The organism is Streptomyces sp. H39-C1 (assembly GCF_027158125.1).
GTDB classification, from domain to species: domain Bacteria; phylum Actinomycetota; class Actinomycetes; order Streptomycetales; family Streptomycetaceae; genus Actinacidiphila; species Actinacidiphila fildesensis.
In genome coordinates this window covers 1-57,010 of record NZ_JAPVLS010000046.1, presented here as the reverse complement: position 1 = coordinate 57,010, position 57,010 = coordinate 1, and the positions used below count along the sequence as shown (strand labels likewise).

Annotated in this window: 48 protein-coding genes and 2 pseudogenes (1 of these 50 cut by a window edge); 20 read left to right on the top strand and 30 right to left on the bottom strand. The window is 70.4% G+C overall.

Going from position 1 to position 57,010, the window contains the following annotated elements; translation table 11 throughout:
• On the bottom strand, positions 1–636 hold the 5' portion of the coding sequence (locus O3W51_RS27630) for an NAD(P)/FAD-dependent oxidoreductase (RefSeq protein ID WP_198357563.1). 432 nt of this gene lie to the left of the window's left edge; only the first 636 of its 1,068 coding nucleotides appear in the window; the start codon lies at positions 634–636; its stop codon lies beyond the left edge, outside the window.
• Between the two features lie 82 nt (positions 637–718).
• Here O3W51_RS27630 and O3W51_RS27625 point away from each other — a divergent pair, with 82 nt between their 5' ends.
• Together O3W51_RS27625 and O3W51_RS27620 are read left to right on the top strand one after the other, a co-directional pair.
• Positions 719–1,315, top strand: a complete 597-nt coding sequence (locus tag O3W51_RS27625) for a helix-turn-helix domain-containing protein (RefSeq protein WP_198357562.1) — start codon at positions 719–721, stop codon at positions 1,313–1,315.
• A gap of 204 nt (positions 1,316–1,519) precedes the next feature.
• Entirely contained in the window at positions 1,520–2,107 is a 588-nt protein-coding gene (locus O3W51_RS27620) for a hypothetical protein (protein WP_164293856.1), read from the top strand.
• An 83-nt stretch (positions 2,108–2,190) separates the two neighbouring features.
• On the opposite strand, the gene trxA is transcribed toward O3W51_RS27620, so the two are convergent.
• Positions 2,191–2,526 carry a thioredoxin gene (trxA, locus tag O3W51_RS27615; RefSeq protein WP_138354391.1) on the bottom strand — a complete coding sequence of 112 codons (336 nt, stop codon included), beginning with the start codon at positions 2,524–2,526 and terminating at the stop codon, positions 2,191–2,193.
• A 1-nt stretch (position 2,527) separates the two neighbouring features.
• Positions 2,528–2,959, bottom strand: a complete 432-nt coding sequence (locus O3W51_RS27610; protein WP_138354390.1) for a MerR family transcriptional regulator — start codon at positions 2,957–2,959, stop codon at positions 2,528–2,530.
• A 194-nt stretch (positions 2,960–3,153) separates the two neighbouring features.
• Here O3W51_RS27610 and O3W51_RS27605 point away from each other — a divergent pair, with 194 nt between their 5' ends.
• The 5 genes from O3W51_RS27605 to O3W51_RS27585 all read left to right on the top strand — a co-directional run bounded on the left by O3W51_RS27605 (position 3,154) and on the right by O3W51_RS27585 (position 9,364).
• Positions 3,154–3,549, top strand: coding sequence for a DUF805 domain-containing protein (locus O3W51_RS27605; RefSeq protein ID WP_232485109.1), 396 nt, complete (start codon positions 3,154–3,156; stop codon positions 3,547–3,549).
• A gap of 401 nt (positions 3,550–3,950) precedes the next feature.
• Positions 3,951–7,277, top strand: a complete 3,327-nt coding sequence (locus tag O3W51_RS27600; protein WP_138354389.1) for a GH92 family glycosyl hydrolase — start codon at positions 3,951–3,953, stop codon at positions 7,275–7,277.
• 141 nt (positions 7,278–7,418) lie between these two features.
• Positions 7,419–8,204 carry a DeoR/GlpR family DNA-binding transcription regulator gene (locus O3W51_RS27595; RefSeq protein WP_138354388.1) on the top strand — a complete coding sequence of 262 codons (786 nt, stop codon included), beginning with the start codon at positions 7,419–7,421 and terminating at the stop codon, positions 8,202–8,204.
• 111 nt (positions 8,205–8,315) lie between these two features.
• Entirely contained in the window at positions 8,316–8,693 is a 378-nt protein-coding gene (locus O3W51_RS27590) for a DUF4406 domain-containing protein (RefSeq protein WP_232485108.1), read from the top strand.
• Complete coding sequence (locus O3W51_RS27585) at positions 8,690–9,364, top strand: NUDIX domain-containing protein (protein ID WP_138354387.1); 675 nt, start codon at positions 8,690–8,692, stop codon at positions 9,362–9,364. Before O3W51_RS27590 ends, O3W51_RS27585 begins: the two co-directional genes overlap by 4 nt.
• 27 nt (positions 9,365–9,391) lie before the next feature.
• On the opposite strand, the gene O3W51_RS27580 is transcribed toward O3W51_RS27585, so the two are convergent.
• Complete coding sequence (locus O3W51_RS27580) at positions 9,392–9,907, bottom strand: ATP-binding protein (protein ID WP_269287643.1); 516 nt, start codon at positions 9,905–9,907, stop codon at positions 9,392–9,394.
• A gap of 199 nt (positions 9,908–10,106) precedes the next feature.
• Here O3W51_RS27580 and O3W51_RS27575 point away from each other — a divergent pair, with 199 nt between their 5' ends.
• The 3 genes from O3W51_RS27575 (at position 10,107) to O3W51_RS27565 (ending at position 11,689) form a co-directional block, all read left to right on the top strand.
• A complete protein-coding gene (locus O3W51_RS27575; RefSeq protein WP_187145151.1) occupies positions 10,107–10,790 on the top strand; it encodes a TetR/AcrR family transcriptional regulator in 684 nt (227 codons plus the stop codon).
• 109 nt (positions 10,791–10,899) lie between these two features.
• Positions 10,900–11,022, top strand: coding sequence for a hypothetical protein (locus O3W51_RS27570; RefSeq protein ID WP_269287642.1), 123 nt, complete (start codon positions 10,900–10,902; stop codon positions 11,020–11,022).
• Between the two features lie 151 nt (positions 11,023–11,173).
• The gene (locus O3W51_RS27565) at positions 11,174–11,689 is read left to right on the top strand and encodes a DinB family protein (RefSeq protein ID WP_269287641.1); all 516 of its coding nucleotides are present in this window, start codon (positions 11,174–11,176) and stop codon (positions 11,687–11,689) included.
• Here O3W51_RS27565 and O3W51_RS27560 read toward each other — a convergent pair.
• Genes O3W51_RS27560 through O3W51_RS27550 form a run of 3 tightly spaced genes read right to left on the bottom strand, consistent with a single transcriptional unit; the run spans position 11,585 to position 13,677 of the window.
• Positions 11,585–12,541, bottom strand: a complete 957-nt coding sequence (locus O3W51_RS27560; RefSeq protein ID WP_187145150.1) for a DUF3626 domain-containing protein — start codon at positions 12,539–12,541, stop codon at positions 11,585–11,587. The genes O3W51_RS27565 and O3W51_RS27560 overlap by 105 nt on opposite strands.
• Complete coding sequence (locus tag O3W51_RS27555) at positions 12,531–13,106, bottom strand: GNAT family N-acetyltransferase (protein ID WP_138354383.1); 576 nt, start codon at positions 13,104–13,106, stop codon at positions 12,531–12,533. Before O3W51_RS27555 ends, O3W51_RS27560 begins: the two co-directional genes overlap by 11 nt.
• A gap of 58 nt (positions 13,107–13,164) precedes the next feature.
• Complete coding sequence (locus tag O3W51_RS27550; protein ID WP_138354382.1) at positions 13,165–13,677, bottom strand: DUF2199 domain-containing protein; 513 nt, start codon at positions 13,675–13,677, stop codon at positions 13,165–13,167.
• A 175-nt stretch (positions 13,678–13,852) separates the two neighbouring features.
• Between O3W51_RS27550 and O3W51_RS27545 the strand changes: the two genes are divergently transcribed.
• On the top strand, positions 13,853–15,625 hold the full coding sequence (locus O3W51_RS27545; protein WP_269287640.1) for a glycoside hydrolase family 9 protein: 1,773 nt from the start codon (positions 13,853–13,855) through the stop codon (positions 15,623–15,625).
• Positions 15,626–15,664: 39 nt separating this feature from the next.
• On the opposite strand, the gene O3W51_RS27540 is transcribed toward O3W51_RS27545, so the two are convergent.
• The 3 genes from O3W51_RS27540 to O3W51_RS27530 all read right to left on the bottom strand — a co-directional run bounded on the left by O3W51_RS27540 (position 15,665) and on the right by O3W51_RS27530 (position 18,767).
• Entirely contained in the window at positions 15,665–16,840 is a 1,176-nt protein-coding gene (locus tag O3W51_RS27540) for an alanine--tRNA ligase-related protein (RefSeq protein ID WP_269287638.1), read from the bottom strand.
• A 269-nt stretch (positions 16,841–17,109) separates the two neighbouring features.
• A complete protein-coding gene (locus tag O3W51_RS27535; RefSeq protein ID WP_138354446.1) occupies positions 17,110–18,186 on the bottom strand; it encodes a DUF3800 domain-containing protein in 1,077 nt (358 codons plus the stop codon).
• An 80-nt stretch (positions 18,187–18,266) separates the two neighbouring features.
• Positions 18,267–18,767, bottom strand: coding sequence for a MarR family winged helix-turn-helix transcriptional regulator (locus tag O3W51_RS27530; RefSeq protein ID WP_138354379.1), 501 nt, complete (start codon positions 18,765–18,767; stop codon positions 18,267–18,269).
• 179 nt (positions 18,768–18,946) lie between these two features.
• On the opposite strand from O3W51_RS27530, the gene O3W51_RS27525 reads away from it, so the two are divergent.
• Together O3W51_RS27525 and O3W51_RS27520 are read left to right on the top strand one after the other, a co-directional pair.
• On the top strand, positions 18,947–19,453 hold the full coding sequence (locus O3W51_RS27525) for a DinB family protein (RefSeq protein WP_138354378.1): 507 nt from the start codon (positions 18,947–18,949) through the stop codon (positions 19,451–19,453).
• 51 nt (positions 19,454–19,504) lie between these two features.
• Positions 19,505–20,077, top strand: coding sequence for a 3'-5' exonuclease (locus tag O3W51_RS27520; RefSeq protein ID WP_138354377.1), 573 nt, complete (start codon positions 19,505–19,507; stop codon positions 20,075–20,077).
• Between the two features lie 91 nt (positions 20,078–20,168).
• Here the strand turns inward: O3W51_RS27520 and O3W51_RS27515 are convergent, their stop codons facing one another.
• The 6 genes and pseudogenes from O3W51_RS27515 to O3W51_RS27490 form a co-directional block, all read right to left on the bottom strand.
• Positions 20,169–20,456: a DUF6343 family protein gene (locus O3W51_RS27515; RefSeq protein WP_138354376.1), complete on the bottom strand. Its 288-nt coding sequence runs from the start codon at positions 20,454–20,456 to the stop codon at positions 20,169–20,171.
• 141 nt (positions 20,457–20,597) lie between these two features.
• Entirely contained in the window at positions 20,598–22,178 is a 1,581-nt protein-coding gene (locus tag O3W51_RS27510; RefSeq protein ID WP_138354375.1) for an LCP family protein, read from the bottom strand.
• A 198-nt stretch (positions 22,179–22,376) separates the two neighbouring features.
• Positions 22,377–23,519 carry an SGNH/GDSL hydrolase family protein gene (locus O3W51_RS27505; RefSeq protein WP_269287650.1) on the bottom strand — a complete coding sequence of 381 codons (1,143 nt, stop codon included), beginning with the start codon at positions 23,517–23,519 and terminating at the stop codon, positions 22,377–22,379.
• An 83-nt stretch (positions 23,520–23,602) separates the two neighbouring features.
• Positions 23,603–26,042: pseudogene (locus O3W51_RS27500) on the bottom strand (glycosyl hydrolase family 95 catalytic domain-containing protein).
• Between the two features lie 85 nt (positions 26,043–26,127).
• Complete coding sequence (locus O3W51_RS27495) at positions 26,128–27,996, bottom strand: alpha-galactosidase D (RefSeq protein ID WP_438817413.1); 1,869 nt, start codon at positions 27,994–27,996, stop codon at positions 26,128–26,130.
• Between the two features lie 109 nt (positions 27,997–28,105).
• A complete protein-coding gene (locus O3W51_RS27490) occupies positions 28,106–29,278 on the bottom strand; it encodes an ROK family transcriptional regulator (RefSeq protein WP_138354372.1) in 1,173 nt (390 codons plus the stop codon).
• Positions 29,279–29,456: 178 nt separating this feature from the next.
• Here O3W51_RS27490 and O3W51_RS27485 point away from each other — a divergent pair, with 178 nt between their 5' ends.
• Positions 29,457–31,580, top strand: a complete 2,124-nt coding sequence (locus tag O3W51_RS27485; protein ID WP_269287636.1) for an alpha-galactosidase — start codon at positions 29,457–29,459, stop codon at positions 31,578–31,580.
• A 97-nt stretch (positions 31,581–31,677) separates the two neighbouring features.
• Here the strand turns inward: O3W51_RS27485 and O3W51_RS27480 are convergent, their stop codons facing one another.
• On the bottom strand, positions 31,678–31,926 hold the full coding sequence (locus O3W51_RS27480) for a hypothetical protein (protein WP_138354370.1): 249 nt from the start codon (positions 31,924–31,926) through the stop codon (positions 31,678–31,680).
• Between the two features lie 236 nt (positions 31,927–32,162).
• Positions 32,163–32,549 (bottom strand): ATP-binding protein, encoded by a 387-nt coding sequence (locus O3W51_RS27475; protein ID WP_138354369.1) that lies wholly within the window; start codon positions 32,547–32,549, stop codon positions 32,163–32,165.
• A 222-nt stretch (positions 32,550–32,771) separates the two neighbouring features.
• On the opposite strand from O3W51_RS27475, the gene O3W51_RS27470 reads away from it, so the two are divergent.
• Positions 32,772–33,686, top strand: a complete 915-nt coding sequence (locus tag O3W51_RS27470; RefSeq protein WP_138354368.1) for an ABC transporter ATP-binding protein — start codon at positions 32,772–32,774, stop codon at positions 33,684–33,686.
• A complete protein-coding gene (locus O3W51_RS27465) occupies positions 33,683–34,750 on the top strand; it encodes an ABC transporter permease (protein ID WP_138354367.1) in 1,068 nt (355 codons plus the stop codon). Before O3W51_RS27470 ends, O3W51_RS27465 begins: the two co-directional genes overlap by 4 nt.
• 48 nt (positions 34,751–34,798) lie before the next feature.
• Here O3W51_RS27465 and O3W51_RS27460 read toward each other — a convergent pair.
• The 3 genes and pseudogenes from O3W51_RS27460 to O3W51_RS27450 all read right to left on the bottom strand — a co-directional run.
• Positions 34,799–35,092, bottom strand: a pseudogene (locus O3W51_RS27460) (VWA domain-containing protein); the annotation flags it as partial.
• Between the two features lie 84 nt (positions 35,093–35,176).
• The gene (ltrA, locus tag O3W51_RS27455) at positions 35,177–36,952 is read right to left on the bottom strand and encodes a group II intron reverse transcriptase/maturase (protein WP_269287634.1); all 1,776 of its coding nucleotides are present in this window, start codon (positions 36,950–36,952) and stop codon (positions 35,177–35,179) included.
• Positions 36,953–37,626: 674 nt separating this feature from the next.
• Entirely contained in the window at positions 37,627–38,106 is a 480-nt protein-coding gene (locus O3W51_RS27450; RefSeq protein WP_331284097.1) for a VWA domain-containing protein, read from the bottom strand.
• Positions 38,107–38,595: 489 nt separating this feature from the next.
• On the opposite strand from O3W51_RS27450, the gene O3W51_RS27445 reads away from it, so the two are divergent.
• On the top strand, positions 38,596–39,609 hold the full coding sequence (locus O3W51_RS27445; protein ID WP_138354365.1) for an alpha/beta fold hydrolase: 1,014 nt from the start codon (positions 38,596–38,598) through the stop codon (positions 39,607–39,609).
• Positions 39,610–39,734: 125 nt separating this feature from the next.
• Here O3W51_RS27445 and O3W51_RS27440 read toward each other — a convergent pair whose 3' ends face one another.
• The 6 genes from O3W51_RS27440 to O3W51_RS27415 all read right to left on the bottom strand — a co-directional run bounded on the left by O3W51_RS27440 (position 39,735) and on the right by O3W51_RS27415 (position 44,824).
• A complete protein-coding gene (locus O3W51_RS27440) occupies positions 39,735–40,400 on the bottom strand; it encodes an NAD(P)-dependent oxidoreductase (RefSeq protein WP_138354364.1) in 666 nt (221 codons plus the stop codon).
• Positions 40,401–40,579: 179 nt separating this feature from the next.
• Positions 40,580–40,783, bottom strand: a complete 204-nt coding sequence (locus O3W51_RS27435; protein WP_138354363.1) for a cold-shock protein — start codon at positions 40,781–40,783, stop codon at positions 40,580–40,582.
• A gap of 191 nt (positions 40,784–40,974) precedes the next feature.
• On the bottom strand, positions 40,975–41,811 hold the full coding sequence (locus O3W51_RS27430; RefSeq protein WP_138354362.1) for an NAD(P)H-binding protein: 837 nt from the start codon (positions 41,809–41,811) through the stop codon (positions 40,975–40,977).
• A gap of 85 nt (positions 41,812–41,896) precedes the next feature.
• Entirely contained in the window at positions 41,897–42,493 is a 597-nt protein-coding gene (locus O3W51_RS27425) for a TetR/AcrR family transcriptional regulator (protein WP_138354361.1), read from the bottom strand.
• Positions 42,486–43,307 carry a fatty acid desaturase family protein gene (locus tag O3W51_RS27420; protein ID WP_198357547.1) on the bottom strand — a complete coding sequence of 274 codons (822 nt, stop codon included), beginning with the start codon at positions 43,305–43,307 and terminating at the stop codon, positions 42,486–42,488. Before O3W51_RS27420 ends, O3W51_RS27425 begins: the two co-directional genes overlap by 8 nt.
• Complete coding sequence (locus O3W51_RS27415; RefSeq protein WP_138354360.1) at positions 43,304–44,824, bottom strand: phytoene desaturase family protein; 1,521 nt, start codon at positions 44,822–44,824, stop codon at positions 43,304–43,306. The genes O3W51_RS27420 and O3W51_RS27415 overlap by 4 nt, the downstream gene beginning before the upstream one ends.
• Before the next feature lie 309 nt (positions 44,825–45,133).
• Between O3W51_RS27415 and O3W51_RS27410 the strand changes: the two genes are divergently transcribed.
• Complete coding sequence (locus O3W51_RS27410) at positions 45,134–45,991, top strand: ricin-type beta-trefoil lectin domain protein (RefSeq protein WP_269287631.1); 858 nt, start codon at positions 45,134–45,136, stop codon at positions 45,989–45,991.
• A 25-nt stretch (positions 45,992–46,016) separates the two neighbouring features.
• Here O3W51_RS27410 and O3W51_RS27405 read toward each other — a convergent pair whose 3' ends face one another.
• Together O3W51_RS27405 and O3W51_RS27400 are read right to left on the bottom strand one after the other, a co-directional pair.
• Positions 46,017–48,761, bottom strand: coding sequence for a right-handed parallel beta-helix repeat-containing protein (locus tag O3W51_RS27405; RefSeq protein WP_269287629.1), 2,745 nt, complete (start codon positions 48,759–48,761; stop codon positions 46,017–46,019).
• Positions 48,758–55,096 carry a putative T7SS-secreted protein gene (locus O3W51_RS27400; protein WP_269287628.1) on the bottom strand — a complete coding sequence of 2,113 codons (6,339 nt, stop codon included), beginning with the start codon at positions 55,094–55,096 and terminating at the stop codon, positions 48,758–48,760. Before O3W51_RS27400 ends, O3W51_RS27405 begins: the two co-directional genes overlap by 4 nt.
• A 232-nt stretch (positions 55,097–55,328) precedes the next feature.
• Here O3W51_RS27400 and O3W51_RS27395 point away from each other — a divergent pair, with 232 nt between their 5' ends.
• Both O3W51_RS27395 and O3W51_RS27390 read left to right on the top strand, forming a co-directional pair.
• Positions 55,329–56,318, top strand: a complete 990-nt coding sequence (locus O3W51_RS27395; protein ID WP_269287627.1) for a hypothetical protein — start codon at positions 55,329–55,331, stop codon at positions 56,316–56,318.
• A 69-nt stretch (positions 56,319–56,387) separates the two neighbouring features.
• A complete protein-coding gene (locus O3W51_RS27390; protein ID WP_138354356.1) occupies positions 56,388–56,693 on the top strand; it encodes a hypothetical protein in 306 nt (101 codons plus the stop codon).
• Between the two features lie 77 nt (positions 56,694–56,770).
• Here the strand turns inward: O3W51_RS27390 and O3W51_RS27385 are convergent.
• On the bottom strand, positions 56,771–57,010 hold a 240-nt coding region (locus tag O3W51_RS27385), incomplete at its 5' end, for a hypothetical protein (RefSeq protein WP_269287625.1).

Genomic DNA, 57,010 nt, shown 5'->3' with positions numbered 1-57,010 from the left:
GCCGGTGACGACCGTGATGTCGCGGGCGGCGAGCTTCTCGTACTCCTCGTCACCCGGTTCCGGCGCGGTGTGCAGGAAGAGAGTGACGTGGCTGCTCCACTGCCGCCACATCAGTGCCTGGTGGACGGCGAGGGGACCGGTCCCCAGGATGCCGATCCGCTGGTCGCGTACCTCCCATCCGTGGCAGTACGGGCAGTGCAGCACCTCACGCCCCCACCGTTCGGCCACACCGGGGACCGCGGGCAGCTCGTCGACCAGGCCCGTGGTGACCAGGAGCCGCTGCGCCAGGACCGCGGTCCCGTCGGCGAGGGCGACGCGGAAGTCCCCGCCCGGGCGGCGCTCGGCGGTCGCCGCGGTGCCCGACACGATCTCGCCGCCGTAACCGATCACCTCCTGGCGGCCGGCCGCCAGGAGTTCCCCGGGTGGTGTGCCCTCGCGCGCCAGATACCCGTGGACGCCGTCCGCCGGGGCGTTCCGGGGCTGTCCGGCGTCGATCACCAGGACCGACCGCCGTGCGCGGGCCAGGGTCAGTGCTCCGCTCAGTCCCGCGGCGCCGCCTCCGATGATCACGACGTCGTAGCGCTGTTCCTCGTCCAGGGCAGCGGTGGTCGTCGTCTGCTGTGCGTGTGTCGTCATGTCGCTCGCCTCCGTTCACCGCGATCGTCATCCCATCGGCACCCGCTTGACAAAGTTTCTTGCCGGGATGGCAAATGGATATATGGCAGACGACGACATTCCCGGTGTACTGACCGCGGTGGGACCCCGGCTGCGGGCGCTGCGGCACGACCGCGGCACCACGCTGGCGCAGCTGAGCGAGATGACCGGCATCTCGCTCAGCACCCTCTCGCGCCTGGAGTCCGGGAAGCGCAAGCCGACCCTGGAGCTCCTGCTGCCGCTGGCCAAGGCCCACGGTGTGGCGCTGGACGAACTCGTCGGCGCGCCGGACACCGGCGACCCCCGCATCCGCCCCCGCCCCTTCACCCGGCACGGCCAGACCTTCGTGCCCCTGACCCGCCACCTCGGCGGGCTGCACGCCTACAAACAGATCCTCCCGGTGGGGACCGGTGCCGACGTCCGCCCCGAGCAGGGGACGCACGAGGGCTACGAATGGCTCTACGTCCTGTCCGGCAAGCTGCGACTCGCCCTGGGCGATCACGACCTCGTCCTCACCGCCGGCGAGGCCGCCGAATTCGACACCCGCACCCCGCACGGCTTCGCCAACGCCGGAACGTACCCGGTCGAGTTCCTCAGCCTGTTCGGAGCACAGGGCGAACGCATGCACGTACGAGCCCGCCCCACCGCTACGGACGGGTGAGTGGGGCCGGCGGGCAGGCAGAACCGGCTTTCCGGGCTACCCGAACTCTGGAAATAACATTCCAGGAGGCGGTTGATGACCGAATATCCGCCTTTCTCCGTACCTCTCCTGGTTTTTTGTGTCACGGACTGGCAACTATGAGTACTGGGTGACATGTGGGGCGAGATGCTTCAATCCTCAACCTTTTGAGACCTTGGGGGCATCGTGTCGTATCAGCAACCACAGGGCTGGGGCCAACCTCAACAACCGCAGGCGCCGCAGGCACCACCGGCCAGGCGCAAGAGGAACGGCTGCCTGACCGCCTTCATCGCGGTCGCCGCGTTCTGCGTCGTGATCGGCGTGATCGCCGCAGTGGCCGGCGGGGGCAAGAAGGACAGCAACGACAAGGCCGGCACTCCGACCGCGTCCGCACCGGCCGCAGCACCCGGTTCGCAGAAGGCCGCGACGACCGGGCAGGCGACAAAGCCGCCGTCGAAAGCTCCGGCTGCCGAGACGAAGGCCGCCGCGGAGACCGTGACGTACCTGGTGGAGGGCAGCACGGCCGAGGTCACCTACGGACCGGCCGGGTCGAGCTTCTCGGGGAAGGTGCCGTTGAAGGTGACGAAGCCGCTGGGGACGCCCATGTACTACTCGATCACCGCGCAGTTGCAGGGTGGGGGCCACGTGAAGTGCTCGATCCTCGTCAACGGCAAGGTGATCTCGAAGGCCGAGGCGTCGGGTAGCTACAACATCGCCATGTGTCAGATCAGCCAGGACTTCGGGGGCGACGGCTGGGTGAACACCAACGGATGACCGGCACACCGGCAGCCCCCGGCCGTGCTGCACGGTCGGGGGCTGCCGGCGTACGGGCGGGGAGCGCCCGGCGGCCGGGACGGTCAGTTGAGGATGTCGTCGAGCTCCTGGAGGAGCCGCCGCTTCGGGCGGGCTCCGACCATCGACTTCACCGGCTGCCCGCCGTTGAAGACCATGAGCGTCGGCATCGACAGCACGCCGTACGCCGCCTGCGTCTCCGGATTCGTATCCACGTCGAGCAGCACCACCTTGAGCCGGCCCGCCTGCTCCTCGGCCACCGCCTCCAGCACCGGGGCGATCATCCGGCACGGTCCGCACCAGTCCGCGGTGAACTCCACGAGCACCGGTCCCTCGGCCGCCAGCACCTCCTCGGCGAACGTCGCATCCGTCACCGTGGCCAATCCTGTCGCCTGCGCCATCTCAGCTCCTCTTCCCCTCGTTGTCCGGGTATCCGGCCCATTCGCACCGCGGCGGTGAGCTCTCCGGCGCCTGCGCGGTGGCCTCCACCTCCGCGCGCGCCAATTGCGCCCCGACCTGCTCGCGCACCTCGCGCAGCCGCGCGATGACGTCGTCGAGCTCGGCGAGCTTGCGCCGGTAGACGTCCAGCGAAGCGGGACATGAGTCCCCCTCCGGATGTCCGGCACGCAGGCATTCGACGAAGGGGCGGGTCTCTTCCAGCCCGAAGCCGAAATCCTGCAGCGTGCGGATCTGCGCCAGAAGGCGCAGATCGTCCTCGCCGTAGGACCGGTATCCGTTCCCGGCGCGCCGCGCGGGCAGCAGCCCGAGCGACTCGTAATACCGCAGGGCGCGGGTGGTCACACCCGCCCGTTCCGCCAACTCACCGATCCGCATACGCCGACGGTAGACCTTGACCCTGACGTCAACGCCAGACCGTCGGCACGACCACTTCAGCCGGCCAGAACGGACCCGGCACAGCGCTCCCCCGCACCTCTCCGGCCCGGCGGGCAACTGCTTGACCTGCGGACTTCCGCCCCATAAATTCATTTCTTTGGCTTGGCCCGCACGGACAGGCTCCATCGCTGTCCTTGGAGGACCCCATCAACTGGTACCTGGAAGCACTCCGGAACCATCTGAATTTCCGCGGGCGCGCACGCCGCAAGGAGTTCTGGCAGTTCTACCTGGTCACCATGATCATCAGCTTCGCATTGCAGGTCGCCGAGTCGTCGCTCGGCGCCGGCCCGTACCTCTCCACGGCGTACGGCATCGCCGCCCTTCTGCCGTGCATTTCCGTGATCTGGCGCCGACTGCACGACACCGACCGGTCGGCCTGGTATCTCCTTGCGGGCGTCATTCCGCTCGTCGGCTGGATCTTCTTGCTCATCTACCTGGTGAGCGACAGCAAGCCCTACACGAACGCCTACGGCCCGTCCCCCAAGCCCGTCCCGGCGCCGGGCTACGAACGGTTCGAACCCGCGCGATAAAGGCACCCCAGAACGGGGAAATGACTCCCGTGCAACGGCGATTGCATTACCCGGCGGCGTTGAATTCGCCGCTCTCTTCATTGCTCCGAATACCAGGCACCGGCGCCCACAGTTGCGGCCAACCACCGCCCTGACATGCCCTCTTGACTGCCGCGCTTCTGTACGTTCTGCACCGAATGCGTGCACGCGCACCCCCTATCGGCGACCCACCGGTGGCCCGACTCGGTTGGTGGCAGGCCTTGTTGACTTTCCCTCAGGGGGCGGCTTCACTATTTGTTGATCCGGTCTGACAACGTTGTCAGTCGGTGGACCAACAGTTCTGGACAGTTCACAACTCTGCCTTCGGTAAGTGCGCACGTATGTCACCTAGAAGATCCCCAATCGTCTCCTGGAGCCACGTGATGACACGATATGGGCGCACTGGCGCGCCCGTCCTCCGTACCGCTGTGGCCGCGTTCTCCGCGGCCGTTCTGGTGGCGCTGCCGGTTCAGGCGCTCGGCGCCCCGGCGGCGCACGCGGCCGGACTCGTCGACGATCCCGCCTCGCTGGTGAACCCGATCATCGGAACCTCCGGAGCGGTCGACACCTTCCCGGGCGCAGACGCGCCGTTCGGGATGGTCCAGTGGAGTCCGGACACGACCCCGCACCGGCCCGACGGCGGCGGCTATGAGTACAACGACAAGAAGATCTCCGGCTACAGCCTGACGCACCTGTCCGGGCCCGGATGTCCGGCCGCCGGCGATCTGCCCATTCTTCCGTTCACCGGTGCGTTGACCGGCGACCTGGCCGCGACCTCGGTCGGCTTCGACCACGCCAAGGAGACCGCGCAGGCCGGCTACTACGCACTCACCGACGGCTCCGGCGTGAACACCGAACTGACGGCCACCGCCCGCGCCGGCATGGGCCGCTTCACCTTTCCCAGCGGCTCCGACGCCCATCTCCTGCTCAAGCTGAGCGGCGGCGCCACCAAGATCGACGGCACCCGGGCGCAGATCGTCAACGACCATGAAGTGACCGGCGCGATCGACAGCGGCCACTTCTGCGGCGCGAACAACACATACACCCTGCATTTCACGATCAGCTTCGACCGGCCGTTCAGCAGCAGCGGCACCTGGGTCGGCAGCACGGTCGACCCGAACGCCAAGGCGCTGAAGCTGGGCGCTCCCCAGCAGCAGCTGCCCGCCGCCACCACCCGGGCGGCCACGCCCGGGGCGCACTTCACCCTCCCGTCGAAGCAGCGGCCGACGACCCACGGCGGGGCCGGCGCGTCGAAGGTGAAGGCCCCCTCCAACCCGCCGGTGGTCGGCGCCAACGGCGTCTATCTCGGATTCGACACGTCGAAGTCCGCGACCGTCACCGCGAAGGTCGGCATCTCGTACACCTCGGACGCCAACGCCGCGGGCAACGTCGCGAGTGAGATCCACGGCTGGAACTTCAACACGGTCCGGCAGGCCACGCACAACGCGTGGAACCAGACCCTCGGACGGATCAGGATCGGCGGCGGCAGCACCGACCAGCAGACCCAGTTCTACACCGCGCTCTACCACTCCCTGCTGCACCCCAACGTGTTCTCGGACAGCAACGGGCAGTACATGGGGATGGACCGGCAGATCCATACGACCGCCAGAGGTCACGTCCAGTACGCCAACTACTCGGGCTGGGACACCTACCGGTCGCAGACCCAGCTGATGGCGATGGTCGCTCCGGCCGTGACCTCCGACGTGGTCACGTCGATGCTCAACGGCTACCACCAGATCGGGATCCTGCCCAAGTGGGCGCAGAACAACGGTGAGAGCTATGTGATGGTCGGCGACCCCGCCGACGGCATCATCGCCGGCGCCTACGCGTTCGGCGCCCGCGGCTTCGACACCGGGGACGCGCTGACCGCGATGACGTGGCAGGCCACGCACCCCAACGGCGACCGTCCGGGCCAGGCCGTCCGCGACGCCAAGGGCTATCTGCCGATCGACAACAGCACATGGGGCTGCTGCAACTTCTACGGGCCGGTCTCGACGCAGTTGGAGTACGACAGCGCGGACTACGCCATCGCCGCCTTCGCCAAGTCCCTCGGGAAGAAGGACCTCTACTCCACCTTCGCCGGCCAGGCGCAGGACTGGCAGAACGTCTTCAACCCGCAGACCGGCTACCTGCAGGCGAAGCTGGCCAGCGGCGAGTTCGCCGCCGGCTTCACCCCCGGCACGTCCAACGGGTTCGTCGAGGGAACCTCGGCGCAGTACACCCCGATGGTCCCGTTCAACCTCCAGGCGCTCATCCAGTCGCGCGGCGGGGCCGCCGCCTACAGCAGCTATCTGGACGGCCTGCTGTCCGCTCTCACCGAGCCGGACAGCACCCACGCGGATCTGAGCAACGAGCCCAGTGTGGAGATCCCCTGGGAGTACGCCTACCTGGGCCGGCCCTGGAAGACGCAGAAGGCGGTGCGGGACGTGCAGCAGCAGCTGTACTTCAACGCCCCCGTCGGTTCCTTCGGCAACGACGACCTGGGCGCCATGTCGTCCTGGTACGTCTGGTCCGAGCTGGGCATGTACCCGGAGACCCCCGGCACCGACACCCTGGTGCTCGGCAGCCCCGTCTTCCCGACCGCGAAGGTGACCCTGGGCAACGGTCGCACCGTGACGATCAACGCTCCCGCCGCGGCCACCGGCAGCCCGTACGTACAGGGGCTGAAGGTCAACGGCGCGGCGTGGAACAAGCCGTGGACCAGCTTCAGCAAGCTGTCCGGCGGCGCGACCCTCGACTACACCCTCGCGGCCACCCCGAACACGTCCTGGGGCTCGGCGGCCGCCGACGCACCGCCCTCCGACAGCACAGGACAGCGCGACGTCATCGCCGCGACCGGGCCGTCCGGCGCCGGGCTCGTCCTGGCACCGGGCGCGAGCGGGACCGGGACGCTGAACCTGGCCAACATCTCCGACAGCCCGGTGACCGTCGCGTGGACCGCCACGCCGCCGAGCGGTGTCACGATGGCGACCTCCAGCGGCACCCTCACCGTCCCGGCGCACTCCCCGGCCGAGCAGCAACTCCAGGTGACCGCGGGAAGTACCGAGGGCGCCTACTCGATCCCGATCAGTCTCACCGGCAGCGACGGCGGCACCCTTCCGTCGACCGCGCTGCACGTGGCGGTGGCCGCACCGGGTGCGCTGTGGCCGTACGCGACCGGGACCGGCGTGTACCCCGACGGCAAGACCTTCGGCGGCGGCTTCGACGAGCAGGGCTGGGCCTACTCGCAGAACGCGCTGGACGCGGCCGGAGTGAAGACGGGCGGCACCGTGACGGCCGACGGCATCGCCTACCCCTGGCCGGGCGGCAGCGGCAAGCCGGACAACATCGCGGCCGCGGGCCAGACCATCCCGGTCGCCGCCCCGGCGAAGGCCACCGCGATCGGCTTCCTGGGAGCCGCGATCAACGCCCCCTCGAAGGGCACCAGCGGCGCGGTGACCGTCACCTACACCGACGGCTCCACGGAGAAGGTCACGCTGGCCATGTCCGACTGGACGCTGAACGCCGGGGGGAGCACGCCGCTCCCGGGGACGACCACGGTCGTCGGGACCCCGTACCGGAACGTCGGCGACGGATCCAAGGACATGGTCGGAACGTACCTGTTCAGCAGCAAGCTCCCGCTGACCGCGGGCAAGCAGATCGCCGGCGTCACCCTGCCGGTGACGGCCGACGGCACGCTGCACCTGTTCGGGATCGGCTTCACCGGCTGACCGGGACAGAGCGAACGGCCTGAACCGGGGCGGACGGCGAGCACTCCCGCCGTCCGCCCCGGCACGTTTCCCCCTGGCCAGGCTCAAGCGTATCTCACATTGATCTACCAAAACGAACACACTCATGTTAGAACTGGGGGCATGAGTACTGCGAACCGCCTCGACGTCACGCTGCGCCTGGTCCAGGGGGCCGAGCGGATGGGGGTCGCCGAGCTGGCCCGGCGGCTGGGCGTGTCGGAGATGACCGTGCGCCGGGATCTGGACGAGCTGGAACGCCAGGGGATGGTGCGCAGGGTGCACGGCGGCGCGGTCGCGGCCGGTCTCCCCGAGCAGGGCTCCGGCTTCGCGGCGCGTGAGCCCTGGCAGGCCGCCACCAAGGACCGGCTGGGTGCGGCCGTGGCCGAACTGGTGGAACCGGGGCAGACCGTACTGCTCGACGCGGGCACCACCACCGTGCACGTCGCCGGGCATCTGATCGCGCGGGCACCGTTGACGGTCGCGGTCCTCAGTCTGCAGGCGGCCGTACGGCTGGCGGACCAGCCCGGCATCCGGCTGCTCGTGCTGGGCGGGGAATCACGTCCGGGCGAGCGGTCCCTGATCGGACCGCTGGCGTTGCGGGCCGTGGACGGACTGGCCTTCGACTGCTTCGTCATGTCGATCGGCGGCGTGCACGCCGATCACGGCTGGTCGGAGTTCTCCCTGGACGACTGCGCGGTCAAGCAGACCGCGCTGGCCCGCGCCAGCCGCACCGTCGCGGTGGCCGACGCCACCAAGCTCGGGGTGCAGGCGTTCAGCCGGGTCGCCCCGCTGAACGCCGTGGACACCTTCGTCACCGACGCGGCCGGCGACGACCCGGACACGCACCCCGGCGGACCCGCCACGCTCGCCGCACTGCGCGACGCCGGCGTCCGCACCCACCTGATCTGACCGGTCCCGATCCGCCCAGGTCCGATCCGACCGGGTCCGCCGCTCGCGCCCACCGCACAACGGCCGACGCACCGCCTCTGCCGTACCACACGTACCGACGAAAGGCGCCTGATGCCCGCCCCGTTCCACCCCTTGATGATCCTGGTCGCCGGCCCCTACCGGTCCGGCACGGGAGACGACCCGGTGAAGCTCGCCGCCAACGTCCACGCCATGAACCAGGCCGCCCTGACGTTGTTCCGGGCCGGGCACCTGCCCGTCACCGGTGAGGCGCTGGCCCTGCCGCTGATCGAGACCGCGGGTTCCGCCGGCATCGGCGACCCGGCGTTCGACGAGATCTTCCATCCCGTCGCGGAGCGCCTGCTGGCGAGGTGCGACGCCGTCTGGCGCATCGGCGGACCTTCCGCGGGGGCGGATCTGATGACCAGCCAGGCCGAAGCGCTGGGCAAGCAGGTCTTCCACCACCTCGACGAGATCCCCGCCGCCCGATGACGGCCGGCATCGACACACCCGACCGACGTGGCCGGACCCGGCTGGACCAGGACGGCCTCGACCTGACCGGCAATCCCCGGGTCGTGGTCCGGGACGTCAGGCTGTTGTCCTGCCACTGGTACGTCCTGCGCACCACCACGTTCGACTACCGGCACTCGGACGGCCACTGGAGCACCGAACAGCGTGAGACGTACGACCGTGGCAACGGCGCCACCGTACTGCTCCACGACCGCGACCGTGGCACCGTGCTGCTCACCCGCCAGTTCCGTTACCCCGCCTACGCGAACGGCCACCCGGACGGCATGCTCCTGGAGACCGCCGCCGGCCTGCTCGACGAGGACGGCCCCGAGACGGCGATACGGCGCGAGGCCGCGGAGGAGACAGGGCACACCATCGGTGCGGTGGAGCATGTCTTCGACGTCTACATGAGCCCTGGATCGGTCACCGAACGCCTGCATTTCTACGCGGCGCCGTACAGTTCCGCGACACGCGACACGGGTGGCGGCGGACTGGCGGAGGAAGGCGAGGACATCGAAGTCGTCGAACTCCCCTTCACCCGGGCCCTCGACCTGATCCGGTCCGGCGACATCGCCGACGCCAAAACCATCATGCTGCTTCAATGGGCCGCGCTGGACGGCCCATTCGCCCCGGGTCATCGGCAGGAAAGTTAATTCCGGACCCGCCCGTCCGGCTGTCGCTCATTTCAGGGGCTTCGCGCCCTTGAGCTCGAACCAGACGGATTTGCCGCAGTCGGTGAGGTCCACACCCCAGTCGCTGGCGAGTTGGTCGACCAGGGCGAGGCCCCGGCCGAATTCGTCGTCGGGACGGGCGTTGTGCAGCCGGGGAAGCAGCCTGCTGCCGTCATCGATGTGGCAGCGCAGCGCATGGCCGCCCCGGGCGGTCAGATGGATGGGGCCCGGCGCGTAACGCACCGCATTGGTGACCAGTTCGCTGACGAGGAGTTCCGCGGTATCGGTGAAATGCTCCATCCCCCATTGCCGCAGCACCTGGCGGAGCGCCGACCGGGCCTGGCGACACGCCGTCGGCGTACGGGGCAACGGCCAGGGGCCACCCGTCAGGAGATCCTGCCGCGGCACCATCGGCAGGGACCGGTCCTGGTGCAGGGCTGGGCCTTCATAATGCCGCCCACTACCCAGCTGCCCCAGCAGATCTGCTTCGGCGGGGGCGCCCGTGGAAGGGCGAGGTCGGCGCATAAGGGCCTCCACTGGGCCCGGGACGCCCTCGCGTGGGCGGCCGGGACACGGGATGGGGCCACTTCCCAAGGGGGAGTGGGTCGTGCCGAGTACGGGATACCTATGCGTACTCAAAAGATCTTGACGGTTTCACCGCACAGGGCAGCATTACCGCGAAGTAAAGCCTATGTCGACTTTACCGTGGAGTAAAGTGCCATTCATGATCGATGCGGGGAGCGCCACGCCATCACCTGAAGATCTCTCCGTAACCGGACGGCCACGCATACGCGCGGCCTCCCATTCCAGAGAAGCGCACATGCTGGACGCCGCATGCGTCATCTTCGCGGAGGCAGGCTATCTGGCCGCCACCATGGAGGCCATCGCCGCGCGCGCCCATTCCACCAAACCGACGCTGTACGCGCATTTCGGAAGCAAGGAAGACCTCTACAAGCGCTGCAGCGAACGGGCCGCGGAGACTCTTGCCCGGCAGCTCTTCGATGCCCAGGTCGCGGCGGAGCGCCTTTCGCTGGAACACCAGGTGCGCGCCGGAACCCTCGCATTCTTCGACTATGCCGCCGCGCATCCCCATGAGTTCCGCCTCCTGTTCGGCTCGGAGGCCTCGGGCACCGTCCCGGCCGCCCGGCACCGGCTGATGACCGCCGCCACCGACCGGATCGCCCACCTGATCAGGGAGTTCGCGGCATCGCACGGGCAGCCGCCGTGGGGGGCCAGCGCGACCTTGTGCGCTTCCTTCATCGTCGGTCTCGCCGTGGAGGGCGCGCGGTGCGCTCTCGGCACCGGCTCGCTCAGTCCGCGGCTGGCCGGCGAGTTCGCGACGTCGTTCACAGTGGCCGCGCTGCGGCACATCGACATCTCCCTGGCCGCGGCCGTCGACACCGAGTGACCGCCCTCGGTGCGGCCCGCCGGTGAGTGCGGGCCGCACCGGCGGGCGCCCGGGGCCCAGACCTCGGGCCGGGCCGGCCGTGATGGCGATGCCGAGGGCGAGGGGTGCGATGGACAGAGCCGCGTTCTGCGGGGACAGCCCCAGCGGTCCCCGCAGGAAGACCGACAGGACCAGCATCAGCCCGGTGAACGAGGCGAAGAACGCCACGGCGACCAGGATCCCGCCGGTGTAGCCGCGGTTGCGCAGCAGGCCGGGGTGGACCAGCGGCGACGGCCGGCGGAGCTGGTCTGACGCGGCCGGCCGGATCCGTCCGGCGGAGAGCACCGGTACGCCCGGGAAACTCCCGTGCGCCCGCGCCGGGGGCTGCGATACCGTCGGCGCCCATGACTCCTTCTCCCCGCATCCGCCCTCCCTACGACGCCGACGAACGCACCCAACTGGTGGGCTGGCTCGACATGCAGCGCGCGATCATCCGCTGGAAATGCGAAGGCGTGTCCGAGGAGGACGCCCACCGGTCGGTCCTCCCGACCTCTCCCCACATGACGATCGCGGGCATCGTCTCCCACATGCGGTGGGTCGAGCACTGCTGGTTCGAGGTCCTGCTGCTCGGCAGGAAGGCCGAGGGTCCGCAGTTCGACGACGGGCCCGAGGATGCCGACATGATGGTCGACGACATCCCCCTCGCGCAGTTCCTGGCGGAATACGAGCGCAGTTGCGAGGTGTCCAACGAGATCATCGCGTCCCTTTCGCTGGACACGGTGGGCAAGCACCCGGACTTCGGCGCCGCCGCCGCGTCACTGCGCTGGATGCTCCTCCACATGATCGAGGAGACCGCCCGGCACGCCGGCCACATGGACACCGTCCGGGAGCTCGTCGACGGCGAGAAGGGCTACTACTGACCGGTGTGACGGCCGGAGGGGCGCGCCGAAGCGCGCCAGGCAGTGCCAGACCTTCTTGAGCGCCTGGGCGTCGTAGCGGCCGGTGCGGGCCGCGTCTCCGATGATCCGGGGATCGAGCCGGCCGTCGACCGCGATGGCGGCGCCCAGATCGACGTACTCCTGGCCGCGGAAGTCCGGGTGGCGCCGCAGGTTCTCGACGGTGAGCCGGAAGCCGCCGTGCCATTCGACGGGACACGGCAGCCGCGCGGCCTCGGCCTCCACCTCCGTGCCGCGATAGCTGGGATCGAGGACCAACGCCTCCACATCGCGGTCGAGCAGGACCGGCCCGTGGATCTGCGCCTCGACATGGCCGTCCAGGGCATCCAGCTTCCCGGCCGCGGCCAGTTCGACGAGTGCGCAGCTGGTGGCGACGCCGAAGTCGGACGGCTCGGTGGAGCTGTCCGGATAGCAGAACGTGGCCCGGGCGACGGCCTCGGCGGTCAGCCGGAAGTGCGAGGAGCCGAATCGCGGTGCCGCACCGATGTGCTCGTGACGGAAGTTGAGCGCGCCATAGACCGGGCGCTCGTGCGCGGCGGCATCGTCGTAGGCGCCGCCGAAGATCAGGCTCTCCCAGCGCCACCGGTCCCCGCCTGGGTGGGCGGTCAGGCCGCCGTTGCTGGTGCCGGTCACGAACTGCGAGGAGTAGACGCCGTCCTGCGCCAGTCGCCGCAGAATCGGCAGTCCGCCTGTCCACCGGTCGGGGTGGAGGTTCATCGTCACGCGCAGCCCGGCGTCGAGCGGTCCGCCCGTGGACCGGGCAGCGACGTGCCGCAGGGCTCTCGCCTGCGGCGACCTGGGTGTATCAGCGCTCATCCGTGAATTCTGCGCGAAAGCCGTCCGCCGGCGCATCCGGATTGAACGGCCTGTCGGCGAGCAGTCCGTAGAGGAGATCGTCCGTCCACTCGCCCTTGATCCAGGTGAACGCGGGGCGCCGCCCCTCCAGTTGGAACCCCAGCCGTTCCAGCAGCTGGGCCGAACTCACGTTGCGGGCATCGCACTCCGCCGACATCCGGCGCAGACCGCCGGCGAACCGGTCCTGCAGCACGGCGCTCACGGCTTCGGTCGCGTATCCGTGGCCCTGCCGGTCGCGGGCGAGGGTGAAGCCGAGGTCGGCCTGCATGAGGTTCTCGTTCAGGTTCACCCCGACATCGCCGATCAGACAGCCGTCCTCCTTGAGCTCGATCGCGTACTGGAACCAGCCCGGCCGGGTCGGATCGTCGCTGAACTTCGCGATGAGCGCGTCCGCCGACTCGGCGGACACCGGGGCGGACCAGCCCTGATAGCGGGCCACCTCCGGGTCCGAGCGGTACACCGAGAGCGCCGGCGCGTCGGCGGGCCGGAAGTGGCGCAGGCGGAGCCGGGGCGTGTCGAGAAGCATGCGAGGAGGATCTCATGGGGTGCCCACGAGCCAGGTGGCGAGCCGGGTACCGAGCCTGTCAGCGCTGTGGATGCAGGACCGCCTCGGCGATCTGCCGCACCCGGTCCATGGTGATGCCGGTGCGCTGTTCCACCGCCAGCGGGTGGTCCGTGGGCTCGAGTTCCACCCGCGGGCGCCGGCCGACGGGGCGCGTGTGGGCGTTCGTCTTGAGGTCGGTCGTGCTCTCCGGATACAGGCTCAGTTCCGTCGACAGCCAACCGAAGTACGGCCGTTCGGTCTCCCGGCCCGGGGTCTCCCACAGCTCGCTCGCCCGCGCGAAGCTCTCACGGCTGAGGGAGATCCACACGCCCCAGGCGAAGACGTCCGTGCGTCCGATCACGGGTATCTCGATCAGACCCCGCACGAAGAAGGCCTGGTTCCTGATCACGCACTGGTCCAACGACAGGATGCTGTCGGGGTCGTTGGCGAAGGCCGGCTCCCAGATGTCCGGGGCCATGGTGGAGTAGCTCATCGGGAGCTCTTCGTGGTGCTCGCCGCAAGTGGAGCAGAGGAATCCGAGATCGACTGACATGGCGGAGACAATATCCGCTCCACGGTGTCCCGGATCCGCGCAGGGTGCCGGTACGGCCGGGCAGCCGCTCAGCCGCTCAGCCGCTCAGCCGCTCAGCACCGTCGCCGGTGGAGGGGCGTAGGTTCGCCGTAGAGCTTCGGTGCGGTGGAAGGGGCGGTGCTCGCGGATGCGCTCGATGGACGACCTTGACGATGTGAACGACGTGAACGACGGGGCGAGCACCGTACGGCCGGCCGTTCTGCTCGGCCATCTCGGTTACGGGCTCGGTGCGTCGAAGGCCGTCGTGGCGGTCCTGCCCGACGGCCGCGCTCCACAGCGGGTCGAACTGCTCACCGCCGACGCGCTCGTCGTCCGCCGCCTCACGGCCGGTCCCGTCCAGGCGGTGCCCGGCTGGCGGCGCGGCCCGTTCGCGCGGGTGGAGCTGCCGCAGGACCTGGAGCCGGGCCGCTACGCGGTCCGTGTCGTCGACGGCGACGGCCGCCGGACCGTCTCGGATCGTTTCGAGGTCGCGGAGGACCGGCTGCAGCGCGAAACGATGTCCGACGTGCTGGCGTACTTCAAGGCGATGCGATCCAGCGGCGAGATCGACCGGAAGGACCGGCACGCCGTGCTGTGGGGCGACGACACCCGCCGGGAGGTCGACGCGCGCGGCGGCTGGCTGGACGCGAGCGGCGACACCAGCAAGTTCCTCAGCCACCTCACGTACACCCGCACGATGAGCCCGCAGCAGATGCCGTTGTGCGCGTGGGCCATGATGGCCGCCCGTGACGCGATCGCCGAGCGCCATCCGGCGCTGGTCCGTTCCCTCGGCGCACGGCTGCGCGACGAGGCGCTGTGGGGCGCGGACTTCCTCGTCCGCTTCCGGGCGCCGGAGGGGTACTTCTACACCGGCATCTTCGACGCGCTGACCAAGAAGCTCGACGAGCGCGTCGTGACCGCGCCGCTGGCGGAGTGCGTACGCACCGACCGCTACCAGGCCGCCTACCGGCAGGGCGGCGGCCTGGCCATCGCGGCCCTGGCGCGCGCCGCGACCCTCGACGACCACGGTGACTTCACCGGCCCCGAGTACCTCTCCGCCGCGGTCCAGGGCTTCGTCCATCTCGAAGCCCACAACCTGGAGTATCTCGACGACGGCACGGAGTCGATCGTCGACGACTACACGGCGTTGCTGGCCGCGACCGAACTCGTGGCGGCGGGCGCGGACGGGGAGAACGGAGCCCCGGAGACCGGAGCCCGGGAAGCGGCCAGCCGACGGGTGCGCTCACTCCTCACCCGGTACGTACGACCCCCCGACGGCCCCGGATGGTTCACCGGGGACGCCGCCGGACGCCCGTTCTTCCACGCCGCCGAGGCCGGACTGCCCGTGCTCGCGCTGACCCGGTTCGCCACCGTTCTGCCCGGCTCCCCCGAGGCCGGTCCGGCCCGGGCACTGGCTCTGGAAGCCATGCTCGACACGCTGCGCCGCACCCACGCGGTCCCCAACCCGTTCGGCTATCCGCGCCAGCGGGTGCAGCCCGCCGGCGAATCGGCCGAGGACGCGTTCTTCTTCCCCCATGCCAATGAGACGGGCTACTGGTGGCAGGGCGAGAACGCCACCATCGCCTCACTGGCCGCGGCCGCCTCCGCGTGTGCCGCCCTCGACGGCGTCGCCGAGGACGACCGCGCCCGGCTCGGCGCGTTCGCCGACGACCAGTTGGCGTGGATCACCGGCCGCAACCCGTTCGACGCGTCGATGATCCAGGGCCGCGGCCGTAACAACGTCGACTACGCGTCGGACTTCCCCAACATCCCCGGCGGAATCGTCAACGGCATCACCTCGGGGTGGTCCGACGAGGTGGACATCGCCTTCCTTCCATCCGACGCCCCGCCGGGGGACGCCTGGCGCTGGGCCGAGCAGTGGATCCCGCACACGGGGTGGTTCCTGCTCGCCGTCGGGTCCGCCCGCTGACGGCCGCGACGGCCGGTCTTCTGATGGTGAGCCCTCTGGTCACCGCCCCTCGGAGGTGAGGAGTCCGACGACCAGTTCACGCGGCAGCCCGTGGGTCTCGTGCAGATAGCTGTAGTCCTCCTCGCGCAGCGGCCCGTCGAACCCCTGCCGGGACAGCACCAGCCGGCCCCGCTCCAGCAGCTTCGAGAAGCGGCGCTCCTCGTCGAGCAGCACATCGCGCACGGATCCGACCTCGCCCGTCTGCCGGAAGTGGTCGAGAGTGTGCTCGAAGAGCTCCGTGGGGAGGTCGGACAACGTCCGCGAGGGGTCGTCCCGCCACAAGGTGGTCAGCACCCGGCGCGTCAGCCGGCGCAGGACGTAGCCGCGGCCGGTGTTCGACGGGAGGACGCCGTCGCCGATGACCACGATGCTGGACCGCAGGTGGTCACAGACGACACGGAGCGAGAACTCGTCCAGGTCCCACAGGCCGGAGATCGTGCTCGTCCAGGGGTCGAAGATGTCGCACTCGTAGACCGATGGCTTGTCCTGCAGCACGGTCAGGAGCCGCTCCAGACCCAGCCCGGTGTCGATGCTTGGCCGGAGCAGGGGTTGGAGGCTTCCGTCGTCGTGGCGGTGGTACCGCATCTTCACGTGGTTCCACACCTCGACCCATCGCTGATCGCTGGTCGGGGTGCCCTGCGGTGGGGTGTCGCCGGTCCATACGAAGATCTCCGAGTCGGGTCCGCACGGCCCGGTGGGGCCGTTGGACCACCAGTTGTCCTCGCGTGTCAGCTCCACCGGCACGCCCAGCTCGTTCCAGGTCCGCAGGGACTCGGTGTCGGGGCCGACCTGGTCATCGCCACCGAAGACGGTGACATGCAGCCGGCCGGGCTGGATGCCGAAGCCGTCGCGCAGCAGTTCGTAGCCCCAGCGCAGGCTCTGCGGGCCGCCGTAGTCCCCGAGCGACCACGAACCCAGCATCTCGAAGACGGTCAGGTGGGTACGGTCGCCGACCTCGTCCAGGTCGGTCGTGCGCAGACAGCGTTGCAGGCCGACCAGCCGCTGACCGAGCGGATGCGGGCGGCCGAGCAGGTACGGGGTGAGCGGGTGCATGCCGGAGGTGGTGAACAGCACCGGGTCTCCGGGTGGCCGGAGAAGCGAGTCACCGGTGATGCGCTGGTGTCCGCGGTCGCGGAAGAAGTCGATGAAGGTGCTGACGGTCCGGTCGGTGTTCATGGCGGCGGTTCCTTCGGGTCGTGGGGACCGGAAAAGGAACCGTGGGCACGGACTGCGAAACAGGAGTCGTACAGCGCACCGGCGGCCGTTTCCGGTCGCCGGGGATGAGGAGTGAGGTCAGGCGGCGGCAACCGACGAGCTGGTAGCTCGCGCGGTCGCGGTGGTGATGTGCCTGGTGATCTCCATACGCCAACGGTAACAGGGGTGCCCGCCGAGGTGGCCGGCATTTCCGGCGGCGGGACCGGCAGGACCGGGGTGCTGGGGCGGCACTATCGCCGGGCACTCGGCACGGGACTCAGCAGGGACCAGCTTCTGCCGTCTCCCCAGAATGACGACTCATCGACATACGGTCGCAGCAGTGCGGTGAGCTCCGCATCTCCCCGTTGGTTGAGTTCGTCCGACGCGATCTTCCGCGCCACGCCGGCGAGGAAATCGGCGAGTTGGATGCGGGCGTCCGAGCGGGAGCTGACGAGCGTCACGCTCGTCAGCCGGCCGCGCGGACCGTACCCGGGATCAGCAGGGTGCGGCCTGCTGAAGATCTCCTTGAGCTGCGCGATCCGCTCGTCCGTCAGCGTGTTGTTCCGGTCGTGAACGATGGAGACAGGCTTGTTGCCGTCGCTCCAGTGCGCAACGGTCCGGACGATCGAGGGGATCAGCGGGTCCAGCGCGGGAATCACCGTCGGGTCGTCGAGGAGCCGGGCCCGAAAGGAATCCGCGGGCGATCGGGCCGCCGCCAGCCGTTCCAGGATGTCGTCGACCGACCCGCCCGCGGCGGTCCTGCGAAGGTTGTCGATGGTCCGGAAGAACGAGTCGACCGGGGTCCGTGTGCCCCAGAGGTTCTTGGTGCGCATCAGATGGTTGGACGACTCCAGGAACTCGCGCCACAATTCCGGCCCGAAGGACCGGGGACCCTCGCGATACAGGGCGACGGCAAGGGAATGGGCTTCCTCGTCCTGGCTCAGACCCGCACTGGCCGCGTGCGTCGCTTTCCCGACGAGCAGGTCCACCACCCTTCCGACGACGAAGAACGCCTTGTCGGTCAGATGGACGTGCGCATGGCCGTGGATCGGTCCCGATGGTCCGAGCAGCCAGGTGAGAACCGGCCGGTGTTTCTCGCGGAGCAGGTGATTCGCCTTGTACTCCTGCGCGGGCGAGCGAATTCTGTTCCGTATCTCCTGAATGCTGTCCGCCGCGAGCGCGACGTCCAACCGCACACTGGCATGGGCGAACACATCCGTGTTGCCGCCCAGGAGATTCTCGCCGTCGGAACCCGACTCGTCGCAGGCGATCTCGACGAGCCGGCCGGTCGGCGCCGCCTCGAGAGATTCCTCCCGATCGCCTGTCACTGCCTGGTCCTCCCACGGATGGACATGCCAGCCATCATCGGTGATCAGCGCGGGATCCACCACGAATTATCCGGCTGCCGTCACTCCTGAGCACCCTCCGGAGTGACGCCGGCCGGGCGGGCGGCGTCACTGCGCAGCTCCTCGGTGGCCTCGTGGTAGGCCGTGGCCGCGTGCTCGAAGTAGTCGAAGAGGACGTCGAGTTGCTCCGGGGTGTACCGGGCGAGCACCGCGCCGACCCGGCGGCGGGCGGGACCGGCCACCGCTTCGACGTCCACGCCCCCGGTGGCTCCGGCCACCGGCTCGATGATGACCTTGCGCCGGTCGGCCGGGTGCACCGCCCGGCGCACCAGGCCCCGGCGCTCCAGGCGGTCGATCAGCCGGGTGGTCGCGCCCGTGGTCAGTCCGGTGCGCTCGGCGAGTTCGCCGGAGGTGAGGCTGCCGGCCAGGTCGAGAACGCTCAGGGCGCGCAGGTCGGTGGTGTGCAGCCCGGCGGCCTCGGCACTCGCCTGCCCGTTGAGCACCACCGCGTCCACGTAGCGGCGGTAGATGCGATGAGCGTCCTCCCGGCGAACGGTTGACATCCCGGGCAGCCTCCCCTTCAATAATATCTGCACACATGCAGATACTTCAGTCGTGCAGATTCTTTGACAGTGTAACCAACCAGGAGGCCCGAGATGGACGCCCACAGCATCGCGCCCCGGCCTCGGGAACCGGCCGGTTGATCCCGGCGAGCGGCCACCCCGGTTGGCATGATGACCCGATGCAAGATCACGAGAGAACCCAGCCGCCGTGGATCGCGGACGAGCGCGCCAGCCTCACGGCCTTCCTGCAGTACCAGCGCGAGACGCTGGAGATGAAGTGCACCGGACTGACCACCGAGCAGCTACGGGAGAGGGCCGTTCCGCCCTCGGAGCTGTCGCTGCTCGGACTGGTCCGGCACCTGGTCGAGGTCGAGCGGGGCTGGTTCCGGAAAATACTGAACGACGAGAACGTCCAGCCCTACTGGCCGCGTCCGGAGCCCGGCCGGTTCAGCGAATGGGACGTCGACTCGGCCGATCCCGACGAGGCGTTCCGGGCCTGGCACGAGGAGTGCGCGCGGTCCCGCGCGATCGTGGACGCGGCCGCGTCGCTGGACGACACCGGGCACTACGGCGACGAGGTGTACTCGCTGCGCTACATCCTGACCCACATGATCGAGGAGTACGCGCGGCACAACGGTCAGGCCGATCTGCTCCGGGAGTGCATCGACGGCACCACCGGCGAGTAAGGCGAGTAAACCGACGTGACCTGCGGGTGGGCGTCTCCTACCCTCGGCAGCATGGACAGCGCCACAGGACTGTTGAACGTCATCGATGTCGAGGCGACCTGCTGGGCCGGCGAACCGCCTCCCGGGGCGGTGAGCGAGATCATCGAGATCGGGCTGACCGTCGTCGACCTCGACACGGGCGAACGGGTCGCGCGGCACCGCATCCTGGTGCGGCCCGCACGGTCCGCCGTCAGCGCCTTCTGCACCGAACTGACGGGTCTGACCCAGGCCGAGGTGGACACCGGCGTCGGCTTCTCCGAGGCCTGCCGGCTGCTGGCCGCCGAACACCGGGCCGGGAGCCGGCCGTGGGCCAGCTGGGGCGACTACGACCGGCACCAGTTCACCCGGCAGTGCCTGGCGACCGGCACGGAGTACCCCTTCGGAAGCCGGCACACCAACGCGAAGCTGGTCTTCACCGAGGCGCACGGACTGCGCAAGCGCCCCGGCATGGCGCAGGCGCTGCGGATCGCCGGGCTGCCGCTGGAGGGGCGCCACCACCGAGGTGAGGACGACGCCTGGAACATCGCCGCGCTGATCCTCGGCCTGGCCGCCAACGGTGCCTGGCCCGGCGCATCGGCCCCCTGACAGCGGGCGGTGTCGGACCGGTCCTGACGCGTTCGCCGCCGGACGCCTGGCTGCAGCGGGTCCTGACCGGAGAGTTGCTGGGCGGGCCCGGCTAGGGGCCGTGGTGCCGCAGGTGGGTGTCGCCGCCACGGTCTGGCCGATACGGCGGAATGTCCCGGCCCGGTTGGTAGTGCGCGCCCTGGTGGATGTGCCGGCCCACAACGAGCATGTCCACGACGGCCACCACTCCCACCACCGCGAACGTGACCGCCCACGCCGTATGACCCGCCACCGCGAACCCCACAGCGCCCACCACCGCCCAGGCCAGCCCGAACGCGGCCAGTCCCAGCCGCAGGCGCAGGGCACTGCGCGCGGTCAGCGGTTCACTCCCGGTACGCATGGCGACACATCTCCTCCCCTCCAGCATCCACCTTCGGAGCACCGAGTGGGGCGGGGTGCCGGACAGGATCGCGCCGTTCGCCCGGCGGGACCGTCCGCCGGGCTCCGTCAGGCGCGCGTGGCCGAGAACCTGCGGGGGCCGTCAGCCGCCGGACCCGAAGACCGTGTTGGCGCAGGTGTCCTGGTCCGCGGAGCGGGCGTCGGCCACGACGGTGGAGGGCAGCGCGGTGGGCGTTCCGGTCGGCTGCGCGGCATCCTGGCCGAGGGTGTAGTTCTTGCCGAGGACGAGCCTGATCCCGGCGGTGGAGACCGGTGACAGGGTGGCGCCGGGGAAGAGGGCGGCGACCTTCTGCGCGTCGGCGCGCCGGCCGGCTCCATACTCGACGACCGTCGTGTCGTACGTCTGGGAGGAGGCGGTGACCGTCCCGCTGACGCTGAAGCCGGCCTTCTCCAGGGTGGTCGCCGCCTTGCCCGCGAGACCGGTGGTCGCGGTGCCGTCGAGCACGACGAGCTTGACGCCCGCGCCCGGGGTCCCGGACGGCGATGCCGGAGCAGACGGTGTCGACGTCGCGGGCGGGGTGGTCGGCGACCCTGCGGCGTCCTGCCCGTCGATGGTCCGGTCGGCCTTGAGGGTGGCCCACAGGGTGTCGACGGCGGGGTGGACCAGCTCGACGCGCTCACCGCTGAAACGCCAGGGCGTGGTCAGGAACTTGAGGTCGCGCAGGTCGATGTTCTTCAGCGACGAGCCGAACTCCAGCAGCTTCGCCACCGAGGCGAGACCGGGGTCGACGATCAGCGACTTGGTCGCGGCGTCCGCGAGCGGCAGCAGCGTGGTGGGGTTGATGCCCTGCCCCTTGATCTTGGACACCAGCGAGCCGAGGAAGGCCTGTTGGCGCAGCATCCGGCCGATGTCGGAGCCGTCGCCGATGCCGTGCCGCAGCCGCACGTAGTCCAGCGCCTGCTGGCCCTGGACGTTCTGCTTGCCCTTGCTGAGGACCAGATCGCCCCTGGCGCCCAGCTTCGGGTTGACGTCACCTTGGTAGATGTCGTTCGGCAGACAGACCTCCACCCCGTGGACGGCCTTCGTCATCGCCGCGAAGCCCTCGAAGTTCGCCACGATGGTGTGGTCCACCCGCAGGCCGGTGAGTTTCTCGACCGTGTTCTGTGTGCAGGCCGGGTTGCCCGCGTCGGTCTCCCCCACCGAGAAGGCCTCGTTGAACATGGTGTGGGTCCGCTCGCTGGTCCAGCTCCCGTCCGGCAGCCGGCAGGCGGGGATGGTGACCAGGGTGTCGCGGGGGATGGAGATGCCGATCGCGTGCTTGTGGTCGGCGTAGACGTGCAACAGGATCGTGGTGTCCGAACGGGCCGTGCCGCTCTCTCCGCCGCCGAGGCTGCTGTTGGCGCCGCCGCGTGAGTCGGAGCCGATGAGCAGGACGTTGACCGGGGTGTTCCCGGTGGCGTCGGGTACGGCGGCGGGCGGGCGCTCCGCGCTCATCGCCTCGGCGGGGAAACTCTTGATGTTGCTGTTGAGCCGGTAGTAGATCGCGCCGCCCGAGACGACCAGCAGCACCAGTGTGCCGACGGCCGTCCAGGCGACGATCTTCTTGGCCCGACGGCGGGTTCCGCGCGCTGCTGCGGCGGGCGGGCCGTCGACCGTGGCCTCGGGTATCTCCTCGCGTGCGGCCCCGTCGTGTTCGTGCGTCTCGTCCCGCGCGCCTGACATCTGCGTCCCTCTCCCCTGATGTGCGGATCCTGAGTCGCACAGGGAAGAGCGTTGCAGACAGTTATGAGGAAAATGTTAGATCTCTCGAACAGTTCCGAACAGTGACATCCGGCGGACGCCGGGCCCGGTCGGGCCCGGCGTCAGAGCGTCGGATTCCGGGGTCGGCGCCGGCTCAGGACGGCGCCGGCCCGGCGGAGTTCAGCGGGTGCACCGCAGGCTCGTCAGGTCGACCGAGTCGGCCATCGCCTGCATGCCCTTGTCGTTGGGGTGCAGGTGGTCGCCGCCGTCGAAGACCGGAAGCAGCCGCTCCTGGTCGTACGGGCTGCGCAGGAGTTTGTCGAAGTCGGTGACGGCGTCCAGCGCACCGCCGCTCCTGATGAAGGAGTTGACGCCCTGGCGTACGGCCTCACTGGCGGGATCGAATTCCGACCACCCCTTGAAGAGCAGCACCGTCCCGCCGACGACGCAGACGCCCGCCGCGTGGGCCCGGTCGATGATCTGCCGGTAGCCGGCGATCATGTCGTCGACCGTGACGCCGCTGTGCGCCTTGATGTCGTTGATGCCCTCGAAGAGGAACACCGTGCGGATCCCGGGCTGGGAGAGCACATCGCGCTGCAGCCGCGCGAGGGCGCTCTGTCCGGCGCCGTCGGCCAGCACCTTGTTGCCGGAGATCCCCTCGTTGGCGACGCCCTTGATGCCGATGCCGGTCGCGCCCTGGAGCCGCCGCGAGAGGTAGTCGGGCCACCGGCGGTCGGTGTCGGTGCTCGACTGCCAGCCGTCGGTGATCGAGTCGCCGAGCGTGAACACGGCGCCGGTGTCCGCCCCGGTCTCCGCGCTGACCGCGTCGAGGTAGAACCAGGATCCGATCCGCTCGGTCCAACTGCCCGCGCCCTCCTCGCCTGCGTGCTCGCCGCCCGCCGCGTAGGACGTCTGCATGGCCATGCCGTGGCCGGTCGCCGGCCCCTCGGCCGCCACCACATGGAGGCTGACGACGAGATTGCTCTGCGCCGCCAGCGATCCGGACAGCGGATCGCTGTACACGGTGGCGCCGGGCGGCACCGTGACGGCCTGACCACCGCCGAAGGTGAGGCGGCGGTTGCTGCCGGGGAGAAGCTGGGCACCGTCCTTCTGCTGCCCGGCGTAGACGCTGTCGAACGTCACCGGGTGGTCGCCGAACGCGTTGGACAGCCGGATCCGGGGGCTGCCGCCGCCGACGCTGGTGCGCACGACGAGCCGGTAGCTGTGGTCGGCGACCGCCGTTCCCATCCGGTCGGCGCTCGCCCCCCAGGTCACCACCTGGTGGGAGGGACGCACCGCAGAAGTTGCCGACGCCGAGGACATGGCGGCCGGCGCGCACAGCGCGACGACGAGGGCGCCGACGACTCCTGCCACACGGCCACCGAGCGGGAACCACGGACGGCGGCTCACCGGCTGAAGTCCCGCAGTGTGACGGAGCCGCCCGGTTTGAGGCTGAGAGCGCGGGACACTCCCCCGTACGACACTGTGGTGCTGCGGCCGCCGACGCTGCGCAACCGCGCCTCGGTGACCTTGCCGTCCCGCCAGCGCAGGTCGATGACGAAACCGCCGCGTACCCCGACGCCGGTGACCGAGCCGGAACGCGCCCAGGCGTCGGGGAGCGCGGGGAGCAGTTCGATGTGGCCGGGGCGGGAGTAGACCAGCATCTCGATCATGGCGGCCGAGGTGCCGAAGTTGGACTCGATCTGGAAGATGCCGCGGCCCGTCGACACCTCATAGATGTCGAACAGGTTCATCGCGGTCCCGTTGGTCCCGCCGATGGAGGGCCGCAGGTTGTTCACGACCAGCTGGTACGCCTTGTCCGCGTTCTTCAGCCGGGCCCAGCACAGGCTGCGCCAGGCGTTCGCCCAGCCGAAGCTCTCCATCCCGCGCGCGGTGAGCAGCGCGGTCGCGCCGTCGACGACGGCCTGGGGGGTGGAGCCGTCGGGGCGGATCCGGTCGCCGGGGAAGAGCCCGATCAGCGGCGAGAGATGCCGGTGGGTCGTCTCTCCGAGGTTGTCGGGTGACATCCACTCCTCCAGCCAGCCCGTCTTCGGGCTCACCTGCGGCAGGTACAGCCGCTCCTGGAGGGAGGCGATGGTCCTGCTGTGGCCGCTGTCCCGGCCGAGGACGGCACACGCGGTGCGGTAGTTCTCGAAGAGCGCCCGCACCAGTTCCTGCGCGTAGGTGATGCCCTTGGCGTCGAGGGGGCCGTGCTCGGGCGACCAGTCGCTGTCGGCGATCAGGACCTCGCGGTCCTTGCCGGTGGCCGGGTCGGTGACGGTCGTGGTGAGCAGCCGCGCCTCCCAGAACTCGCAGGCGCCCTTCAGGAGCGGGTGGATCCTGGCGAGGTAGGCCGCGTCCTGGGTGTACTCGTAGTGCTCGAAGAGCGAGTTGGACAGCCACGCGTTGCCCGCCGGATGCCACCACCAGCCGCCTCCGCCATGGATGTTGGTCGAGATGGCGACGGTCCAGCCGGCGATCTTCCCGCTGGAGTTGCGGTAGCGGTTGCGCGGGTCGTTGAAGAGGGTGCGGGTCGTTGAAGAGGGTGCGGGTCAGCTCGGTCCAGGACGGGAGCTGCGCCAGGCAGTAGTCGGCGTAGGCGTCGAAGCTGCTGGACAGGCCGGCCCGGTCGGCCATCCAGTAGTTCATCTGGATGTTGATGTCGGTGTGGTAGTCACCCATCCAGTCCGGGTCGTTGCCGTCCAGCCACAGCCCCTGGAGGTTGAGCGGCAGACTGTCACGCGATCCGGCGATCATGAGATAGCGGCCGAACTGCAGGTAGGACGCCTCGAGTTCGGGGTCGGCCTCGCCGTCCCTGGCGCGGGCGCGTACCCGCTCCCAGGTGTCGAGGCCGCGCTGCACGGAGGACGACTCGCCGAGCGAGATGCCCATGCGGTCGAACAGCGCCCGGTGGTCGGCGACATGGGAGTGCAGGAGCGAGGTGAACGGGTGGCGGGCCGCCGTGAGGACCTTGCTCCGGGCCAGCTTCTGCGGGTCCAGGGCGGGGTCACGGTAGCCCGCGGCGGCGTCGGGCGCGTAGTTGGTGCCGCCGCTGACGACGACGGTGAGGTCCTTGCAGCCGGCGAAGGAGATCCGCGCACCGTCGGTGGTCACCGTGCCGGTGGAGCTGTACGCCGTCACCGCGGCGCCGTAGCGCAGTCCGCCGTCCGGGAAGGCGGCACCGAACGACGCGTACGTACGGGCCCCGTCCGTGGTCGTGGTCTCGTCGTGCGTGCCCGCCAGGGTGACCGTTCCGGTGTACCGGCCGCCACCGCGCTGGGAGAAGTGCAGGACGATGGCGTCGTCCGGGTGGCTGGCGAAGATCTGCCGCTCGTACGTCACTCCCGAGCGGACGTACGACGAGGAGACGATCCCCTGGCTGATGTCGAGGTCACGGCGGTAGTCGGAGACCGCCGAGAGGTCGTGGTCGGGGATGTCGACGGTCAGCCGCCCCAGGAGGGTGAAGGAGCCGAAGTTCTCCCGGGCGTAGGGGAACTGGCCGTCCGCGTCGAGCACGGCGTTGCGGCCGCCGGTCCACAGGGTGGCGTCGGTGAGGAGGAGCAGTTCGCGTGACGGGTCGTTGCCGGTGAGCGCGCCCAGCCGCCCGTTGCCGATGGGCAGCCCCTGCTCGATCATCGCGGTGTCGGAGGCGGGCGCCGGGTACCAGAACCGCGTGGTCGACGCCTCGGGAAGCAGGGGGGACTCGGACGGTCGCGCCGCCGGCGCGGTGGCCGCGAAGGCGGGCAGGCTGCCGAGTGCGGTGAAGGCACCCGCCGCGGCGGCGAGGGAGAGGATGTCCCGCCGGCTCGGCCGGCGGGGGGATGAGTCGGTGTTCTGGTCGTCCACGGTGCACTCCGTTTTGTGGCGGGACGTTGTGGGGGTGCGGACGGGGGTGCGGGGCCCGGAGGAGGTCGGACCCCGCACCCGGTCGTCACGACAGCTTCGGCACGTCGATCCGGTCGATGTCCGGGGCGTAGCCGTCGCCGCTGTCGAAGGTGACGGTGTTGCTGCCCGCCTTGAGGGTCACGGGCACACCGACGGTCTCGACGGTCCCCCAGTCACCGGTGGAGGGGAACTTCAGACCGGTGGCCCCGTTGCCGTTCGCGGAGATCTGGGCCGGGCGCGCGTCACCGCTGATGTAGGCGACGTTGATGACGTAGCGGCCGGCCTTCGGCACCACGATGTTGTTGAACTGGAGCTTGCCGCCCTGGTAGAGGTTGCCGACCTTGTGGCCGCCCGAGCAGGCCGCGCAGTCACCGATCCCGGCGTTGCCGCTGAGGGTGTTGGCCGCCGACTCGGCCTCGTAGCCGGTCATCTGCTGCGCGGGACCGTGCGGCGTGACGGTGAACAGCCGCGAGCCATGGGCCGGCAGCGCCTGCGTCACCTTGTCCTTGTACGTGCCGAGGTTCTCCTTGTTCCACAGGTCACGGACCGCTCCCTGGCCGGAGAAGCCGAGGGACGACCAGTCGGCGGTCACGGCGGCGGGCCCGTTGCCGAGGTTGAACAGGGCGACGGTGTAGCTGCCGTCGGCGTTCTTCGCGCTCCAGACCTGCTGGTCGCCGGAGGCGGTGATGGGCCGGGCGGGCGGGGTGCTGCCCTGGTTGAGCGCGATGACCTCGCGGTTGGTCAACAGCGAGACGCCGTAGTCGTCGAGGCGGGTGAGGTCGTCACCGGTGTAGAGCGGGGACTTGGCGATGGCCCACAGGGTCGCGTAGCTCTGCCGTTCGGCCTTGGTCAGGCCGTCCATCGCGCCGTTGCCCACGTCGAGGGAGTCGAGGTCGTTCCAGCCCCCGGGTCCGGCGTGCCGGGTCCAGCCGGCCACGTCGGCCCATCGGTCGTCGACCGAGTTCTCCCACGACACCAGGGTGTTGCAGTAGCACTCGACGTCGGTGTCGATCCGCCAGCCGTTGGAGTACTTCTTCCAGTCGGCGGCGTGGTTGATGTCCAGCGACCAGGACAGTTCGAAGTGGATGGGACGCCCGGCCGTGGCGATCGCCTTCTGCCAGGCGGCGGTGTCGGCGACGTTGTCGTAGTTGTCACCGCTCTTGAAGGAGCCGGGTCCTACACCGTCCAGTTTGAGGAAGTCGTAGCCCCAGTCGGCGAACATCTGGGCCTGCGAGTCGATGTACTTCTGGGCGCAGGGCCGGGAGAAGTCGAGTTTGTAGGCGCTGTCCCAGCCGTTGGTGGTGCGCAGGTCGCCGTGAACGATGTCGGCGGTGGTACAGCCCGGCGCGTTCCAGACCGGCACCTTGCCCGCGCCGTACGCCTCCTTCTCCAACCCCGCGGGCAGGTAGATACCGGCCTTGAGACCCTTGGCGTGGATGTCGTCGGCGACCGGCTTCATGCCGCGCGGGAACCGGACGGGGTCGGGTGCCTGGCGGCCGTACCCGTCGAACTCCGGCTTCCATGTGGTGTCACGCCACCAGCCGGCGTCGATGTTGACGTACTCGTACCCGTACTTCTTGAGCTTCGACGCCAGCGCGCCCGCCTGCGTGAGGACGTTCTTCTCGGTCAGGTAGCTGTAGTCGCCGTCGGGGTTGAGCCCCGGGTACTTCGAGGACTGCATGCTCCAGCTGGACCAGCCCATGAACGGCTTCTGGGCGGGCGCGGCTACGGCGGCCCGGGCGGTGGTGGGAGCGGTGGAGGTCCTGGCCGCCGCGGGAGAGGAGGCCATCGCGGCCGGGACGGTCGCCGTCAGGCCGGCGGCGAGGGCCAGGACGAGCAGGGCCCGGGTGGCACGGCGGGCCGGCGGCGCGGTGACGGACATGGGGGGTGTGGAGGGGTACGAGGATGACCGCATGGGTCGGACCTCCTGTTGTGAGGGCATGGGCGTGCGCAGGGCGTTGCGGAGCGGCATGGTGGTCGTACGTGTGCGTGGGGGGCACGCCGTGGGGGTCGGGGGACGTGCGTTACGTGTCGATGCCGATGAAGGACTGGATCGCGGTGGCCGCGGCGCCGCGCGCCCACTCCTCGAAGGGCAGTGGACGGGTCATGACGTCGCACTGGGCGGCGGTACCGAAGGCGGACGCGGTGAAGGCGACACGGATGTGCTCGGCGAACAGGTCGTACGCCGCCAGTCCCTCGCCGGAGATGATCACTCGTTCCGGTCCGAGAACGTTGACGACGGCCCCGATGGCCCGGCCGATCGCCTCCCCGGCCCGCGCGTACACCTCTCGCGCGCCGGGGTCGCCCTGGTGCGCGAGCTCCAGGGCCCGGGCGGAGTCGGTGACCGGCAGTCCGGTCACCTCACGGACCCGGCGGATGATGGCGGCGTCACCGGCGATCGCCTCCACACACCCGGTGTTTCCGCAGTGGCACAGCGGCCCGAGCGGGTCGATGGACAGATGGCCGATCTCACCGGCGACGCCGTGCGCGCCGGAGACCACCCGTCCGTGCACCACGAGTCCGCAGCCGATGCCCGCACCGACGGTCACCAGCGCGAAGTCGGACACGCCGGCCCCGGCCCCGAACCACTGCTCGGCGACGGTGAGCGCGCGGACGTCGTTGTCGACGGTGACCGGCAGGCCGGTCACCGTGCCGGCCAGTTCCGCGAGCGGCACGTCGCGCCAGTCGAGGAACGGTGAGTAGCGCACCACTCCTGCCACCCGGTCCACATCGCCGGACACCGCCAGCCCCAGCCCGCTGACCTGCACACCGAACCCTTCGGCCTCCGTGAGCAGCTCCTGGACGAGTGCGCCGATGGAGGCGAGCACGGCGCCCGGGTCGCGGGCGGTGAGCTGGACGTGCCGGGCCACCCGGATGCGGCAGCACAGATCGGTGAGCACCGCGATGATCTCGTCGCCGGTCACCTTGACGCCGATGAACAGCGCCCGGCCGCCGTCGACGCGTACGGGATTGGCGGGCCGTCCCAGCGACGCCCGCGCCTCCTCGTCCACGCCTTCGACGAGATAGCCGGCCGCCATCAGCGGCCGTACCGCCTTGGTGACCGCCGCCGGTGACAGCGCGGTCCGCCGGCCGATCTCGATCCGGGTGAGCGGACCGTGGGACAGCACGGTGGTGAAGACCAGGGAGGCGGCCGGCGTCGCTGCCGGAACCACGTCGGTACGAGGCGACGAGTGCATGGCCGAAACGTAGGGGGGTTCTTTTCCGCTGTCAATGAAAGAAGTAAGCTCCTTTCAAGATGTCGCCCCAGTGGGATCTTGACCTCCAAATGCAGGTGCCGTCATGGGTATTGACAGGTGATCGCAAGCGGGGTTGGCTGCCGACTGCTCTCGAGGCGCTATCTGAACGTAAGGATCCATGCCTGTGATCTCCTTCGCCCCCGACACCGGGGTCTGGCTGCTCCGCACCCCGCGCACCTCGTACGCGCTGCGCGTCGACGGGACGGGAGCGCCCTGCCACCTCGCGTGGGGACCGCGGCTGACCCTCGCGGAGGCCGAGGAGCTCGCCACTCCCCCGCCCCCGCCTGCCAGCAGCTTCGAGGGACCGCCACCCGTCGGTGAGGAACTGCCCGTCGACGGCGGAGCGCGGTTCGGGGTCCCGTCGCTGCAGGTGCGCTTCGCCGACGGGACCCGCGCCTTCGAATGGCTCGCGACGGGCCACCACGTGCACGAACCGGCGCCCGGGGCCGCCGAACTGGTCCTGGAGTTCCGCGACCGCCACTACCCCCTGGAGATCGCGCTCCACTACCGCGTCCACGACGACAGCGATGTGATCGAACGCTGGACGGTGCTGCGCAACACCGGCGACGACACCGTCACGCTGCCCCGTGCCGACTCCGCCGCGTGGACCGTTCCGGCCCGGGAGGACCACCGGCTCAGCCATGTCACCGGCCAGTGGTCGGCCGAGACCCAACTGCACCGCGACCGCGTGCCGTTCGGCGAGACGACGCTCACCAGCCGCCGGGGCATCACCAGCCATCACACCAACCCCTGGGTGATGCTGGACGCCGGCGACGCGACCGAGGACCACGGCCAGGTGTGGAGTGCGGCCCTCGCCTGGAGCGGCAGCTGGCGCATCACCGTGCAGCGGTCCCCCGACGGCCGGGCGGGGTTCACCGGCGGCGCCGGCCACGACGGGGCGGTCCTGCCGCTCGGCCCCGGCGAGGAGTTCACCACGCCCCGCTTCGCCGGGCTCCACTCGGACGGCGGTTTCGGCGCGACCAGCCGGGCCTGGCACGCGTACACCCTGGCCCACGTACTGCCGCACGCCGACGAGACGCGCCCCGTGCTCTACAACTCGTGGGAAGCCACCGCCTTCGACGTGGACGAGCCCGGCCAGCTCAAGCTGGCCGCCCGCGCGGCGGCGCTGGGTGTGGAGCTGTACGTCATGGACGACGGCTGGTTCGGCGCGCGCCGCAGCGAGCGGGCCGGACTCGGCGACTGGACCCCGTCCCCCGACCGTTTCCCCCAGGGCCTCACCCCGCTGGTCCGTGAGGTGCACCAGCTCGGCATGCGGTTCGGCCTGTGGGTGGAGCCCGAGATGGTCAACCCGGACAGCGACCTCTACCGGGCGCACCCGGACTGGGTGCTGCACTTCCCGCACCGCGCCAGGACCGAGCTGCGCAACCAGCTGGTGCTGAACTTCGCCCGCCGGGACGTCGCGGACTGGGCGTACGGCTGGCTGACCCGGCTGGTCGGCGACAACGGCATCGACTTCCTCAAATGGGACATGAACCGCGCCTTCAGCGAAGCCGGCTGGCCGGATCAGCCGGACGGCGCCGACCGCGTGGGAACGGCGTACGTGCACCACCTCTACGAGATCATCGACCGGCTGCGCGCCGACCACCCCGGCCTGCGGATCGAGACGTGCAGCGGTGGCGGCGGCCGGGTGGACCTGGGCATCCTGTCCCGCACCGACCAGGCCTGGACCTCCGACAACACCGACGCGGCCGACCGGATGCACATCCAGCACGGCTACGGCCAGATCTACCCGGCCCGGACCATGGCCGCCTGGGTGACCGATGTGCCCAACCAGCTCACCGGCCGCACCGTGCCGCTGCGTTTCCGCTTCCATGTCGCGATGGCCGGAGTACTGGGCATCGGAGGCAACCTCACCCGCTGGTCGGACGACGAACTGACCGAAGGCGCGGCCCTGTTGGCGCAGTACAAGCGGGTACGTCATCTGGTGCAGCACGGCACCCTGCACCGGCCGCGCGGTCCCGTCGACGAAGGCCCGGCCGCCGTGCAGTACACCGCGGCCGACCGGAGCGAGGCGCTGCTGCTGGTCTGGCGGCGCACTCCGCGGCACGGCGGTCCGCGGCTGCCGCTACGGCTGGCCGGCCTCGACCCCACCGCCCGCTACCGCGACGCCGACAGTGGCTCCGTGCACTCCGCGGCGGTACTGACCGGGTACGGCCTGCTCCCCGACCTGCCGCACGGCGACTGGGCGAGCACGGCGGTGCACCTGGTCCGGGTCCCCTGAGCCGCGAGTGGCCCGGGGCTCACCGGCGTCCGCTCCGCAGTGCTCGGGCGTTCCGCCATGGCCGGGCCTTCCGCAACGGCCAGGCGTTCCGCAGCGGTCAGGCGTTCCGTTCGCCGTTGCGGCCGCTGCCGCCGTCGGCACCGTCCTTCTCGACCCAGTAGTCGCCGTACGCGAGGTTGCGGGACGGGGTGTGCTTCCCGGTGGGCGGGGCCGTCCGGTCGCCGTCCTCGCGGGGCCGGGTGGGGGCGCCGGGCAGCCACTCGTCGCCGACCTCGCCGAGCGGGTGGCCCATGGGCAGGCTGGAGGGGGCCTCTACGGCTCCTTGGCGACGGCTGCGCTCCGACATGACCATCCGCTCCTCACAGCAGGGGCTACCGAGCCGATCATGACCCGGATGCCGCGGTCGCGCCACACCGGCAGGCCAATCGAGGGACGCGGACCACCCGGGCGGCGGACACCGGTGGGCGGACAGCAGCGGGCGGACAGCAGCGGGCGGACATACTGATGGGCCCGGAGGGAGCCCGGGCCCACAGCTGGACCAAGTGTACGGAAGCGCGTCGCTGCTATCAGGGATACGGCGGCCTAGCCCGGGACCAGATCGGCCCACACCCGCTTGCCTCCGGCCCGCGGGACCACACCCCAGCCGCCGGACAGCCGTTGCACCAGGTTCAGACCGTGCCCGCCGGGCAGGTCCGGCCGCGCCGGTCGCACCACGGGCAGGACCGTGGAGGAGTCGTCCACGGCGATCCGCAGCCGCCGCTCGTCCCACATCAGCCGCAGGCCCACGGCGCCGGAGGCGTGCCGCACCGCGTTCGTCACCAGCTCCGACACCAACAGGGCGACCACGTTGTAGTCCGGCCGCCAGTGCGCGGGCCAGCTGAACCCCTCCAGCTGTGCACAGGCCCAGGCCCGCGCCTCCGCGACGCCGCCCTTCGCGACGGAGACCTTCAAGAACCGCTCAACCATCATCGAGAATCACCCTCGTCAGCCTTCCTCCTGGGACCGGCGACCCCACCACCCAGCGCCTCCCGGCCATTTCACGCCTGCCCTGCGCCTGCCCACCCCGGCGCGATCCACCGCCTCCGCACTCCCCCCGCTTGCCCCGGACGCTCCTGTTCCGCTTCGGAACCGGTGGGACGGGAACAGGCGATCGAGCCCGGTGGGGCCGAATACCGCCCCTAAGGTGTGCCCATGACTGCAGCGATCGCGGCCGAAGGGCTGCGCAAGCGGTACGGGGACGTCCAGGCCGTCGACGGCGTCGACCTGGAGGTGAAGTCCGGGGAGTTCTTCGGGGTGCTCGGGCCCAACGGGGCCGGGAAGACCACGACCCTCGAGATCCTGGAGGGGCTGCGCAAGCCGGACGAGGGCAGTGCGCGGGTACTGGGACTGAGCCCCTGGCCGCGCAACTCCGCGCTGCTGCCGCGGATCGGGGTGCAGCTGCAGGCGTCCGCGTTCTTCGAACGGCTGACCGCGCGCGAGCAGATCGTCACGTTCGGCTCGCTGTACGGCGTCGGAGCGGCGCGGGCGGACGCGATGCTGGCCCGGGTCGGACTCGCCGACTCGGCGGGCACCGCGGCCGAGAAGCTGTCCGGCGGCCAGGGGCAGCGCCTGGCCATCGCCTGCGCCCTGGTCCACGACCCGGAGCTGCTGTTCCTCGACGAGCCGACCACGGGTCTCGACCCGCAGGCCCGCCGCAATCTGTGGGATCTGCTGCGGGAGATCAACGCCGAGGGCCGGACCGTCGTGCTGACCACCCACTACCTGGACGAGGCCGAGATCCTGTGCGACCGGGTCGCGGTGATGGACCACGGCCGGATCCTGAAGACCGATCCGCCGGCCACCCTGGTCAGGGAGCTGGACGCACCGACCCGGCTGACCGTGGAGTCCGGCCGGCTCACCGCCGACCGGGCGCGTGAGCTGCTGGCCGGGTCCGGAACGCGGGCCGACGTCGCCGACGACGGCGTCACCCTGACGATCGCCACCCGCACCCCGGCCCCGGTGCTCGCCCTGCTCGCGGAGCAGGACGCGCTACGCGGCCTGGAGGTGCGCGGGGCCACCTTGGAGGATGTGTTCCTGCAGCTCACCGGACGGGAGTACCGCGCATGACCGCCTTCCGCTCCCTCGCCAGAGCCCAACTGCTGGGCTGGAGCCGCGACCGCGCCGCGGTGTTCTTCACGGTTCTGTTCCCGCTGCTGTTCCTGCTGCTGTTCGGCTCGTTGTTCAAGGGCGCCTCGGCACCCCACATCACGCTGCTGCAGAACGGCCCGGTCGTCCTCTTCGACTCCATGACGCCGGACCAACGCGCGCAGCTGAACGAGGAGGTGACACTGGTCCGGGACGACGACCAGGCGGACGCCCTCGAGAAGGTCAGGAACGGCGACGACGACGGACTGGTCAGCCAGGGCCCCGACGGCCGGCTGGTGCTCCGCTACTCCGTCGCCGACGCCACCCGCGCCGCGACCGTGCAGGGTGTCGTCAACGGCATCGTCCAGCAGGCCAACCAGGACGCGAGCCACGCTCCGCCCACGTACGTCCTGCAGGCGTCCCAGGTCGAGGATCTGTCGACCAAGCCGATCCAGTACCTCACCCCGGGCCTGCTGGGCTGGGCCATCGCCACCTCCGGCACGTTCACGGCCGCGCTGACCCTGGTGGTGTGGCGCAAGAAGTTCATCCTGCGCCGGCTGCGGCTGGCTCCGGTGCGGCTGCCCGCCGTGGTCGCCGCCCCGGTCGCGGTGACGCTCCTGGTGGCGCTGTTGCAGATGGCCGTGTTCCTCGGGGTGGCGACGTTGCCGTACTACGGGCTGAAACTCACCGGACAGTGGTGGATCGCGCTGCCGCTGGTGCTGTCCGGGTCGCTGGCGTTCATGTCGATCGGCCTGCTCGTCGGATCCTGGGCGAAGACCGAGCAGACGGCCACGGCGGCCGCACAGTTGATCGTGCTGCCGATGGCGTTCCTGTCCGGATCTTTCTTCCCGCTGGACAGCGCTCCCGGCTGGCTCAAGACGATCTCGACGGTGCTGCCGCTGCACCATCTGTCCACGGCCATGCAGAACGTGCTGACCAGGGGCGGCGGCTGGGGCGACGCGCTGCCGACGATCGGCGGGCTGCTGCTCTTCACCGCGGTGCTCACCCTGCTGGCGGTGCGGCTGTTCCGCTGGGACGACGCGTGAGCGGCGCCGAGGTGAGCGCGCCCGGCCTGTTGCTTCGGGACACGAGGGTCAGCGGATGATGCCCGCGGCGGTGGCGGCGGTGATCCAGGAACCGAACTCCTGCGTGAGCCGCTGATAGAGCTCGGCATCGGACAGGGCGCGCGGATCGTCTCCCGCGGGGAAGAACCCCGCGTTGTCGACCACGCGCTTGGCCGGTACCGGCAGGTCGTCGAGCTTGCGGAGGAAGTCGAACTGACGGTCGTCGGGGTTCCCGAAGGCCACGAACTGCCAGAAGATCGGCAACCGGGCGGCGGTGCACAGGACATGCTCGGCGGCGGTCCTGGAACTGGGGCTGCGCCGGGTAGGCCCCTGCCCTCTCAGGCAGAGGCCCCCCTCAGAACCGGACGTGCGAGTTGTCCCCGCATCCGGCTCAAGCAGACCAAATGGCTACGCCTTTGGAATCCCTCTAGGTCCCATGCGGAAATCACCTGCGTGGTGCTGCCTGTGACAGTCCGTATGAATGAGCATGAGGTTGGACGTTTGGTCGCTACCGCCCATAGAGCGGTAGGTCAGGTGGTGCCTGTTGACCGTCCGTGCGTTCGCGTCGAACCATTCAGCCCACTCTCGCGCTGAATCAGGCTCGTACGGTGCACAAGCAATCAGATCTACCCCACAGAGTGGGCACAGACCCTTCTGTTTGGCCGCCAGCGAGACGTTGACTTTGCCTTCTCTCGGTGGATACGACCGCCTCCGGGTCCGTGTGGCCCAGTACTCTTGCAACGATGGATCATCGGGAGACGAGTCCCCCTTGACCATCGTGTGTCGTTGAATACTAGTCCAGGAGAACTTTTCCAGGAACTGCCCAGTCTTCTTTTCTCCGAAGACCCAGTTGTCCATTCGGGTGGGGTGGAAGCGCCCGAAGTACTTGGCCTTTACCCAGGCCGAGCCCTTCTGCGGATGCTGCCTCTTGCCCCACCGGTACATCCGCTGATAGACGAAGCTATCCAGTGTTCCGAACACCTTCGATGCAGCGTGTGGCCGGTGGTACATTGCCCAGCCCTTGATCAAGGCATTCATCCGACGGATGAGCGTTTCGATCTGCAGCCCGCTATATGGCGATGTGAGCTCGCGAATCTTTTCCTTGACCGATTCGATTGATTTTCGGCTTGGTTTGATGAGGATGCTAGAGCCGACCTTCTGAACTGTGCACCCCAAGAAATCGAATCCTTCATCCACGTGGACGACTTTCGTCTTGTCCTCGTTGATACTCAACCCTCTGGGCTCCAGCCATCCGGCCAATCGCTCCTTGGCCTCTCGCGCTTCCTTTTCGGTGGCACAGATAACCACAAAATCGTCAGCGTACCTTACCAGGATCGGGGACTTCGTTTTCACCCTCCTCCATTCGGGGAGGTCTGTCGGGTCCCCTGCAATCTCCCTCATGCCGTGCAGTGCGACGTTCAGGAGCAATGGGCTGATCACTCCACCTTGGGGAGTTCCCTCGCCCGTTGGGGCGAAGTTCCCATTTTCCATCACGCCCGCCTTGAGCCAGCGATAGATTTCCCGGCGTGCCGGGAAGTCGCCAATGGCTTCCATGAGGCCATGATGGTTGATGCGATCGAATGCACTGGTCAAGTCCGCATCGAGAATCCACGACCGGCCGTACTTGCCGTTTCTCCCACACAAGAACTTGTGAATTACCACCAGTGCATCGTGGCAGCCTCGCCCCGGACGGAACCCAAAGCTGCGTCCATCGAAGCGGGCTTCCCATTCAGGCTCCAGGGCATTCTTCACCCTGGCCTGTTCCACTCGGTCCCGGATTGTTGGAATACCGAGCGGGCGCATCTTCCCATTGGCCTTAGGAATATACACGCGTCGCGTAGGGCTGGATGATGCCAGCGGGGTCTTTGTCAGTGTCCTGGCCAGTCGTCCCCGCCGTTCATCCGACGTGGCAGTGAATCCATCCACTCCAGCCGTGCGGCGTCCCATGCTCCGCTGCGTCACTCGCCTGATGCTTACGAGCACGTTGGCGCGAGATCGCAGCATGAGCTTTTGAAGGTTTCGGACCTGAGTGAGGTCCTTTTCCTGCGTTGCCCTGAAAATCCGCTGCCTCAGTCGCTTTACGTCCGCTTCAGCCTTGGCCCAGTCAATACCATGCCAGAATTCCGCGTCGCCCATGGCTTCGTTCGCTCCGGCGGTGCGCTCTTCCACTGTTGCGTCAGTCACGTCCCCTCCATCGCGTCTAAGTCGGCACATGGTTCAATAGATTTTGCGTTGGTAGATTCAGAGGTCCACCAGACCCGCGTGGGCATCCTTTCGGATCCGGACATAGGCCCGGTATCCACCAGGTTGTACGTGGGGGCCGAGGCGGCCCTGTTCCGCGCTTTCCCTTGAGCTTTCGCCCTGGTGGCATTCGCTTTTCGAGTCTTCCTTCGCCCGCAAGGGGATTGGTCCTCAGTTGCCCTTGGCTTACCAGGACGCATCCGCCCTGGACCCTTGCGGGGTTGTCCTGTTCCGCACCAATCAGAAACAGCCCGGTTTGGGTGCCTCCTGTATCCCGGGGTAGTGGTGATCTCACCAAGAACCTGACGGCGTTCCTGGCCACTTGGGGCTTCGCATCCCCTAACCCTTCCGGCCGCGAACTGCACCATAGGCCGGTTTTCCATGTCGAGACCTCAACGGAGATTCACTTTCGTTCACCCATCCTGGCCTTCCCCTTACCCTGTTTTCCCTCATGGCCCGAGGGACTCTTGGGGTCTTCTTATCGGGAGGCTTCACACAGGTCCGTTACCGGTCCTGCATGCTCCCTAGGGGACCCACCATTTCCTTCTTTCTCTTGATCACTTGGCGGGAGCCACCCCCGGTCCTCTTCGGCGGTGGCTGCTGATCTAGTGCGACTTTCAGGCCGCAACGTCGGTCTGGAAGATGACGAAGGCCGGATCGGTGGCGCCCGAGTCGGCGTAATGGTCGATGACCGCCTGCATGGCCAGGTGGTAGTTGGTGCGGCCCATGCGGCCGAAGCCCGCGTGCAGGGCGCCGATCCGGCCCTCGTAGTCGGTCAGGCCGAGGTCCGCGACACCGTCGACCTCCGTCGAGAAGAAGACCACCGGCACGACACCGTCGTCGTCGAGGTTCGCGGCCAGGCCGAGCGCCTGCTCGGCGAGATGCTGGACGGTGCCGTTCTTGTAGTAACGGCGCATGCTCCCCGAGCGGTCCAGGACCAGATAGACCGCGGCGCGCTGACCGGCCATCCCGGCCTTCTCCAGCGAGACCCGGGCCGACTTGTACAGATCGACGAGCCGGGGCGCACTGGCCCGCACCTTCACGAGATCGATCGCCGGGCTGGGGGCGGCGGGACGCTTGACGTAGTCGATGGCCATGAGATTCCCCCGTGCGAGCTGCGAAAGCGACCTTGGGAGAACGGTACGTCCAACCCGCCGGGCCCCGGACCCTGTTGGGAGCGTGCGCGGCCCGGCGCCTCAACGGGTCGGAGGTTCAACGCGAGCTCCTGTACGGAGTGCCGCGGCAGATGGCTCCTTCGTGTGACGAACGTCAGCAGAGCTCCTCGGAACGTTCACCCAGAGTGACGTCTCCTATCACCTGAACAGGTGAATCAACCCCGCAAAGGGTGTTCCGACCAATCCGGGCAAACAGACTGCAACGAACACCTATTGGTGATCGAAGCGGCGATCGGCCCCTTGTGCGTGGACGCAGCGCACGGCGGGCGCTGGGCGTTCGCTCTTCGTCGCCGGGCTGTCCGCCGACTCCTCCCGGGTCACGTCATACAGGCGGAACGGTCCGGACGCCGTTCCCGCCCGCCGCGGCCGGGGACGGCGTCACACCGCCCTCCCTGAATTCTGGAGCCCTTCATGTCCACCGACACCGCACCTCCCCAGGACCGTGGGGCGGACCGGCTCGGCGCCACCGCCACCCTCCCCGGACAGGCCCAGGCGGCCCACGGAGTCCTGGGAGACCAGGGGACGACCCCACCCGTCCGGGTGGAGGAGCGGGATCTGACCTTCGACGGCTTCCGCTTCACCTGCCGCATCGTGCGCCAGGGCACCCCCCGCACCGAGCCGGTCCTGGTTCTCGGCGGATCGTCCCAGGACCGCAACTCCTGGGTGCGCCACGAGAAGTGGCTGGCCCCGCTGGGCCAGGTGATCACCGTCGACCTCCCCGGCTACGGCACCGCCGATTTCCTGCCCGCCAAGTACGGGGTCGACTTCCTGGCGGCGGCCGTCCGCCACCTCGTCGAGGAGCTCGGCCTGCCCCGCATCAACCTCGTCGCCGCCTGCTACGGCGGGGCCATCGGTCTGCGTTTCGCCCAGCACTACCCCGCACTCGTCAAGCGCCTCCTGCTGGTCGGCATGACCACCCGTATCCCCGCCGGCTACGCCGAGGCGATGGAGCGCTGGTCCGTCATGATCGAACGCGGTGAGACGGAGCCGATCGCGCGCGAACTCGCGGACCGCTTCATGTCCCCTCCTGGCACCGGCCATGTCCGCAAGCACGCCGCCGTCTCCCGGCTGGTCTACCAGCAGATCGTCGGCCAGAGCCCCGAGGAGCTGCGCAAGTCCGCCGAGCACAACACCCGGTTGATGCGCCACGAGTGGTACCGCCCCGAACCGTCGCCCGCCATCCCCAGCCTGGTGGTCACCGGTGAGTACGACACGCTGACCACGCCCGAGATGGGCCGCGAGGTGGCCGCCCAGCTGCCCGCGGCGTGGTTCACCACCATCAAGGAGACCGATCACCTGGCGCCCGTCGAGCGCATCGCGGACTTCGCCGACCTCGTCACCCGGTTCTGCACCGACCTGTCGCTCTCCGATCTGCCGTACGGGAACACCACCGAGCGGCTCGGGACGACCCTCGCCCCACGCTGAACCACGGGTCGTCCCGCACGACGAGGAGCCCGGCCCCCCGTGCGGGCCGGGCTCTCCGCGGGGTTCTTCGCCGGTCGCCGGTCGCCGATGGCCGGTCACGTCACCGGCCCTGTCGGCTCTCGGACTCAGCCGGCGATGCCGATCGCCCGGCCGACCGTCTCGGGGCGCTCGAGGACGTCGAGCATGCAATGGGCGACGTCGGCGCGCGATACCGACCAACCGCCTCGTACGTTCTGTTCGTACGCGGTGCGGTAGGTCCCGGTCAGGGCCTTGTCGGTCAGCTTCGGGGGCCGGACCACGGTCCAGTCCAGGGTGCTCCCGCGCAGGATGTCCTCCATCCGCGCGAGGTCGGCGTAGTGGTCCCGCAGTGCGGCCTTCACCAGCGGGCCGAACACATGACGCATGAGGAATCCGTCGCCGGGATCGTGCTTCGGCGGGTTCGGAACGCCGGGCGAGGCCACTGTGCCGATCGGGGCCGCGCTGACGACGACGATGCGCCGGACATCCGTCGCCCGCATCGCCTGCACCATGGCCCGCGTCCCCTGCCAGGCCACGCCCGCCTCGGACTTCGAGCGGGCACCGAGACCGGACAGAACGGCGTCCGCGCCGGAGATCGCGGACTGGAGTGTCTCCGGATCGGCGGAGGCCAGGTCGGCGGTGACGATGCGTATCGGTCCGGATACCTTGGCCGGGTTCCGCACGACCGCGGTGACGTCATGGCCCGCCCCGACGGCCTGGTCGAGGATCTGCCGGCCGATCCCGCCGGTCGCGGCGAAGATGGTGAGTTTCACTGGGTGCTCCCTGTGTCGTGGTCACCATCTGAGAGCGGCCCGGCCACTCGCGATGTGACATCCACGCCAGGGATGTGGCCCACGTCTCGTCCGCGGCCCGGGACGGCCTGCGGGAGAGAGCGGGGTTCCGGGAAGAGACCGGGCCGGCGGGGCGCCGGTCTCTTCCCGCACCCGGGGTGTCAGCCGCGGACGATGTTCTCCGCCTGCGGTCCCTTCTGGCCCTGCGTGACATCGAAGGTCACATGCTCGCCCTCCGCGAGCTCGCGATAGCCGGTGCCCGAGATGTTGGAGTAGTGGGCGAAGACGTCGGCGCCGCCGCCGTCCTGGGCGATGAACCCGAAGCCCTTTTCCGAGTTGAACCACTTCACCGTGCCGCTGGCCATCGTTTTTGCATCCTTCGTCCGTGACAGTGCCGCCCGCAACGGGCGCCGCGGACACCCCGGATCAGGATGTCCGCCACCGTTCTACCCCACCTGCGGCCCGCTTATACGACCGCCTCGGTGCGTGATCACGCCGCAGCCGGCGACCCTCGTCCGACGCGGCGGACCGGTACGGTGACCGAGCGTTTCGTACCTCACCGGAAGGCGTCGGCGTGAGCGCGGGCCCAGTCCTCGAAGGTCCGGGGCGGACGCCCGGTGAGGTCCTCGACCGTGGGGAGAACCGGGGTGTCGTCGAACTCGCCGTCGACGAAGAAGCGGAAGAACGCGTCGACATAGCGCTCCGGAACCCCGTTGCCGAGCATCTCGGCCCGTGCCTCGTCATCGGGCTGCCCCTCGAAGCGCAGCGGCCGGCCCAGCACCTTGGCGAGGATCTCGGCGCGCTCGACGGGGCGCTGCGCGGCGGGGCCGCTGAGGGGGTGACTGTGGCCGTGGTGCTCGTCACGGCCCAGCACGGCCGCGGCGACCGCGGCGATGTCGTGGGGGTCGATCGCGGCGATCGGCACCCCGGCGAACGGCGCGCGCACGATGTCGCCCGCACGGAGCTGGCCCTGCCACTCGAAGGTGTTGGACATGAATCCGCTCGGCCGCAACAGCGTCCAGCCCAGGCCGGATTCGCGCACCGCCACTTCGGAGCCCTGGTGCATCGCGACGACGGCGTTCTCCGGGTTGCCGCCCACGACGGAACGTGAGGACAGCAGCACGACATGCCGCACGCCGGCGGCTCGCGCGCCGGCCAGCACACCGGGCATGTCCGCGAACCCGCCCAGCAGGAACATCGCGTCGACCCCGTTCAGAGCCTCCGTCAGACTCTCCGGCCGGTTGAGGTCTCCCGCGGCCACCTCCGCGCCCGGCGGCGCCTCGAACGCCGACGGGTCGCGCACCAGGGCGCGCACCGCACGCCCCTGCGCGGCGAGTTGGGAGACGAGCTCCCCACCGACGTGGCCGGAGGCCCCGGTGACCAGGATCTTCATGAGGAGCGGCCTTTCCTTGACGGCGATCAGGCAGCCAGTCTCACAGCGGGTGCGGCAGACGGTGAATGGGGGTGCGGGCGAGGCGCTACGAGGATCGCCGGCGCAGCCGCGGGATCCGGTCGAAGACGGTGGCGATCCGAGCGGCCTGGTCGAAGAGCGCCGCCGGACGCGACCGGTCGCCGTCGAGGTGGGTGAGGGTCTCCATGCCGAGGTAGAACGCCACGGCCGCGCTGGCCACCACGGGCACCCGCACCACGGAGGCGAGGGGCTTGCCGCGCAGCAGCGTCGTCAGCAGCTCCTCCGCCAGTTCCTCCCAGCGCCGGGTCTCCAGCGACAGTTGGGCGGCGAGCCGCGACCCCGGTCGCGCTCCGGCGTAGATCTCCTGGACTGCGGCGATGTGCCCGACCGCGGTGTCCTCGTCGTAGAGCATCCGGAGCACCTCGACCGCGCGCCCGGCGCGGTCCACGTCCGACAACTCGGCCCGGTACCGCTTGGCGCGCGCCTCGCAGGTGTGCGCGAGCGTCGCGACCAACAGGTCGTCCAGATCGGTGAAGTGGTAGTAGATGACGCCGGGCGCGAAGCCGCCCGCCTGCGCTATCGCCCGCGCGGTGGTGCCGCCGAAGCCGTGCGCCACGAGGCAGGACAGGGCGGCGTCGAGTACCCGGCCACGGGTGTCAGACAACACGCACCGCCCGGACGCCGTTGGCGGCGAGGTACGTCTCGAGCCGGCGCGCCAGTTCCGGCAGATGGTGGCTCGGCACCTGCGGGTACAGATGGTGTTCGAGGTGGTAGGTCAGCTCCAGGAACATCGCGGGGATGATCCGGCCCCGCAGCGTACGGGTCTGGGTCAGCGGCGTGTCACCGTAGTCGTGGTGCGGCAGATACACCGTCAGCAGTGGGTACACCCAGCTTCCGACGATCATCATCACCGCGTAGGCCAGCACTCCGGGCGTGTACGGCCAGAGCACCACGCCGCCGCCGAGCACCGTGACGGGCACGGCCGCCTCCGCGAGGAGCCAACCGCGGTCCCGGCCGCGCCGGTAGGACCAGAACCACAGGCGGACGAGGAACACCGGTCCGTGCAGCAGCGCACCGAGGAGCGACAGGTCGGCGGGGTGTCCCTCCGGGTCGTCGGGGTGCGGGAAGAGCCGGTGGTGCTGGGTGTGCGTGGCGCGGTACGCGTGCCCACTCTCCAGCAGCACCAGCCCGGTCGCGAACAGCGCCCAGTCGGTGGCCCGCGCCGACAGGCCGATCGTCCGGTGCACGACGTCGTGCGTGACGGTGACGACCGAGACGAAGACGCCGAAGACGATCACCGGTGTGAGCCACCACCAGCGCAGCCACGCCACGACCGCGAAGAGCGACACCCCCGCGAACGGACGGCACAGCGCGATCAGCCGCCGCCGGCGCGAGGTGACCAGCAGGTCCGCACCGAGCTCGGCCAGGCTGGGCTGGTGGACGGCGTCGGGCCGGTCCACCGGGTCGGACTGCTTCACCGGGTCGATCCCTTCTCACGCAGCATGCCCTCGGCGACGATGCGGCTGCCCAGCACGCAGGCGACGGTGCCCAGTCCTGGCCAGGTCGAGTCCCCGACGAGCCAGAGGCCGGGTCCGCCGAGATCGTGCGGGACGGCGTGCTGATTGGTGTTGCGCAGGTGCTGGCGCGGACCGCCGACCGCGCCGGCGGGACGGAACCCGAAGCGCTCGTAGCTGCGGGGCGTGCCGGTCTGGGCGATCACGGCCCGCTCCCCCAACCGCGGGTAGGCCCGCCGCGCACAGGTGACGAGGCGCTCGCCGATCTCCTTCTTGCGCTGCTCGTACGCGGTCGCGTCGAGCCCGGCCCAGTCGGCCAGATCGGTGTGCGTGGAGATCATCACCGCCCGGTGCCCCGGCGGGGCGCTGAGCGGGTCCCCCGGCTCGGAGACGGAGACGAACATGTTGTTCCCGTCGCCCAGCGGCCGGTCGTACGACTGCAGCAGTTGATGGTGGGTCAGCTCCTGGCCGGACACCTCGGAGTCGGGCACCCCGAGGAACACCACGCACGCGCCGCCCGACGCGTCCGCGTCGCGCTCCAGGAACGGCCGCAGCCTGCGGGCGACCGGCAGTGTGGCGCAGATCCTGGCGGTGGTGACGGCGGGTATCGCGCAGACCACGCGCCGGGCCAGGAGAACGCCCTGCCGGGTCGTCACCCGATAGCTCCCCGCCGCGCCGTCGACGCGCGACACCTCGCACCCCGTGCGGAGCCGGCCGCCGAGTCCCCGGTAGTGCGCCACCAGGACCCGCCAGAAACCGTGCATACCGCCGGTGTGCCGGCTGAGTCCCGCGCCCCGGATCGTCACACCGAGCGCCGCGTTGATCAGCGGCGCGTCGTCGACACCGGTGTGCACGGTGTCCTCGACGAGCATGCCGAGCAGCCCGACCAGCGCCGCGTCGTCCCGCAGGCCGTGGGCGCGCAGCGCGTCCCCGAGGGTCCGGTTCACATGGCGGGCGAGCGGAATCCCGGCGATGCCGATCGCCCGCAGGTCCCGCAGCGCGTCGGCGGGACCGCGGACCGGCAGCCGCACACCCGACCGGCTGGCCCGCCAGAAGGTCCCCGCCAACCGGTCGAGCAGGTCCCAGAAGCGCCGGTGCCGGTCGGTGTCACCGAGCATCCGCAGCCGCTCGGCATGCCAGGCGGCCGGATCGCGGTGCAGTACGACCTCGCGGTCGGGCAGGAAGGCCCGGTAGCCCGGCAGTTCGTGTGCGTCCAGCGGTGCGATACCGACGCTCTCCAGCAGCTCGGAGCCGACCCCGCCGGGCGCGAAGTCGACCAGCGTCGTCGCCCCCACGTCGAACGAGAAGCCCCGCTTGCGGTAGTAGCCGGCACACCCGCCGGCATGACCGTGCGCCTCCAGCACCACCGTGGACACTCCGGCGGCCTGCAGCCGCAGCGCCGTAGCCATTCCCGCCATACCGCCGCCGATCACCGCGACGTCGGCCGGCCCGAGTTCGTTCTGAACGTTCGTTCTGAACATGCGTTCAGAATGATGGGCAGCACGGTGCGGGTCAATACCCGGGCCCGGAGAACTCCGTCCGGATCAGGGCGATATGGAGACGTGGGCGCCAGGGCGGGGACGGGTGCGCGGCACACGGCCGGTGAATGTCCGCGGGTCCGCCCGGCGGGGTCCCGCGAAAGGCGCGGGCGGGAGATAGGTACACTGGCCACGTATCCGGTGAGCGAGGTCAGAGCGAGTGGTCAGTGCCTCAACCCGCCCTCTGGGAACGGTTGATGGCATTGCGCCGGCGCCTCCTGCGCACACCTCCTGATCCCGACAGGAGACCACGTGGCGTCCCTTCCCTCGAAGCAGTCCTCCGAGCGTCCCGACAGCTCCGAGCCCCGCTTCTCCGACACCTTCGCGCGCCGCCCCACGGTGCCCCGGCGCGGGCTGCTGCCCGGCCGGCGGGTCTGGGCGACCACCGTCGCCGTGGCTGCGGTGGTCGGTATCGCCGCCCTGACGGTGCCGCTGATCAGCCATATCGACCTCACGATGGAGACGGCGGCAGCCGACCGTCCGGTGGTCGCCGCGCCGTCCAGGGGGACCCCGACCACCCCCGCCGCGACCCCGCGGCAGACGTCCTCCGGGACGCAGCCCCCGTCACAGGCAACGGCCCAGCCGCCCGCCGCCCCGAACGGGCCCCGTTCGGTCGCGGCCCCGCCGATCGCCGCTGGGGGGCAGCCGCAGAGCAGGCCGCGGCCGGCTCCGCCGGCTTCGGTGCCGTCCAAGGCGCCCGCGCCGAAGCCCAAGCCCTCCATCGCTCCCGGCTCGGCCGTGGTCGGCACGGGTTCGGGTCGCTGCATCACCGTCCCCGGTGGCACGGGGACCGACGGCCTCGCTCTGCAGATCGGCACCTGCAACGGGGCCAACAGCCAGCGCTGGGACTTCCAGTCCGACGGCACGGTACGGTCGATGGGCTACTGCATGGACGTGGCTTGGGGATCCCATGACGACGGGGCCCTCATCCAGCTGGCCCGGTGCAGCGGCAACCCGGCCCAGCGCTTCATCATGAGCGGCGCAGGCGACCTGGTGAACCCGCAGGCCAACAAGTGCGTCGACGTGGCGAACAACGCCACCGCGAGCGGCTCCAAGGTCCAGTTGTGGACCTGCAAGGGCACGCCCAACCAGAAGTGGCGGCTGCGCTGACCCGACAGGGACAGCCGCCCGGGCGCTACGTCGCGGGCTGGGTGTCGAGTTCCGGCAGGTCGAGCTCGGACAGCGTCACCAGATCGTCCTCGGTCGGCTCGTCGATCTCCGCGACCCGGTAGGCCTGCCGCTCCGTCATCGCCTGGAACGCCTGGCGGGCGGAGCGGCCGTTGCCGAACCGGCCGTCCCTGGGCACATGGGCGAAGTAGGTGTCGAGCATCGCCCGGGCCGCGTCCGTCAGGTCGTACTGGTGCGAGGCGGCGTGCTGTTCGACGATCCGCACCAGTTCGGCGGTGTCGTAGTCCTCGAACAGCAGCGTCCGGTTGAACCGCGACGCCAGCCCGGGGTTGGAGTCGATGAAGTGCTCCATCTCGGCGGGGTAACCCGCCACGATCACCACCACCGAATCCCGGTGGTCCTCCATCAGCTTGACCAGGGTCGCGATGGCTTCCTGGGCGAAGTCGTTGCCCGCGCTGCCGCCGACCGGCGCCAGTGAGTACGCCTCGTCGATGAACAGCACACCGCCCATGGCCTCCTGGAACACCCGCTGGGTCTTCGGCCCGGTGTGGCCGACGTACTCGCCGACCAGCGCCGAGCGGTCGGCCTCGACGAGGTGGCCGCGCTCCAGCAACCCGACCGCGGCCAGGATCCGGCCGTACAGCCGGGCCACGGTGGTCTTGCCGGTCCCCGGGTTCCCCGCGAAGACCAGGTGCCGGCTCAGCGGGGGCGCCGCGAGTCCCGCCGCACTGCGGCGCTGCACCATCCGCATCAGCTTGACGAGCGACGCCACATCCTGTTTGACGCGGGCCAGTCCGATGAGTTCGTCGAGTTCGCCCAGCAGACTGTCCAGGCTCTCCTCGGGCTCCCCGGCCGGCTCGCTCTCCCCGGAGCCCTTCACCTCAGGTGCTCCCGACGGGCCGGACGCCACCGCGACCGGAAGCGAAGCGGCGGGCCACAGGGGGGATGTCACCCGGACCGAGACACAGTCCTCCACCACGGGATCGGCCCCGGGGTCGGCGCTCAGGTCCTCGTCCGCGTCATGGACCCGGATCCGCCGCAGCACGGGAGTCGCCCCGGCGCCTAGGTGCACGGCGGGAAAACCGGGTCCGGTGATGTCGCAGTCCTCGAACAGTCCCGCTCCCCCGGCCTCGACGATGAGGCCGTTCTTGCCGGGCCGGACGATGCGGACCCCGCTCAGCCGCGGCTCGGCGTCCCCGGCCACCACCACTCCTGAGCCGGCCGCCTCCCGGACCTCCAGATCCGTCACCCGTGGCCGCGCGCCCGCCTCGACGACGAGCCCGGCGGTGCCCGGCCGCAGCAGCCGCCCGCCCGTCAGCTCGATCTCGCCGGGCCCCAGCACGACGGCGGCCCGCTCCCCGTCGGTCACCTCGCAGTCGAGCAGCCGCACCGGACCCCGGGACGCGGACGTGATGCCGTTGCGGCAGCGCAGCACGCTCAGTCCCCGTACCTCCGCGCGTGACTCCCCGGCGATGTCGAGACCGGACATCCCGCACTGGGCGATCGACCCGTCCGTCATCTCCACGGTCGCGTCGCCGACCACGTGCACGCCGTGCTCCGGTGATCCGGACGCCCGCAGCCTGGTGAGGACGACGGTGGCCCGCCCTCCGATGTGGACCGGGCTGAAGCGGCACTCGCCGACCTCGCAGTCCTCCAGCCGTACCGTCGCGTCGTCCGCGGCGAGCAGGCCGTTGGCGGCCGAGTCCCGTACGGTGCTCTGCCCGGCGGTCAGCCGGGCGGCGCCGTGCACCCGGAGCGCGGCGGCGGCTGTGCGGACGATCCGCGTGTCGGCGAGCCACACCCGGGAGTCGTCCCCGGCGCTCACGCCCGAACCGCCGCTGTCGCGCAGCACGCACGCGGTGAGCAGCACATGGCCGGGGCCGGTGACGCTCACCGCGTCGGTGCCGGAGCCGGTCAGTTCGCAGCCGTGCAGGCGTACGCCGTCGTCGGCGCGGACCGTCCGGTCGTCGGCCCCGGCGGGGTCCACGGGGGCTGGCGAACTGCCCAGGACGCGGACCGCCTCGGCGCCGCAGTCCCGGATCCGGCAGTCCGTCAGGAGCGCGGAGCCCTGGTCCTCGACGAGCAGGCCGCTGCGGCCCGCGCGGTCGATCCGGCTGTCGCGCAGGAGGACCCTGGCGCTCTCGCGGATGCGCAGCGCGGAGCCCGACGCTCCTCGTACGGTGGTGCGTTCCAGTTCGAGGTGGGTGGAGCCGCCGGCCACCAGTCCGGTGCCGTCGGCGTCGGCCAGCACGCAGTCGGTCAGATGCACGGTGCCGGTGGTGCGCAGCAGGGCGCCGGTGAGGGTCGCTCCGGTGAGCGTCGTGTCGCACAGCCGGGCCGCCGCGTCGCCCAGGACTTCCAGCCGGCCGCGGGTGATGCCGCCGCCGGACCATGCGGTGCTGCCGCCGGCGAGTCGTACGGCGGGACGGTTCGCCGCGCCACCGCGGATCGTCAGCCCGCGCAGCACCACCCTGGCGCCGGCGGCCACTTCGAGGCCGGGCCGGTCCTCGTCGGGGGCGTTGACGGTCACCGGGCCGTGGCGGACGGGTGCGTCCTCACCATCGGCCGTCCAGGCCAGCAGCGAGACACTCCGTTCGACGCGCAGGGCCTCGGCGTAGTCGCCGGGGGCGATCCGGATCTCGTCGCCGTCCGCCGCGGCGTTCAGGGCCGCGGTGATCGTCGGGTGCGCCGTCGGCTGCCGTTCCGGATCGGCGACGTAGAGGATCGCCGGTCGGGCGGGGGGCGGGGTCACGGGGCGTCTCCGGAGGGCGGTGGCGGCCGGTGGCGGCCGGGGTTGAGGGTGAGATTGTGCATGGCGGCCTGCAGGTCGATGCCCAGTCTGCCCAGTTCGGCCTCGGCCCGGTTCAGGGCCGTGTTCGCCCGGCGCATCAGGTCCATCGCCTGGTTGTAGGCGTGCGAGGCGCCGGACGTGGCGCGGGAAGTGCCCGCGCCGGCGCTGCCGGTCCCCCGTTCCAGCGCCTGCAGTGCCCTTTGTGCCGAGCCGAGTTCACCGGTGGCCTCGGTGTACGCGCGCCATGCGGCAGCCTCGGCATCGACGCGCGTGACCTGGGGAGCGGCCGAGGTGGAGCCGCCGGGCTCCACGCCCCGTGTGGACGACGAAGCGGTGGCCGACGCCCGGCCCTTCCCCTTGACCTGAGTGCCCGGGTCCGTCGACGGCACGCTGTGGTCCGGGCGTCCTGGCGCGTGCGGGGGCCGGCCGCCGGGCGCGTCGGTGCGGGGTCGCTTGGTCGGACCGCGACCGTCGGCGCCCGGCGGCGGGCCGCCGCGCTCCACGGGCGGCAGCGGCGCATCCGAGCCGTCGGACAGCCGAGCGTGCCAGCCGCCGCCCCCGGGGCCGTCGTGCCAGGTGATGTCCAGGAGGTCGCGGGCGCGCTTGCCGCTGGTGGGCCCGTTGATCAGGTGGGCGACTCCGTCGCCGCCCGTCACCCGGATGTCCCGGCCCACCGCGTGCGCGTAGAAACTGAGTACATGCAGGCTGCCCTCGTCCATGGCGAAGTGCGCACCACCGACGGTCGCGCGCAGACCCTGCAGGGTGTCCGTCGGCGGGTGGATCCGTCCCTGGACGAGCCGGACGAAGAAGTCCTCGACACCGATGTTGTGGGCGTTCAGACCGTCGGTGAACAGCTTCAGCCGCTTCTGTGCGGTCGCCGCCGTCACCCCGCCGACGCTGTCGATCCGGTCGAAGGCACGTTGCAGCATCCGGGCCGGGTCCAGATCACCCGCCGTTCCGTCGGCGCGGTCGAGCGCCGCGAAGAGCGAGCCGGGTGAGAGGTCGATGGCTCGGGTCGGCAGGTGCTCCGCGGCGAAGTACCGCAGGTGGCGCAGGAAGTGGGTGGTGTCCGCGCTGAGCGCCAGGCTGTGCGACACCAGCCGCAGTTCGGCGGGGTCGATCCCGGCGAACACCGCCGCGCCCTCGCCGGGCAGCGGGGTGGAGACCGCGGTGCCCACCGGGTGCGTCACCGGAGTGCCCAGCCGTGGGTCGAGACCGTCGGACAGGGCCCCGGCCGTGGGACGCGGCGGGTCGCCGGCGCCGTGGCGCGACGGCCACAGAGGGTCGAACGGCCGGCCGTTGTTGAGGTCCGGCCGCAGTTTGGCGTACTGCTTCGCGATCCAGTCGTCGCGGTGCGGGGCCAGGGCGAGTCCGCTGCGGCCCGCCTGCGCGTTGCCGCCCGACGCGTCGGTGTTGAACAGCCGGTCCAGCGGCTTCTTGATGTGCGCGTGGTCCTGCGGAAGGGTGCCGTCCTTCCACAGGTCCTTCAGCAGCCGGGACACGTCGGTGGGGATCGCGGCGCCCTGGAAGTCGGTGAGGAACGCGGTTCCGCGTTCCGGCAGGACGTGGTTGGCCGCGTTCAGCTCGCGCAGGGTCAGCCGCGCGTCGAGCGCCTCGCCGGTGCGCCACAGGATCTGCCGTGCCTCGCGGGCGGCGGCCGCCGGGACGCCCGGCAGGTGGGCACCGCGGCCCAGCGCGTCGGCGAGCCCGTCGAGGACCGTCGGTGCCCGGTCGGCCTTGAGCGCCCCGACCAGCGGGTCGCCGTTGCGTACGGCGTTCGCCAGGTCGTGCAGCACGGCCTGGGCCTGGTGGAGTTCCAGTTGGTTCAGCGGCGGGCGGTCGGTCCGGAAGGCGTCGTCGATCCGGCTCAGGAGGTCCGGCAGCTGGATGTGGCTGACCCCGCCGAAGGCCGGCAGCGGCAGGTTCCGGTCCAGTTCCCACGCGTTGAGCAGGTTGAGCCGCTCGCTGAGGGTCTGGAACTCCGCGCCCCCGTTGCCGAACCGGACCGGCGGCGCGTCGGGGCGGTGCAGCATGACGGCGGCCGCGTCGACGAAGAGGTTGGGCTCCGGGGAGTAGGGCAGTTGCGGGTGCATGCCCGCCAGCCGGTCGCGGATCCGCATGTCGAGGCGGATCCGCGCGTCGAGCGTGGGCAGGAAGTCCTCGGTGACATCGCCCTTGACCTTGGGCACCCTGGGCTTCTTCACCGCCCCGTCGGTGGCCGCCTTCGCCGGCTTCGGAGCCTTCGCCGCATCGGCGGCGAGCCGTTCGTTGGTGACCTTGACCAGGTCCTCCGAGACGCCGGCCACCGCGGTGTCGGGCATCCGGTAGCCGCCCGACATCATCAGCGGCCGCAGCGGCGGGAACCCGGGCGAACCGTGAGCGCCCAGCGCCTCGTCGAAGTGCCGGAAGACGTGCTCACCGCTGGGCACCGTGTGCGGGTGGGCGTCGAAGTCCATGATCGAGAAGTAGGGGTGCTTACCCTCTTTGATCATCGTCTCCGCCAGATGGGTGCTGGCGGCGCTGGTCATGGTCGCGTTGCGGGCCGTGCCGTACGCGAATTTGGCGCTGGGTGCCATCGGGGTGGCGACCAGGGCGAGGGGGTGCGGGAACGAAGCCCCGCCGAGCGCGTTGTCGATGGCCCCGCGGATCGCGGCGAGTTCGCTGCGCGGGCCGTTGACGCCGATGACGACGGCGACCCGGCCGTCGAAGCCGGTCAGGTTGTGGGTGACGGAGTCCAGGAACGACTGCAGGCCGCGCAGCTCCCGGTAGTTGACGATCGCGTTCACCACGTACGCGATGGGCCGGGACTCCTCGACGCTTCCGTGCACCAGGGCCGCATAGCGGTCGGCGGTCAGCGGTTCGGCGGTGTGCCCGCCCAGATGCGCGAAGGCGTCGTTGACCACGGTGTGCTGATCGGCCGTGGCACCCGCCGGCGGGTGCCAGGTATGGGCGCCGCCGGTCGGGGCGGGCGTGTCGATCTGCATCGCGTCGTCGCCGTGCCGCGCGGGCGGGGACATGGTGACGTCGTGGCCGGCCGGGTGCGGCACGGTGTGCGGGGTGGAGCCGCCCGGGACTGTCCGGCCGGTGGTGTGCGGGCCGGTGGAGGGCACGTCGACGTCCATCGCGTCGTCGGCGGCGGTGTGCGAGGCGGTCGGTGACGGTGTGCTCAGGTCGGCTGCGCCGGGGCGCGGCGGACGGGGGCGGGTCGAGGGGGCGCCGCCGAGCAGGCCGCCGCGGTCGGTGAAGATCTTGCCGGTGACGGAGCGGATCTCCATGCGGGTGGCACGGGCGTCGATGCCGAGCGCGATCAGGGCGTCCTCGGCCTTGTCGACGGCCGCTCCGGTCCGCTCGACGTCGGCCAGCGCCGTCCGGTAGGCGGCGGTGGGGCCGGTGGAGGCGCCCTGGCCGGGCGGCGGGGTCACGTGGTCGAGCTGTTGCTCGGCCTTGCCCAGCTTGGTCGTGGACTGCTCGTACCTGGCCCAGGCGTTGAGCTTCGCGACGGCCTCGGAGCCGCTGGAGCCGCCGATGACGATCTGCCGCGCGGCGTGGATCCGCTGGTTCATCACCAACTCCGCTGCACGGCCACCGAACCGCCCGCCGGGCGGCAGCGGGGTGACCACGGCGGGCTGATCGACCGCTATGCCCTTGCCCTTGTCCACCCGCGGGGGAAGATGCGGCACCGGGACCTCGGCCACCGCCACGTGCAGGGTGCCGGGTAGGGGCACCTCGTCGGCCTTGACCGGGGTGCCGGGTCGGGCGACCAGGTCGAGCGCGCCCTTCGCGGAGCCGGAGTGGCCGGCGCCAGCGGCGTCCAGTCCCGGCTTGGCGGAGACGCCGGCCGGGGCACCGGAGTGGGCGCTGAGCCCGGTGGGAACCGGCGCACGGAGCTCGTCGTCACCACGCAGCAGGCTCATCGCCAGGTCGTGCGTGGACAGGGTGGGTTTCGGGAGCGGTCCAGGGGTGTTGAACGCGCGCGGCGCGGGGGCAGGGTGCACCGCCGCCCCATGCGTGACGGACGGCAACGGGCGGTCCGCCAGAGCGGTGGGCGTGGTCCGGACGCCCGGCTGCACCGGCACCGTGAGCGCGTGCTCGCCCTGGACGCCGTGCACCCCGGCCGAGGGCACGCCCGTCACGGAGCCGGTCGCCACATGGGCGACGGGCGCGGGCGGGACCGGGGCGGTGTTGGCCACCGCGTGCGCGTCGATCGTCTTGGGCGCGGAGTCCCCGATGCGCAGGGTGATGCCGTCGGCCCGGATACCGGTCACGGCGACGTCCCCCGAGGCCAGGGCGCGCAGTTCGGGGAAGGTCAGGTCGTTCAGCGCTTCGGCGTGGCCGACGGCGCCGCGGGCCATGGTGACGCCTTCTCCCATGCCGACGGTGTGCGGCACGCTCGTCGTTCCCGGGTGCACCCCGGAGACCACCTGGTCCATGTGCACCATCGGGGACGAGCCGTGCGCGTCGCGCAGCAGGTCGATGGCGGTGTGGCCGGGCAGCAGCAGATTGCTGTCGAGCCGTACGTGGCCGGCTGCGAGGTCCGCGTTGTGGACGAGCTGCGACCCGGCGGAGATGCCGGCGCCGTGGGTGAGCGGCACGCTCAGACCGCCCGGCAGCGTCGTCATGCCGTGCGGCAGCGGCGGGGTGACCAGGGACGCCCCGCCGACGCTCAGTCCGCCCGGGTGCGGCGCCCCGAGACCGGTGATGTGCAGGCCGGGCGCACCGCCGGCGTGGCCGACCACGGAGGGGGATCCGATGCCGTGCAGACCGCCGATGCTGAGCGCGCCCGAGCCGGGGTTCACCGCGGTGGGGACGCTGAGGGAGGCTCCCGGCGCGTGCAGGCCGTCGAGCCCGGCGCCGCGGATGGTGCCGAGCGAACCGATGCCGAGGTGGGCGAGGTTGACGGTGGGCATCGAGCCCAGGGCGAGGTGGACGAGGTTGGTGGTGCCGGCCGCGCCGAACCCCGCGCCCGGCCGGAAGAGCGAGCCCAGCGAGGAGTTGGGGCTGAACGTCCCCGGCGAGAAGTGCAGTCCGCCCGGCGACACCATCGGGGACGGCACCATCGTGCCGTGTCCGCCGCCCGCCAGCGGCGAGCCGAAGTGCAGCGCGGCGTCCGTGCGGCCCGCGTTGACGAGCAGTTCGTGCAGCTCAGGGTGGGGAATGCCCAGGACACGTTCGCCGAACGCGAGCCGGGCCGCGCCGCCGAAGCCGAGGACGCCGATCTCGGTGGCGTTGAGCGGCACGAGGGCGGCGATCCCGAACCGTCCCATCCGCTGGATGTTGACCAGCCCGTAGGTTCCGACCTTCGCCCAGTCGCCGACGACGTTCCCGGTGAACTTCACCCAGTCGCTGTGGATGGCGGTGACCATCGTGTTCCAGCCGCCCTTGGCACCGTTGCTGATCCCGCGCAGCAGGCCGGACAGGTCGATCTTGAGGGCGGGGCCGAGGTGGGAGCCGATCACCATGGGCGCGATGACGAACTTCGGCAGGCCGGTGAGCGTGGAGAAGTGGCCGATCTGCGACCAGATGTTCTTCCCGGCCATCGCCAGGCCGTTGACGCCACCCTTGAGGCTGTTGCCCAGCCCCTTCAGCAAGGCGCCGACGTTGATGCCCTTGGTCGTCGGGAAGAGCACACCGAGGAAGGCGAGTCCGAGCTCCAGACCGCTGGCCTTTCCCTGGCTGAACGAGACGATCGTCTTGATCAGCAGGACGGCGTTCATGCCCCAGGCGATGACGGCGAGGATGCCGCCGGTGAAGATCGCGAGCACCGACAGGATGATCGTCAGCCACTGGAAGACTTCCCAGAACAGGTCGCAGTCGCTGACCGGTTGGACCATCAGCTCGCCGGCCGTGTGCAGCTGCTTGCGCAGTTCCTTCGCCGCGGTGGACACGTCGCCCTTGGCGTCACTGGCGCGCTGCTTGAGGCCGGGCAGCTGCGCGTCGTCCTGCGGCAGCCCCTGCGCCGCGGACAACGCCTGGTCCGCCTCGGCCTGGGCGTTGGTGACGACGGTGCTGTAGGTGCGCAGCGCGGTCTCCGCCGTGTGGAAGGACTCCTCCACCCGCCCGACGAACTTGAACAGGTGGTCGTCGACCTTGTCGCGCAGCGCGTCGGCGGTCTTGCCGATGAAGCGCTGGCCGTCGCCGGCGGTGACCTGCAGTTCCTTCAGCCCGGTGTTGATGGTCCCGGCCGAGGTGGCGAGATCGCGCATCGCGTCGGCGACGACGGTGAGGGTGGCGGGGTCTCCCGGGGTGGGATCGCCGTCCAGGCCGAGCGCACTCCAGTCCCCTGGACGCGTTCCCACGTTCAAGCACCCCCTGGCGGCGATCGGCCGTAGGCAAGAGCCGGGCTCCACGGCACCGGACATCATGTCTACGCAGAGCGCGCCTGATCGGTTCACTCTGTGAACGACGTCACAGGCTGACGTCACAGGCCGCGGAGCCGGGTGTAATCCGGATCACTGAACCGTTCGGATCCCGGGTGCGTTTGATCTTACGTACGCGTCCCGTCCCCGACTCCGTCCCCCGGGAGTGGCTGTGCCCGACATCGCGGTCGACTACGAACTGCTCAACCAGGTCGCCCAGAAGGCCCGCACCCTCAAGGGGCAGGTCCAGGCGGCGCGCGAGGGCAAGCAGGACTACACGGTCAACGAGACCGGTGCGGCGTCGGTCTCCACGGCCATCCGCGCCTACTACTCCGTGTGGAAGAGCTCCTTCAAGCGCTCGGAGGAGAAGCTGGAGAAGCTCGGCAACCTCTACGACGGGGTGGCGCGGGGCTGGGCGGACTGGGACTTCCGGCTGGCCGGTGAGGCGAGCAAGCAGGAGGCGTCGCTCGCCGCGGATCTGTACACGACCCAGAAGAAGATCTGGGACGACTGGCAGGCGGCGGTCGCGGCCGGAAACGCCGACCCCAACGACCCGCACGCGCCCAAGCCGCCCGCGGACCGGCCCGGCACCTGGACCACCGACGACGGTCACGGCAACACCACCACGACCACGTACGAGTACGGCCCGGACGGCAAGCCGACGAAGATCACCACGACGCAGCACACGAACACCGGCCTGACCAGTACGGACACCACGAACTACCACGCCGACGGCACGTACGACTCGTCCGCCACCGATGTCTACGGCAATGTCACGACCACGACCGGCAACAGCCAGACCACCGAGTCGGGGAACACCAAGAACACCAACGACCACTTCACCAGCACCACCAAGGACCCCGACGGCAAGGAGAGCACGACCACGGGCACGACCACGTCGGTCTACGACACGACCACCGGTTACCGTGACTCGGACACCACCTACACCACCGTCGGCCCCGACAAGGACGGCAACCAGCAGACCGTGAAGGGCACCACGCACTCCTCGGTGGACCTCAACGGCCACGAGGTCGTCACGACCGTCGAGGTCAACGAGGACGGCAGCGGCACCAAGACCGTGGTGACCGACGGCCGGACCGAGGAGTGGAAGAGCGACAGCGCGGACCACGACAGCGGCTGGACGACGTCCGACGACGACTAGGGCCGGAACCGGCCCGACCCGTGAGCCGGGAACGGCACCACGGTCACCCCACAACCAAGGGAGCGCACCATGCCCGCAGGCAACATCAACCTTGACTACACCGAGATCCTGCGCGTCTCAGGCGTGATGAACCAGGCGGTCAACGACATCAACCCGCACCTGCTGTCGACGAAGACCTCCGTCGAAGGGCTGCTGGACAACGGCCTGTTCATGCAGCAGAGCAGTCCCGCGATGAAGGCCGCCTACGAGAAGCTGACGGCCTCGCTGCAGCAGGCCGTGGAGAGCATCAACAGCTTCGCGATGCAGTTCACCAAGATCAAGGAGTCCGTCGAGAAGATGGACGCCGACATCGCGGCCAGCACCAACCAGGCCTGACGGCAACGCGCGCGCCCGCGGCCACCTTTCCGGGGGGCCGGGGGCGCGCGCGTTTTCCGCGACAGGCCGACGACGGATCAGGCGTCGTCCGCCCGCAGCACCGTCTCCGGGACGAGCACCGACACCAGCAGACCCGACACCGGGTCGACGGTCAGCCCGCGGCCGGGCGTCGGCCGGCCGCGCAGCAGGTCGTACGGGACGCGGATGCCCAGCAGATCGCCCTCGGCCGGGGACTGCGGGGACAGCAGGACGCCCTTGCGGACCCGTCGTACCTGGCCCAGCCAGCCGATGCCCGCCGAGGTGAGGGTCGCCGCCAC

What these genes read in the sequence shown, in the direction of transcription:
- O3W51_RS27435 (WP_138354363.1), bottom strand. Translation starts at nt 40,783, where the DNA reads ATGGCCAGCGGCACGGTGAAGTGGTTCAACTCGGAAAAGGGCTTCGGG.
- trxA (WP_138354391.1), bottom strand. Translation starts at nt 2,526, where the DNA reads ATGGCGCAGGCGACAGGATTGGCCACGGTGACGGATGCGACGTTCGCC.
- O3W51_RS27450 (WP_331284097.1), bottom strand. Translation starts at nt 38,106, where the DNA reads ATGGCCATCGACTACGTCAAGCGTCCCGCCGCCCCCAGCCCGGCGATC.
- O3W51_RS27525 (WP_138354378.1), top strand. Translation starts at nt 18,947, where the DNA reads ATGCAAGATCACGAGAGAACCCAGCCGCCGTGGATCGCGGACGAGCGC.
- O3W51_RS27520 (WP_138354377.1), top strand. Translation starts at nt 19,505, where the DNA reads ATGGACAGCGCCACAGGACTGTTGAACGTCATCGATGTCGAGGCGACC.
- O3W51_RS27565 (WP_269287641.1), top strand. Translation starts at nt 11,174, where the DNA reads ATGACTCCTTCTCCCCGCATCCGCCCTCCCTACGACGCCGACGAACGC.
- O3W51_RS27555 (WP_138354383.1), bottom strand. Translation starts at nt 13,106, where the DNA reads ATGCTTCTCGACACGCCCCGGCTCCGCCTGCGCCACTTCCGGCCCGCC.
- O3W51_RS27580 (WP_269287643.1), bottom strand. Translation starts at nt 9,907, where the DNA reads ATGCGCCGACCTCGCCCTTCCACGGGCGCCCCCGCCGAAGCAGATCTG.
- O3W51_RS27625 (WP_198357562.1), top strand. Translation starts at nt 719, where the DNA reads ATGGCAGACGACGACATTCCCGGTGTACTGACCGCGGTGGGACCCCGG.
- O3W51_RS27545 (WP_269287640.1), top strand. Translation starts at nt 13,853, where the DNA reads ATGGACGACCTTGACGATGTGAACGACGTGAACGACGGGGCGAGCACC.
- O3W51_RS27480 (WP_138354370.1), bottom strand. Translation starts at nt 31,926, where the DNA reads ATGTCGGAGCGCAGCCGTCGCCAAGGAGCCGTAGAGGCCCCCTCCAGC.
- O3W51_RS27570 (WP_269287642.1), top strand. Translation starts at nt 10,900, where the DNA reads ATGGACAGAGCCGCGTTCTGCGGGGACAGCCCCAGCGGTCCCCGCAGG.
- O3W51_RS27600 (WP_138354389.1), top strand. Translation starts at nt 3,951, where the DNA reads ATGACACGATATGGGCGCACTGGCGCGCCCGTCCTCCGTACCGCTGTG.
- O3W51_RS27475 (WP_138354369.1), bottom strand. Translation starts at nt 32,549, where the DNA reads ATGATGGTTGAGCGGTTCTTGAAGGTCTCCGTCGCGAAGGGCGGCGTC.
- O3W51_RS27595 (WP_138354388.1), top strand. Translation starts at nt 7,419, where the DNA reads ATGAGTACTGCGAACCGCCTCGACGTCACGCTGCGCCTGGTCCAGGGG.
- O3W51_RS27530 (WP_138354379.1), bottom strand. Translation starts at nt 18,767, where the DNA reads ATGTCAACCGTTCGCCGGGAGGACGCTCATCGCATCTACCGCCGCTAC.
- O3W51_RS27470 (WP_138354368.1), top strand. Translation starts at nt 32,772, where the DNA reads ATGACTGCAGCGATCGCGGCCGAAGGGCTGCGCAAGCGGTACGGGGAC.
- O3W51_RS27490 (WP_138354372.1), bottom strand. Translation starts at nt 29,278, where the DNA reads ATGCACTCGTCGCCTCGTACCGACGTGGTTCCGGCAGCGACGCCGGCC.
- O3W51_RS27540 (WP_269287638.1), bottom strand. Translation starts at nt 16,840, where the DNA reads ATGAACACCGACCGGACCGTCAGCACCTTCATCGACTTCTTCCGCGAC.
- O3W51_RS27510 (WP_138354375.1), bottom strand. Translation starts at nt 22,178, where the DNA reads ATGTCAGGCGCGCGGGACGAGACGCACGAACACGACGGGGCCGCACGC.
- O3W51_RS27415 (WP_138354360.1), bottom strand. Translation starts at nt 44,824, where the DNA reads ATGTTCAGAACGAACGTTCAGAACGAACTCGGGCCGGCCGACGTCGCG.
- O3W51_RS27575 (WP_187145151.1), top strand. Translation starts at nt 10,107, where the DNA reads ATGATCGATGCGGGGAGCGCCACGCCATCACCTGAAGATCTCTCCGTA.
- O3W51_RS27560 (WP_187145150.1), bottom strand. Translation starts at nt 12,541, where the DNA reads ATGAGCGCTGATACACCCAGGTCGCCGCAGGCGAGAGCCCTGCGGCAC.
- O3W51_RS27610 (WP_138354390.1), bottom strand. Translation starts at nt 2,959, where the DNA reads ATGCGGATCGGTGAGTTGGCGGAACGGGCGGGTGTGACCACCCGCGCC.
- O3W51_RS27550 (WP_138354382.1), bottom strand. Translation starts at nt 13,677, where the DNA reads ATGTCAGTCGATCTCGGATTCCTCTGCTCCACTTGCGGCGAGCACCAC.
- O3W51_RS27590 (WP_232485108.1), top strand. Translation starts at nt 8,316, where the DNA reads ATGCCCGCCCCGTTCCACCCCTTGATGATCCTGGTCGCCGGCCCCTAC.
- O3W51_RS27505 (WP_269287650.1), bottom strand. Translation starts at nt 23,519, where the DNA reads ATGTCCTCGGCGTCGGCAACTTCTGCGGTGCGTCCCTCCCACCAGGTG.
- O3W51_RS27445 (WP_138354365.1), top strand. Translation starts at nt 38,596, where the DNA reads ATGTCCACCGACACCGCACCTCCCCAGGACCGTGGGGCGGACCGGCTC.
- O3W51_RS27495 (WP_438817413.1), bottom strand. Translation starts at nt 27,996, where the DNA reads ATGCGGTCATCCTCGTACCCCTCCACACCCCCCATGTCCGTCACCGCG.
- O3W51_RS27430 (WP_138354362.1), bottom strand. Translation starts at nt 41,811, where the DNA reads ATGAAGATCCTGGTCACCGGGGCCTCCGGCCACGTCGGTGGGGAGCTC.
- O3W51_RS27390 (WP_138354356.1), top strand. Translation starts at nt 56,388, where the DNA reads ATGCCCGCAGGCAACATCAACCTTGACTACACCGAGATCCTGCGCGTC.
- O3W51_RS27465 (WP_138354367.1), top strand. Translation starts at nt 33,683, where the DNA reads ATGACCGCCTTCCGCTCCCTCGCCAGAGCCCAACTGCTGGGCTGGAGC.
- O3W51_RS27515 (WP_138354376.1), bottom strand. Translation starts at nt 20,456, where the DNA reads ATGCGTACCGGGAGTGAACCGCTGACCGCGCGCAGTGCCCTGCGCCTG.
- O3W51_RS27585 (WP_138354387.1), top strand. Translation starts at nt 8,690, where the DNA reads ATGACGGCCGGCATCGACACACCCGACCGACGTGGCCGGACCCGGCTG.
- O3W51_RS27485 (WP_269287636.1), top strand. Translation starts at nt 29,457, where the DNA reads ATGCCTGTGATCTCCTTCGCCCCCGACACCGGGGTCTGGCTGCTCCGC.